42 protein-coding genes and 1 pseudogene are annotated in these 57,671 nt (G+C 73.2%); 25 read left to right on the top strand and 18 right to left on the bottom strand.

Annotation, left to right across the window (positions count from 1 at the left end):
* The first annotated feature begins 39 nt into the window (after positions 1–39).
* The 3 genes and pseudogenes from lepB to BM385_RS27515 form a co-directional block, all read left to right on the top strand.
* Positions 40–780: a signal peptidase I gene (gene lepB, locus BM385_RS22985; protein WP_026047739.1), complete on the top strand. Its 741-nt coding sequence runs from the start codon at positions 40–42 to the stop codon at positions 778–780.
* A 28-nt stretch (positions 781–808) separates the two neighbouring features.
* On the top strand, positions 809–1,144 hold the full coding sequence (locus tag BM385_RS22990) for a DUF2469 domain-containing protein (protein WP_019435530.1): 336 nt from the start codon (positions 809–811) through the stop codon (positions 1,142–1,144).
* A gap of 112 nt (positions 1,145–1,256) precedes the next feature.
* Positions 1,257–1,673: pseudogene (locus tag BM385_RS27515) on the top strand (murein hydrolase activator EnvC family protein); the annotation flags it as partial.
* A 57-nt stretch (positions 1,674–1,730) separates the two neighbouring features.
* Here BM385_RS27515 and BM385_RS27520 read toward each other — a convergent pair.
* The 5 genes from BM385_RS27520 to BM385_RS23020 all read right to left on the bottom strand — a co-directional run bounded on the left by BM385_RS27520 (position 1,731) and on the right by BM385_RS23020 (position 6,614).
* Entirely contained in the window at positions 1,731–2,378 is a 648-nt protein-coding gene (locus tag BM385_RS27520) for a TetR/AcrR family transcriptional regulator (protein ID WP_078576365.1), read from the bottom strand.
* Between the two features lie 55 nt (positions 2,379–2,433).
* A complete protein-coding gene (gene whiG, locus BM385_RS23005) occupies positions 2,434–3,276 on the bottom strand; it encodes an RNA polymerase sigma factor WhiG (RefSeq protein ID WP_019435532.1) in 843 nt (280 codons plus the stop codon).
* 154 nt (positions 3,277–3,430) lie between these two features.
* Complete coding sequence (dprA, locus tag BM385_RS23010; RefSeq protein WP_254791711.1) at positions 3,431–4,597, bottom strand: DNA-processing protein DprA; 1,167 nt, start codon at positions 4,595–4,597, stop codon at positions 3,431–3,433.
* Positions 4,594–6,207 carry a YifB family Mg chelatase-like AAA ATPase gene (locus BM385_RS23015; protein ID WP_093844243.1) on the bottom strand — a complete coding sequence of 538 codons (1,614 nt, stop codon included), beginning with the start codon at positions 6,205–6,207 and terminating at the stop codon, positions 4,594–4,596. Before BM385_RS23015 ends, dprA begins: the two co-directional genes overlap by 4 nt.
* Positions 6,207–6,614, bottom strand: coding sequence for a YraN family protein (locus tag BM385_RS23020; protein WP_093844244.1), 408 nt, complete (start codon positions 6,612–6,614; stop codon positions 6,207–6,209). The genes BM385_RS23015 and BM385_RS23020 overlap by 1 nt, the downstream gene beginning before the upstream one ends.
* Positions 6,615–6,992: 378 nt before the next feature.
* Here BM385_RS23020 and rpsB point away from each other — a divergent pair, with 378 nt between their 5' ends.
* The 10 genes from rpsB (at position 6,993) to BM385_RS23070 (ending at position 18,444) form a co-directional block, all read left to right on the top strand.
* Positions 6,993–7,868: a 30S ribosomal protein S2 gene (gene rpsB / locus BM385_RS23025; RefSeq protein ID WP_019435536.1), complete on the top strand. Its 876-nt coding sequence runs from the start codon at positions 6,993–6,995 to the stop codon at positions 7,866–7,868.
* A 49-nt stretch (positions 7,869–7,917) separates the two neighbouring features.
* Entirely contained in the window at positions 7,918–8,763 is an 846-nt protein-coding gene (gene tsf, locus BM385_RS23030) for a translation elongation factor Ts (RefSeq protein WP_019435537.1), read from the top strand.
* Positions 8,764–8,955: 192 nt separating this feature from the next.
* Positions 8,956–9,726, top strand: a complete 771-nt coding sequence (gene pyrH, locus BM385_RS23035; protein ID WP_019435538.1) for a UMP kinase — start codon at positions 8,956–8,958, stop codon at positions 9,724–9,726.
* Positions 9,727–9,771: 45 nt separating this feature from the next.
* The gene (frr, locus tag BM385_RS23040; protein WP_026047740.1) at positions 9,772–10,329 is read left to right on the top strand and encodes a ribosome recycling factor; all 558 of its coding nucleotides are present in this window, start codon (positions 9,772–9,774) and stop codon (positions 10,327–10,329) included.
* 87 nt (positions 10,330–10,416) lie between these two features.
* Positions 10,417–11,442, top strand: a complete 1,026-nt coding sequence (locus BM385_RS23045) for a phosphatidate cytidylyltransferase (RefSeq protein WP_093844245.1) — start codon at positions 10,417–10,419, stop codon at positions 11,440–11,442.
* A gap of 35 nt (positions 11,443–11,477) precedes the next feature.
* Positions 11,478–12,584, top strand: a complete 1,107-nt coding sequence (gene rlmN / locus BM385_RS23050; RefSeq protein WP_026047741.1) for a dual-specificity RNA methyltransferase RlmN — start codon at positions 11,478–11,480, stop codon at positions 12,582–12,584.
* A gap of 297 nt (positions 12,585–12,881) precedes the next feature.
* Positions 12,882–13,970, top strand: coding sequence for a thiamine ABC transporter substrate-binding protein (locus tag BM385_RS23055; RefSeq protein ID WP_019435542.1), 1,089 nt, complete (start codon positions 12,882–12,884; stop codon positions 13,968–13,970).
* A gap of 128 nt (positions 13,971–14,098) precedes the next feature.
* Positions 14,099–15,706 carry an ABC transporter permease gene (locus tag BM385_RS23060; protein WP_026047742.1) on the top strand — a complete coding sequence of 536 codons (1,608 nt, stop codon included), beginning with the start codon at positions 14,099–14,101 and terminating at the stop codon, positions 15,704–15,706.
* A 14-nt stretch (positions 15,707–15,720) separates the two neighbouring features.
* Positions 15,721–16,794 (top strand): ABC transporter ATP-binding protein, encoded by a 1,074-nt coding sequence (locus BM385_RS23065; protein ID WP_026047743.1) that lies wholly within the window; start codon positions 15,721–15,723, stop codon positions 16,792–16,794.
* Positions 16,795–16,881: 87 nt separating this feature from the next.
* Positions 16,882–18,444, top strand: coding sequence for a family 10 glycosylhydrolase (locus BM385_RS23070; protein WP_254791712.1), 1,563 nt, complete (start codon positions 16,882–16,884; stop codon positions 18,442–18,444).
* A 270-nt stretch (positions 18,445–18,714) separates the two neighbouring features.
* On the opposite strand, the gene BM385_RS23075 is transcribed toward BM385_RS23070, so the two are convergent.
* Positions 18,715–19,953, bottom strand: a complete 1,239-nt coding sequence (locus tag BM385_RS23075) for a hypothetical protein (protein ID WP_093844247.1) — start codon at positions 19,951–19,953, stop codon at positions 18,715–18,717.
* Positions 19,935–20,642 carry an ABC transporter ATP-binding protein gene (locus BM385_RS23080; RefSeq protein ID WP_093844248.1) on the bottom strand — a complete coding sequence of 236 codons (708 nt, stop codon included), beginning with the start codon at positions 20,640–20,642 and terminating at the stop codon, positions 19,935–19,937. The genes BM385_RS23075 and BM385_RS23080 overlap by 19 nt, the downstream gene beginning before the upstream one ends.
* Positions 20,643–21,030: 388 nt before the next feature.
* On the opposite strand from BM385_RS23080, the gene BM385_RS23085 reads away from it, so the two are divergent.
* Positions 21,031–22,464 (top strand): gamma-aminobutyraldehyde dehydrogenase, encoded by a 1,434-nt coding sequence (locus BM385_RS23085; protein ID WP_093844249.1) that lies wholly within the window; start codon positions 21,031–21,033, stop codon positions 22,462–22,464.
* A gap of 67 nt (positions 22,465–22,531) precedes the next feature.
* Here the strand turns inward: BM385_RS23085 and BM385_RS23090 are convergent, their stop codons facing one another.
* From BM385_RS23090 to BM385_RS23105, 4 genes are read right to left on the bottom strand one after another with little or no spacing between them, the layout of a single operon-like run.
* Positions 22,532–25,264, bottom strand: coding sequence for a DUF6493 family protein (locus tag BM385_RS23090; RefSeq protein ID WP_093844250.1), 2,733 nt, complete (start codon positions 25,262–25,264; stop codon positions 22,532–22,534).
* A gap of 23 nt (positions 25,265–25,287) precedes the next feature.
* Complete coding sequence (locus BM385_RS23095) at positions 25,288–26,691, bottom strand: SWIM zinc finger family protein (RefSeq protein ID WP_019435550.1); 1,404 nt, start codon at positions 26,689–26,691, stop codon at positions 25,288–25,290.
* 57 nt (positions 26,692–26,748) lie between these two features.
* Positions 26,749–27,441 carry a glycerophosphodiester phosphodiesterase gene (locus tag BM385_RS23100; RefSeq protein ID WP_093844280.1) on the bottom strand — a complete coding sequence of 231 codons (693 nt, stop codon included), beginning with the start codon at positions 27,439–27,441 and terminating at the stop codon, positions 26,749–26,751.
* A complete protein-coding gene (locus BM385_RS23105; RefSeq protein ID WP_175543087.1) occupies positions 27,438–28,496 on the bottom strand; it encodes an adenosine deaminase in 1,059 nt (352 codons plus the stop codon). Before BM385_RS23105 ends, BM385_RS23100 begins: the two co-directional genes overlap by 4 nt.
* Positions 28,497–28,603: 107 nt before the next feature.
* Here BM385_RS23105 and BM385_RS23110 point away from each other — a divergent pair, with 107 nt between their 5' ends.
* Together BM385_RS23110 and BM385_RS23115 are read left to right on the top strand one after the other, a co-directional pair.
* Positions 28,604–29,599 (top strand): hypothetical protein, encoded by a 996-nt coding sequence (locus tag BM385_RS23110; protein ID WP_093844252.1) that lies wholly within the window; start codon positions 28,604–28,606, stop codon positions 29,597–29,599.
* Positions 29,600–29,796: 197 nt separating this feature from the next.
* Entirely contained in the window at positions 29,797–30,231 is a 435-nt protein-coding gene (locus BM385_RS23115) for a bifunctional DNA primase/polymerase (protein WP_051131206.1), read from the top strand.
* 282 nt (positions 30,232–30,513) lie between these two features.
* Here the strand turns inward: BM385_RS23115 and BM385_RS23120 are convergent, their stop codons facing one another.
* The 3 genes from BM385_RS23120 to gabT form a co-directional block, all read right to left on the bottom strand.
* Positions 30,514–32,079, bottom strand: coding sequence for a VWA domain-containing protein (locus BM385_RS23120; protein ID WP_093844281.1), 1,566 nt, complete (start codon positions 32,077–32,079; stop codon positions 30,514–30,516).
* Positions 32,080–32,216: 137 nt separating this feature from the next.
* A complete protein-coding gene (locus BM385_RS23125; RefSeq protein ID WP_019436402.1) occupies positions 32,217–33,407 on the bottom strand; it encodes an AAA family ATPase in 1,191 nt (396 codons plus the stop codon).
* A 251-nt stretch (positions 33,408–33,658) separates the two neighbouring features.
* Positions 33,659–35,017, bottom strand: a complete 1,359-nt coding sequence (gabT, locus tag BM385_RS23130) for a 4-aminobutyrate--2-oxoglutarate transaminase (RefSeq protein ID WP_093844253.1) — start codon at positions 35,015–35,017, stop codon at positions 33,659–33,661.
* 288 nt (positions 35,018–35,305) lie between these two features.
* Here gabT and BM385_RS23135 point away from each other — a divergent pair, with 288 nt between their 5' ends.
* Together BM385_RS23135 and BM385_RS23140 are read left to right on the top strand one after the other, a co-directional pair.
* Positions 35,306–37,657 (top strand): type IV secretory system conjugative DNA transfer family protein, encoded by a 2,352-nt coding sequence (locus BM385_RS23135; RefSeq protein WP_254791713.1) that lies wholly within the window; start codon positions 35,306–35,308, stop codon positions 37,655–37,657.
* Between the two features lie 590 nt (positions 37,658–38,247).
* Positions 38,248–39,831 carry a PucR family transcriptional regulator gene (locus BM385_RS23140; RefSeq protein WP_019436405.1) on the top strand — a complete coding sequence of 528 codons (1,584 nt, stop codon included), beginning with the start codon at positions 38,248–38,250 and terminating at the stop codon, positions 39,829–39,831.
* Positions 39,832–39,958: 127 nt separating this feature from the next.
* Here BM385_RS23140 and BM385_RS23145 read toward each other — a convergent pair whose 3' ends face one another.
* The gene (locus tag BM385_RS23145; protein ID WP_093844254.1) at positions 39,959–41,335 is read right to left on the bottom strand and encodes a M14 family metallopeptidase; all 1,377 of its coding nucleotides are present in this window, start codon (positions 41,333–41,335) and stop codon (positions 39,959–39,961) included.
* A 217-nt stretch (positions 41,336–41,552) separates the two neighbouring features.
* Between BM385_RS23145 and BM385_RS23150 the strand changes: the two genes are divergently transcribed.
* Positions 41,553–43,007 carry an aldehyde dehydrogenase family protein gene (locus BM385_RS23150; protein WP_019436407.1) on the top strand — a complete coding sequence of 485 codons (1,455 nt, stop codon included), beginning with the start codon at positions 41,553–41,555 and terminating at the stop codon, positions 43,005–43,007.
* A gap of 33 nt (positions 43,008–43,040) precedes the next feature.
* Here BM385_RS23150 and BM385_RS23155 read toward each other — a convergent pair whose 3' ends face one another.
* The gene (locus BM385_RS23155; RefSeq protein ID WP_093844255.1) at positions 43,041–44,096 is read right to left on the bottom strand and encodes a TRM11 family SAM-dependent methyltransferase; all 1,056 of its coding nucleotides are present in this window, start codon (positions 44,094–44,096) and stop codon (positions 43,041–43,043) included.
* 26 nt (positions 44,097–44,122) lie between these two features.
* Complete coding sequence (locus BM385_RS23160; protein ID WP_093844256.1) at positions 44,123–47,047, bottom strand: glycoside hydrolase family 3 C-terminal domain-containing protein; 2,925 nt, start codon at positions 47,045–47,047, stop codon at positions 44,123–44,125.
* A 633-nt stretch (positions 47,048–47,680) separates the two neighbouring features.
* On the opposite strand from BM385_RS23160, the gene BM385_RS23165 reads away from it, so the two are divergent.
* From BM385_RS23165 to BM385_RS23185, 5 genes are all read left to right on the top strand, one after another.
* Positions 47,681–49,033 (top strand): extracellular solute-binding protein, encoded by a 1,353-nt coding sequence (locus tag BM385_RS23165; RefSeq protein WP_308277309.1) that lies wholly within the window; start codon positions 47,681–47,683, stop codon positions 49,031–49,033.
* A gap of 155 nt (positions 49,034–49,188) precedes the next feature.
* Positions 49,189–50,262, top strand: a complete 1,074-nt coding sequence (locus BM385_RS23170) for an ABC transporter permease (RefSeq protein ID WP_019436411.1) — start codon at positions 49,189–49,191, stop codon at positions 50,260–50,262.
* Positions 50,259–51,197, top strand: coding sequence for a carbohydrate ABC transporter permease (locus BM385_RS23175; RefSeq protein ID WP_019436412.1), 939 nt, complete (start codon positions 50,259–50,261; stop codon positions 51,195–51,197). The genes BM385_RS23170 and BM385_RS23175 overlap by 4 nt, the downstream gene beginning before the upstream one ends.
* A 56-nt stretch (positions 51,198–51,253) precedes the next feature.
* Positions 51,254–53,257: a beta-galactosidase gene (locus BM385_RS23180; protein WP_093844257.1), complete on the top strand. Its 2,004-nt coding sequence runs from the start codon at positions 51,254–51,256 to the stop codon at positions 53,255–53,257.
* A gap of 13 nt (positions 53,258–53,270) precedes the next feature.
* Entirely contained in the window at positions 53,271–53,987 is a 717-nt protein-coding gene (locus BM385_RS23185; protein ID WP_019436414.1) for a GH12 family glycosyl hydrolase domain-containing protein, read from the top strand.
* Positions 53,988–54,083: 96 nt separating this feature from the next.
* Here the strand turns inward: BM385_RS23185 and BM385_RS23190 are convergent, their stop codons facing one another.
* A complete protein-coding gene (locus BM385_RS23190; RefSeq protein WP_093844258.1) occupies positions 54,084–55,181 on the bottom strand; it encodes a LacI family DNA-binding transcriptional regulator in 1,098 nt (365 codons plus the stop codon).
* A gap of 244 nt (positions 55,182–55,425) precedes the next feature.
* On the opposite strand from BM385_RS23190, the gene BM385_RS23195 reads away from it, so the two are divergent.
* Entirely contained in the window at positions 55,426–57,366 is a 1,941-nt protein-coding gene (locus tag BM385_RS23195; protein ID WP_093844259.1) for an acyl-CoA dehydrogenase family protein, read from the top strand.
* Positions 57,367–57,671: the final 305 nt, after the last annotated feature.

Raw genomic sequence — 57,671 nt, forward strand, 5'->3', positions numbered from 1 at the left:
TGGGTAGAGTCACCCCGGACCAGAAATCTGGAGGGTGTGATGAGCGGAGCGCCGCGCGGGGGTGTGGGACGGCGGTTGTCCCAGCTCGCCGTGGCCTTGGGCTGTGTGCTGTTCGTGGGCGGTTTCGCCCTCGGCGCCCTCCTCTACCAGCCCTATGCCGTGCCGACCGACTCCATGCACCCCGTGGTCGCGGCGGGGGACCGGGTGCTCGCCCAGCGCATCGAGGGCCGGCAGGTGCGGCGCGGGGACGTCGTGGTCTTCCGGGAGGCGGCGTGGGGGGACGCCCCGATGATCAAGCGTGTGGTGGGCGTCGGCGGGGACACCGTGGCCTGCTGCGACCCGGACGGGCTGCTCCTGGTGAACGGCGAGCCCGTGGTGGAGCCGTATCTCGATCCCCGGTGGAGCGACTCCCCGACGTCCTACGAGGTCCGCATTCCTGAGGGTGAGCTGTTTCTGCTGGGCGACCAGCGGCTTGCCTCCGTCGACTCACGCGATCAGATCACCGACGTCCAGGCGGGCAGCGTCCCCGCAGAGGCGGTCACGGCCCGCGTGGAGGCCACGTTGTGGCCGCTGGGCTCCGTGGGGCTGCTGCCCCGTCCCACCGGGTTCGCCGGCCTGCCCGGCGGCATATCGGGCTCCGGGCCCCTGGTGCCGCTGTGCTGGGCGATCGGGGCCGGGCTTGTGCTGATCCTCGCGGGCGGGCTGTACGGTCCCCTGGTGCGTCGCTCGTCCCGTTCGGGCCACCGCCGGGTGCCGAAGCGGGCCGGTGAAGCACAATGAGGGAAGCACGGCTGAAGGGGATCACACCATGAGCGCCGAGGACCTCGAAAAGTACGAGACCGAGATGGAGCTGAAGCTCTACCGGGAGTACCGTGACGTCGTCGGTCTGTTCACATATGTGATCGAGACCGAGCGCCGTTTCTACCTCACCAACGACTACGAAATGCAGGTCCACTCGGTTCACGGCGAGGTGTTCTTCGAGGTGTCCATGGCGGATGCCTGGGTCTGGGACATGTACCGGCCGGCGCGGTTCGTCAAGCAGGTGCGCGTCCTCACCTTCAAGGACGTCAATATCGAAGAGCTCAACAAGAGCGAGCTGGATCTCCCGGAGGACTCCGGCTTCGGCGGGTCGCGCGGGCAGTGAACGTGCCGCAGTCTCACTCGGACGAGTGACCGAGTTATCCACAGCGGCCCGGTTGTCCACAGATTCCGGCCGCCCTTCACCACGACCGGCCTCCCTCGGGCAGGGTGCCGGTATGGCTCCCCTCACTCTCTGTTGTCTTCTGCTCGCGCTCGCCGGTGGCAGCTCGCCACCCGAACGCGCCTGGCCCGTGTCCGGCCCCCAGGGTGCGTCGCGACCGCTGATCCTCCGGCTCTTCGAACCACCGGCGACCCCCTGGGGGCCCGGTCACCGAGGAGTGGACCTGGCAGCCGAGCCGGGTGACCCGGTGGTGGCGTCCGCGCCCGGCACGGTCGTGTTCGCCGGCAAGGTCGCCGGCCGCGGTGTCATCAGCATCGAACTCTCCGGATCCGACGGACCGCCGGTCCGCACCACCTACGAGCCGGTGCGCGCCACGGTGGCCGTGGGCGAGACCGTCACGGCGGGTCAGCAAGTGGGTGTCCTGGAGGACGGCCCGTTCCACTGCGACCGGCCCTGCCTGCACTGGGGTCTCAAGGAGAGCGGCGCCCGCCGGTACCAGGACCCGCTGAGCCTGCTGCCCGCCGAGCTGCTACGCCCCGGCCCCTCCCGGCTCCTGCCCGTCGACGGCGTGCCGCTCCCCGGGGACGGGCCCGGGCACGGCCCCGGCGACCCCGTCGAGGGCGATCCGCACGGCCGTCGCGGCGATCTCGGCGGGGTCGGCGAAGCCGGCCAGCGCGCGGCGCACCGCCGCGTCCACCACGCCCTGCAACAGCGCCGCCGCCGATCGCGGATCCGTATGCCCCAGGCCGCGAAGCGCTTCGGCGATCAGCTCAAACAGTCCACCGTGCGCCGCCTTGATCTTCTCCCGGGCCGCCGTGTCCAGCTCCATGGCCGAGATCGCCACCACCGCCCGGTGCCGGGCGTCGCAGGCGAGCGCGAGTTGCGCACGCACATAGGCCGCCACCTGTTCCCGCGGTGAGTCGGCCGCGGCCACCGCGGCCTCGACCTCGGCAGCCCACAGCGGGAAGTCGACCGCGCACAGCGCTTCGACGACCGCGCCCCGGGAGCGGAAGTATTCGTAGACGGACGAGCGGGCAAGACCGGTGCGCGCGGCGAGCGCCGGGAAGGTCAGTGCCGACGCCCCGCCCTCGGACAGCAGTGAACGGGCGGCGTCCAGCAGGGCGCCGCGCTGCAGCGAGCGGTGCTCGGCCACGGAGGCCGCTTGGATCCTGGGCACCAGACCACTGTAGAGCGTGCGGCGGACGAGGTTGAGCCCGAGCGCGGGAGCGGTTTCAACCGCTCACATCGGCGAGCTTGGCCCGCAGCTGAAGCACCGACTTGGTGTGGATCTGACTGACCCTGCTCTCGGTCACCCCCAGGACCTGGCCGATCTCCGCGAGCGTCAGCCCTTCGTAGTAGTAGAGCGTCACCACCGTCTTCTCCCGCTCCGGCAGGGTGTTGACGGCCCGGGCCAGCAGCCGGCGCAGCTCCCGGTCCTCCGCCACCTCCACGGGGTCGTCGGCGGCGGTGTCCTCCAGCGTGTCCATCAGGCTCAGCCGGTCGCCGCTCTCCCCGCCCACATGCAGCAGCTCTTCCAGCGCGACCACGTTGGCCAGCGACAACTGGCTGAATACCGCGTGCAGTTCCTCCAGCGTGATGTCCATCTCGCGGGCCACCTCGGACTCCGAGGGGGTCCGGCGCAGCGACGCCTCCAGGGTGGCGTAGGCGCGTTCGATGGCGCGGGCCTTCTGCCGGACCGAGCGCGGGATCCAGTCCAGTGCGCGTAGCTCGTCGATCATCGCGCCACGGATCCGGGTGATGGCGTACGTCTCGAACTTGATGGAGCGCTCGGGATCGAACTTCTCGATCGCGTCGATCAGGCCGAACACCCCGGAGGAGACGAAGTCCGCCTGTTCCACGTTGGGCGGCAGCCCCACGCTCACCCGGCCCGCCACGTACTTCACCAACGGGGAGTAGTGCAGGATCAGCTGCTCCCGCAACCGCTCGTCACCGGTGGCCTTGTAGGTGCGCCACAGCTCGTCGAGCGACGTGGGCGCGGCGGAGAGCGTCGCGCCCTCCGCCGCGGCCGGAGCGGCCGGCGCCTGGTGCGCGGGCCCGGGGGAGTGCTGGGGCATGCGTTGTCTTGAGCCGTTCTGCAGGGGTCTGAGCGAGTGGTGCGGAGTTCCGGGATGGCGAACTCTGTGAGCGTAGCGTGACTGGTGGGTCGCTTTGCGCAGGTGGCCGAAGTTGGCCGATGCGCAGATACGTTCCGCTGGGTGCACCGTCGTGTTACGCACCCGCTTCGGGGCGTGGCGCGGCCGGGAGGGCGTGTCGGACGGCGGGCCGTCGCAACTGCCAGCGATCGCCCACGTGTTCGACGAAGCCCAGTGAGCCGAGTTCGAGCAGCCGGGCCAGCGCCGCCTCGCTCGACATGCAGGCGCCGCGGGCGATCTCCGGCACCGTGACCGCCCGTGCCACCGGCAAGGCGTCCAGGACCTGACCCGCCGCCTCGCCCAGCAGATCCCTGGGAACGGCGGGGCCCCTCTCCCCGTCCGCCACCTCACCCATCGCCCCCACGAGTTCGATGACCTCGCCCGCGCTGCCCACCAGCGTGGCCTCCTGACGGATCAGCCGGTGCGTACCCGCCGAGAGCCCCGAGGTCACCGGGCCGGGCACCGCCATCAGATGCCGGCCCAGCCGCGCCGCCCGCCGGGCGGTGATGAGCGAACCGCTGCGCAGCGCCGCCTCGACGACCACCGTGCCGCGGCTCAGGGCCGCGATCACCCGGTTGCGCTGCACGAACCGGCCCCGCGTCGGTCGTTCCCCCGGCGGCAGTTCGCTCACCAGCAGCCCGCCCTCCGCGACCCGCTCCAGCAGTTGCCGGTGCCCGGCCGGATAGGCCACGTCGAGACCACAGGCCAGCACGGCCACCGTCGGACCGCCCACCGCCAGGGCGCCCCGGTGTGCCGCGCCGTCCACGCCGTACGCGCCGCCGGAGACCACCGTCCAGCCGCGCTCCGCGAGCGTCGCGGCCAGCTCTCCCGCCATGTGCGTGCCGTAGTCGGTGCAGGCCCGGGCCCCCACCAGCGAAACCGAACGCAGCGCCACGAACCGCAGCGAGCAGGCACCGCGCACCCACAGCCCGACCGGACGGGCCGCACCGAGATCGTCCAGCTGCCCCGGCCACTCGTGGTCGCCGGGGCACACCAGCCGGCCGCCGCACCCGGCGCTCTCCTCCAGATCGCGCCCCGGCACGACCCGCTCGGCCCGCAGCCGCAGCCCCGCCCAGCGGGGCGGCGGTACCTCCGGCAGCCGCTCGTCCCGCTCCAGTGCCCGCCACACCTCCGCCGCGCCGAGCCGCGCCAGCTGCTCGCCCAGGAGCTGGTCCCCGGGCTCGATCACCCGGGTCAGCGCCGACCGCGCCAGCCGCTCCCCGTCCGTCACCGTCCCGCTCACGGCAGGCTGCCCGCCACTCCGGCACCCCGCCGTACCCCGGTACGGAACTCCAGCGCGGCGTCCACATCGTCCGCCGTGGGACGGTCGTGCCCGGCCAGGTCCGCCACCGTCCAGGCCACCCGCAGCACCCGGTCGAGGCCACGGGCGGTGAGCGTGCCGCGATCCATGTCGGTCTCGGCCCGGGCCAGCGCGCCCGGCGCAGGCGCCCAGCGGGTCCGCAGCTCGTGGCCAGGGGCCTCGCCGTTGGTGCTCCAGCCCATACCGGCGTAACGCGCCGCCGCCCGTTCCCTGGCCGCCAGCACCCGCTCGGCCACGGCGGCCGTGGATTCCCCGCTGCTCGCCGACGTCAGCTCCGCGCGGCCGACCGGCTCGACCGGCACCCGCAGATCGATCCGGTCCAGCAGTGGCCCGGACAGCCGGGCCCGGTACCGCCGTACCGTGCCGGGCAGACACTCGCACTCCCCGCCCGGTGAGCCGTGCCGCCCGCACGGACACGGATTGGCCGCCAGGACCAGCAACACCCGGGCGGGCATCCGCAGTACCCCGGCCGATCGCGCCACCACCACCTGCCCCGACTCCAGCGGCTGCCGCAGCGCGTCCAGCACCTGGCTGCTCATCTCGGCGGCCTCGTCCAGGAACAGCACTCCGTGGTGTGCCAGCGACGCCGCTCCCGGCCGCGGCAGCCCGCTGCCACCGCCCACCAGAGCGGGCAGCGAGGCCGAGTGGTGCGGGGCGCAGTACGGCGGCCGGTCCACCAGCGGGCGCCCCGGCGGCAGCGAACCGCTCACCGAATGCACCGCGGTGACCTCAAGAGCCTCCTGCCGGGTCAACGGGGGCAGCAGCCCCGGCAGCCGCTCGGCCAGCATGGTCTTGCCCGCCCCGGGCGAGCCCTGGAGGAACAGATGGTGGCGTCCGGCCGCCGCCACCTCCAGCGCCCGGCGGGCCAGCCGCTGCCCCGCCACCTCGGCGAGATCCGGCGGCTGCTCCGTACCGTCGAAGGTGCGATACAGACCGGCGGGCCGTGGGTAGCCCCAGCCCGCGCCGCGCGGCCCGGGGCCGCCGCCCTCCGGCCGCGGCGGGGGTTCATCCGGCACCGGTTCGCCGGCGAGTACGGCGATGAGCTGGCGCAGGCTGCGCACGCCCAGTACGGCCACATCGGGCACCAGGGCCGCCTCCGCGGCGTTCTGTTCGGCGACCACCACCTGCCGGTAGCCGGCGTCCGCCGCGGTGAGCACGGCGGGGAGCACGCCGCGTACCGGCCGGACCCCGCCGTCCAGCCCCAGCTCGCCGATCAGCAGCAGGTCGGCGATGGCCTTGGGGTCGACGCGTTCGGCCGCGGCCAGTACGGCGGCAGCCACCGCCAGATCGAATCCGCTGCCGCATTTGGGCACCGCCGCCGGGCTCAGCCCCACGGTGAGCTTCTTCTGCGGCCACTCGGCACCCGAGTTGAGTACCGCGGCCCGGACCCGGTCCCGGCTCTCGTTCAGCGACTTGTCGGCCAGCCCCACCAGGGTGAACGCCGCCACCCCCGGCTCCAGGTCCGCCTGCACCTCCACCACCACGCCCTCGACCCCGACCAGGGCCACGGCGCAGGTCCGCGCGAAGGCCATCACGCCACCCCCCTGGCGTGCTCGACCACCGGCGCTCCCCGGCGCGGCACCAGGACGCCGACCAGATCGATCCGCAGCCCGCCGGAGGGCGGTGCCCCGTAGCGGGGCAGCCAGCGTTCGCTGAGCCACCACTCGGCGAGCCGCCGCAGCCGCTCCGCCTTGCTCGCGCCGACCGCCGCCATCGGGTGCTGGAACCCCGCACCCCGGCGGGTCTTCACCTCGCACACCACCAGGACCTCCTGCGGACCGGGCTCCCGGGCCACGATGTCGATCTCTCCGGCCCGGCAGCGCCAGTTGCGCTCCAGCACCGCCATTCCGGCGGCCGTCAGCCGCCGTACCGCCAGGTCCTCACCGAACCGGCCCAGAGCTCCCCGCTGGTTGCCGGTACGTCCCGTCGCACGCGTCATCGCGCATCACCTCCGCCCCGGACGCTGCCCCAGTCGCGGTGATCCCGCCGGGGCCTGTGGACAACCACCGGGGTGTGGACAACCCGTTCACTCGTGTGGGGGACGGTCCGTGTGGCGGGGGAGCGCGGCGGGGCCCCGATGGCCTGTCGCCCCGCGTGCCCGGGGTCCCGTACACTTCTGGTGGCGATCCGGGTCCCCGGATCGACCTCGCATGCCCCGCCACCACCGCGTCCGGCCTCGCAGCCGAAGCGCTGAGGTGGCCGCGACTCTCGGTCCCGGGACGGCCCCGCAGGCAGTCCCCGGCACAGCGCGCAGGGGCATCAGGAGCGCCGGCCGCCCGGTCGGCGCTGACAACCGAGCACCACGAGGAGAACGGCCATGGCCGTCGTCACGATGCGGGAGCTGCTGGAGAGCGGCGTCCACTTCGGGCACCAGACCCGCCGCTGGAACCCGAAGATGAAGCGCTTCATCTTCACCGAGCGCAACGGCATCTACATCATCGACCTGCTCCAGTCGCTGTCGTACATCGACCGCGCCTACGAGTTCGTCAAGGAGACCGTCGCCCACGGCGGCACGGTCATGTTCGTCGGCACCAAGAAGCAGGCCCAGCAGGCCATCGCGGAGCAGGCGACCCGGGTCGGCATGCCCTACGTCAACCAGCGCTGGCTGGGCGGCATGCTCACCAACTTCTCCACCGTGCACAAGCGGCTGCAGCGCCTCAAGGAGCTGGAGCAGATCGACTTCGAGGACGTGGCCGCCTCCGGCCTGACCAAGAAGGAACTGCTCGTCCTCTCCCGCGAGAAGGCCAAGCTGGAGAAGACCCTGGGCGGTATCCGCGACATGCAGAAGGTGCCCAGCGCCGTCTGGATCGTGGACACCAAGAAGGAGCACATCGCCGTCGGCGAGGCCCGCAAGCTCAACATCCCGGTGGTCGCGATCCTCGACACCAACTGCGACCCCGACGAGGTCGACTACAAGATCCCCGGCAACGACGACGCGATCCGCTCCGTCACGCTGCTCACCCGGGTCATCGCCGACGCCGTCGCCGAGGGCCTGATCTCCCGCTCCGGTGTCGCCGAGGCGGCCAAGGGTGGCGAGAAGGCGGCCGGCGAGCCGCTGCCCGAGTGGGAGCGCGAGCTGCTGGAGCGCGGTGAGTCCGCCGAGGCCAAGGCCGAGGACAAGCCCGCCGAGCAGGCGCCCGCCGAGGCCGCCCCCGAGGCCCCCGCCGCGGAGACCCCCGCCGAGCAGGGCTGACGCGAGCCACAGCGATTCATCGACATTCCGGGAAGAGAATCAGACAACCATGGCGAACTACACCGCCGCCGACGTCAAGAAGCTCCGTGAGCTGACCGGCGCCGGCATGATGGACTGCAAGAAGGCGCTCGACGAGGCCGAGGGCAACGTCGACAAGGCCGTGGAGATCCTCCGCGTCAAGGGCCAGAAGGGTGTGGCCAAGCGTGAGGGCCGCACCGCCGAGAACGGCGCCGTCACCTCGCTGATCTCCGACGACTCCGCCACCGGCGTGCTCGTCGAGCTGAAGTGCGAGACGGACTTCGTCGCCAAGGGCGACAAGTTCCAGGTCGCCGTCGCCGCCATCGCCCAGCACGTCGCCGACACCGCTCCGGCGGACCTGGAGACGCTGCTCGCCTCGGAGATCGAGCCCGGCAAGTCCGTGCAGGCGTACGTCGACGAGGCCAACGCGACCCTGGGCGAGAAGATCGTTCTCGACCGCTTCGCCCGCTTCACCGGCGGCTACGTCGGCTCGTACCTGCACCGCACCAACCCCGACCTGCCCCCGCAGGTGGGTGTCCTGGTGCAGCTGGCCGAGGGCGGGGACAAGGCCGCCGAGGTCGTCAAGGACGTCGCGCAGCACATCGCCGCGTTCGGCCCGCGCTTCCTCTCCCGCGAGGACGTGCCGGCCGAGCTGGTCGAGTCCGAGCGCCGGGTCGCCGAGGCGACCGCCCGCGAGGAGGGCAAGCCGGAGGCCGCCCTGGCGCGCATCGTCGAGGGCCGGGTGAACGGCTTCTACAAGGAGAACGTCCTCCTTGACCAGCCCTTCGCCAAGGACAACAAGAAGACGGTGCAGAAGGTCCTGGCCGAGGCGGGCGCCACGGTCAAGAACTTCGCCCGCTTCCGCGTCGGCGCCTGATCACGGAATCCGTCCCGCGCCGTCGGCGCGGGACGGGACCGCACCCGGCTATTGTCGGGGGCGGCAGGCCGTACGGCTGCGCCGGGTTCGGACCCGGACGGCCGCAGTTGTGACGAGGAGGCCATTGCCGAACAGGGGTCGTCAGGGATCCACGGGCAATGGCCTCCTCAGCATGCGCACGAGGAGATTTCCATGAACCAGGGCGCCGCCTCCGCCGAGAGGACGGACGGCAAGGACGTCACACCTCCCCGCTTTCTCCTGAAGCTGTCGGGAGAGGCCTTCGCGGGCGACGGAGGGCTCGGCGTCGACCCCGACATCGTTCACAAGATGGCGCGGGAGATCGCCGCCGTCGTCCGGGACGGTGCCCAGATCGCCGTGGTCATCGGCGGCGGCAACTTCTTCCGCGGGGCCGAGCTCCAGCAGCGCGGCATGGACCGGGCCAGGTCCGACTACATGGGCATGCTGGGCACCGTCATGAACTGCCTCGCCCTCCAGGACTTCCTGGAGAAGGAGGGCATCGACTCGCGGGTGCAGACGGCGATCACCATGGGCCAGGTCGCCGAGCCGTACATTCCGCTGCGCGCGGTGCGGCACCTGGAGAAGGGCCGCGTCGTCATTTTCGGCGCCGGTATGGGGATGCCGTACTTCTCCACCGACACCACGGCCGCCCAGCGCGCGCTGGAGATCAACGCCGAGGCGCTGCTGATGGGCAAGAACGGCGTGGACGGCGTGTACGACGCCGACCCCGCGAAGTACCCGGACGCGGTGAAGTACGACGCCCTCGACTACGGCGAGGTCATCACCCGCGATCTGCGGGTCGCCGATTCCACGGCGATCACCCTGTGCCGGGACAATTCGCTCCCCATTCTGGTCTTCGAACTGCTGGCCGAAGGCAATATCGCCCGCGCCGTAAAGGGTGAGAAGATCGGCACGCTCGTGAACAGCCAGGGCCGACGGGCCTGACGGCCTGTCATGTCACGTCATACATATTCGAACCAGGAGCACGTGGTGATCGAAGAAGCCCTCCTCGAGGCTGAGGAGAAGATGGAGAAGGCGGTCGTCGTCGCCAAGGAGGATCTGGCAGCGATCCGCACCGGCCGTGCCCACCCGGCGATGTTCAGCAAGCTCGTGGCCGAGTACTACGGCACGCCGACCCCGATCAACCAGCTGGCCTCGTTCTCGGTGCCGGAGGCGCGGATGGCGGTGGTGACCCCGTTCGACAAGAGCGCGCTGCGCAACATCGAGCAGGCGATCCGCGACTCCGACCTCGGCGTCAACCCCACCAACGACGGTCACATCATCCGGGTGGTCTTCCCCGAGCTGACGGAGGAGCGCCGCCGGGAGTACATCAAGGTCGCCAAGGCCAAGGGCGAGGACGCCAAGATCTCGATCCGCGGCGTACGCCGCAAGGCCAAGGAGTCCATCGACAAGTCCGTCAAGGACGGCGAGGTCGGCGAGGACGAGGGGCGGCGCGCGGAGAAGGAACTGGACGACACCACGAGCAAGTACGTCGCCCAGGTCGATGAGCTGCTGAAGCACAAGGAAGCCGAGCTGCTCGAGGTCTGAGCGGAACGCGGGCGGGCTCCCACGCCCCGCCGCGCCCGTACGCCCTACCGCCGCCACGCCATCGAAGGACGAAGGACACCGCCACCCGTGAACGAACCATCCTGGCGCCCGCCCCAGCCCGCGGCCGGGTACGGGGAACCGCCCGCGTACGCACGTCAGCACGCGGCGGGACACACGGGTGACGGTACCGGCCACGGGAAGGACTTCGGTGCGGGCAGCGGCCCCGCCGCCGCACAGGCGCCGGCGGCGTCCGCGCCGGGCGGCGGCCGGCAGGGCGGGGACGGCACGGGCGGCGGCAAGCGGGCGGGCCGCGACCTGCGGGCCGCCGTCGGCGTGGGGCTGGCCCTGGGCGCGGTGATCATCGCCGCGCTGTTCGTGTACAAGCCGGTTTTCCTCGGCGTGATAGCGGTCGCCGTCATGGTCGGCGTCTGGGAGCTGTCGTCCCGGCTCGCCGAGCAGAAGCAGATCCGGGTGCCGGTCGTGCCGCTGGCGATCGGCGGCGCCGCGATGGTGGTGGCCGGATATCTGCGCGGTGCGGCGGGGTCCTGGGTCGCGCTGGGGCTCACGGTGCTCGTGGTGCTGCTGTGGCGGATGGCGTACGCCCCCGAGACATATCTGCGGGATGCCACGGCGGCGGTCTTCGCCGCGTTCTACGTGCCCTTCCTTGCCACCTTCGTCGCGCTGATGCTCGCGGCGGACGACGGACCGTGGCGGGTGCTCGTCTTCCTGGTGCTGGTGGTCGTCAGCGACACCGGCGCGTACGCGGTGGGCTGGCGGCTGGGCCGCCGCAAGCTCGCCCCGCGGATCAGCCCCGGCAAGACCCTGGAGGGGCTGGCGGGGGCGATCTCGTTCGCGATGGTGGCCGGCGCCCTGTGCTTCGGCTTCCTCATCGAGGACGCCCTGTGGTGGCAGGGCCTGCTGATGGGCCTCGCGGTCGCGATCTGCGCCACCCTCGGGGACCTGGGCGAGTCCATGATCAAGCGCGACCTGGGCATCAAGGACATGGGCACCCTGCTGCCCGGCCACGGCGGCATCATGGACCGGCTCGACTCGCTGCTGCCCACCGCGCCGGTGGCCTGGCTGCTCTATCTGGCCTTCACCGGCGCCGGATGAACCCGCGCGGGTGAATCTGCGACACTGGCATAACCATGCCTAAGCCCGGAGAACTCACTTTTGTCGCGCCCCGCGGAGCCAAGAAGCCGCCGCGCCACCTGGCCGATCTGACCCCTGCGCAGCGCCGTGAGGCGGTGTCCGCCCTCGGGGAGAAGCCGTTCCGCGCCCAGCAACTGTCGCGGCACTACTTCGCGCGACTGACCGACGACCCGGCGGCCTGGACGGACATCCCCGCCGCCGCCCGGGAGCGGCTGGCCGGCGGGCTGCTGCCGCAGCTGATGTCGGTGGTGAGGCACATCAGCTGCGACGACGGCGCCACCCGCAAGACCCTGTGGCGGCTGCACGACGGGACGCTCGTGGAGTCCGTGCTCATGCGGTACCCGGACCGGGTCACCATGTGCATCTCCTCCCAGGCCGGCTGCGGCATGAACTGCCCGTTCTGCGCCACCGGCCAGGCCGGGCTCGACCGCAATCTGTCCACTGCGGAGATCGTCCACCAGATCGTGGACGGGATGCGGGCCCTGCGCGACGGGGAGGTGCCCGGCGGCCCCGCGCGGCTGTCGAACATCGTGTTCATGGGCATGGGCGAGCCCCTGGCCAACTACAACCGGGTCGTCGGCGCGATCCGGCGGCTGACCGACCCGGAGCCGGACGGGATCGGGCTGTCCCAGCGCGGCATCACCGTCTCCACGGTCGGGCTGGTGCCGGCGATGCTGCGGTTCGCCGACGAGGGGCTGAGCTGCCGGCTCGCGGTGTCACTGCACGCGCCCGACGACGAGCTGCGCGACACGCTGGTGCCGGTGAACACCCGGTGGAAGGTGCGCGAGGTGCTGGACGCGGCGTGGGAGTACGCCGAGCGCTCCGGCCGGCGGATCTCCATCGAGTACGCGCTGATCAGGGACATCAACGACCAGGCGTGGCGGGCGGACCTGCTCGGCAAGCTGCTGCGGGGTCACCGTGCCCACGTCAACCTCATTCCGCTGAACCCGACGCCTGGCTCCAAGTGGACGGCCTCCCGGCCGGAGGACGAGGCGGCGTTCGTCGCGGCGCTGGAGGCCCAGGGCGTGCCGGTGACCGTCCGGGACACCCGGGGCCAGGAGATCGAGGGCGCGTGCGGTCAGCTGGCGGCGGCCGAGCGGTAACGGCTCTGCCGGGCGGTCGGTTCCCGGGCCGGCGGCCGGCGGCCGGGGGCGGGAGCGGTGCGCGGGGGTCCGTGGCGACCGGGGCCCTCGGGCCGTTCTCCGGCGGTCCGGGTGGTTCTGTCCGGACCTGCTGCTATCGTGACGTCGAACAAACGCATTACTCCGACAGGGGAGCGCTCGCAGCGCTGAGAGTGCGGCAGCAGGCCGCAGACCCTCGAACCTCGCCCAGGTCATGCTGGGTAGGAAGTCGACGACTCTCGTGCTGCCCGCGTGTGCCCTCCTTGAGAAAGCAGCACGATGACGCGCAGCAGCACCCGCCGGCTCGCGGCGGCCCTCGCCCTCACCGTGGCCTCGGTCACCCTGACCGCCTGCGGCGGCGGAGGCGACTCCGACGGCGCCGGGAACCCGGGCGGCGAGCAGGTCACGCTCGTCACCCACGACTCGTTCAACGTCTCGCCCGAGGTGCTGGAGCGCTTCACCGAGGAGACCGGCTACCGCGTCCAGATCCTGCGCGCGGGCGACGCCGGGGTGATGGTCAACCAGGCGGTGCTGTCCAAGAACAACCCGCAGGGCGACGTGCTCTTCGGCATCGACAACACCCTGCTCTCCCGCGCCCTGGACGAGGGGGTGTTCGCGCCGTACGAAGCGGCCGGCCTGGAGGCGATTCCCGAGACGTACCAGCTCGATGCCGGCGAGCGCCGGGTGACGCCGGTCGACACCGGCGACATCTGCGTCAACTACGACCGCGCGTACTTCGCCGAGCACGACCTCGCCCCGCCGCAGACGCTGGACGACCTCATCGACCCGGCCTACCGCGATCTGCTGGTCGTGCAGAACGCCGCCACCTCCTCGCCCGGCCTCGGCTTCCTGCTGGGCACCGTCGCCGCCTACGGCGACGACGGCTGGCAGGAGTACTGGCAGGCGCTGCGCGACAACGGCGTCGAAGTGGTCGACGGCTGGGAGCAGGCGTACAACGAACGCTTCTCCGGCGCCGCCGGGGGCGCGGGCGACCGGCCGCTGGTGGTCTCCTACGCGTCCAGCCCGCCGGTCGAGGTGATCTACGGGGAGGGTGAACTGCCCGAGGAGGGCCCGACCGGGGTGTCCACCGGTACCTGCTTCCGGCAGATCGAGTTCGCCGGCCTGCTCTCCGGCGCCGGCAACCCCGAGGGCGGACAGGCACTGCTGGACTTCCTCATCGGCCAGGACTTCCAGGAGGACCTGCCGCTGCAGATGTTCGTCAATCCGGTGCACCCCGACGCCGAACTGCCCGAGGAGTTCGTCACCTACGGCGAGACGATCGAGGAGCCGCTGACGATGGAGCCGCAGCGGATCGCGGAGCACCGGGAGAGCTGGGTCGCGGCGTGGACCTCACTGGTCATCAGGTAGGCGGGGAGGGCCGGGCGGCGGTCCTCGCCGAGCCGCCGCCGCCCGGCGCCCCGGCCCCGTCACCGCCGCCGCCGTCCGCCGAAACGGTACGGGCCCGCCGCCGCGCCACCGCCGTACGGCTGGCCCTGCTGGCGGTGCCGCTGGTCTTCTTCGCACTGTTCTTCGCCTACCCGGTCGCCGCCATCGTCGGCCGCGGACTGCGCGATGGCGGCAGCTGGCAGTTCGGCCCCGCCGCCGACGTGCTCACCGACCCCGGTATCCGCAAGGTGCTGTGGTTCACGCTGTGGCAGGCCGCCGCCTCTACCGCGCTCACCCTCGCCCTCGCCCTGCCCGGCGCCTACGTTTTCGCCCGGCTCGACTTCCCCGGCAAGCGGCTGCTGCACGCCGCCGTCACGGTGCCGTTCGTCCTGCCCACCGTCGTGGCCGGCGCCGCGTTCCTCGCCCTGCTGGGCAGGGGCGGCGTCCTGGACGAGCTGTGGGGCGTACGGCTGGACACCACGGTGTGGGCCATCCTGCTGGCCCATGTCTTCTTCAACTACGCGGTGGTCGTGCGCACCGTCGGCGGCCTGTGGTCGCAGCTCGATCCCCGCCAGGAGGAAGCGGCACGGGTCCTGGGCGCGAGCCCGGCGGCGGCCTGGCGGCGCGTGACGCTGCCCGCGCTGGCCCCCTCGGTGGCCTCCGCCGCGCTGATGGTCTTCCTGTTCACCTTCACCTCCTTCGGGGTGGTGCAGATCCTCGGCGGTCCCCGCTACGCCACGCTGGAAGTGGAGATCTACCGGCAGACCGCGCAACTGCTCGATCTGCCGACCGCCGCCGTCCTCACGCTCCTCCAGTTCGCGGCGGTCGCCGCATTGCTGCTGCTCCACGCGCGCACCGTGCGCCGCGCCGAGTCCGCACTGCGGCTGGTGGACGCGGGCTCGGCGGCGCACCGTCCGCGCGGCGCCGCGCAGTGGTCGCTGCTGGCGGGCGTCCTGATCACCATCGCGCTGCTGCTCCTGCTGCCGCTCGCCGTCCTGGTCGAACGTTCCCTGGCCGGCCCCGACGGCTACGGCCTCACCTACTACCGGGCGCTGACCAGTACCGACAGCGGCACCTTCGTGGTGGCGCCCTGGGAGGCGATCGGGCACTCGCTGGCGTACGGGGCGGTGGCCACCGTCATCGCGCTGACCGTGGGAGGGCTGGCCGCCGCCGCCCTCACCCGGCGGGCCGGCCGCTTCACCCGCGGCTTCGACGCGCTGCTGATGCTGCCGCTGGGCACCTCCGCCGTCACCGTCGGCTTCGGTTTCCTCATCGCGCTGGACGAGCCACCGCTGGACCTGCGCTCGTCCTGGATCCTGGTGCCGCTGGCCCAGGCGCTGGTCGGCGTCCCGTTCGTGGTCCGCGTGCTGCTCCCGGTACTGCGGGCCGTCGACGACCGGCTGCGGCAGGCGGCTGCCGTGCTGGGCGCTTCCCCGCTGCGGGTGTGGCGTGAGGTCGATCTGCCGCTGGTGCGGCGGGCGGTGCTGGTCGCGGCGGGATTCGCGTTCGCCGTGTCGCTGGGGGAGTTCGGTGCCACCGTCTTCATCGCCCGCGCCGACACCCCCACGCTGCCCGTCGCGGTGGCCCGGCTGCTGGGGCGGGCCGGGCAGCTCAACTACGGACAGGCGATGGCCCTGTCCACCATCCTCATGCTGGTGTGCGCCGCCACGCTGCTGATCCTGGAGCGGCTGCGCCCCGGCCGCACCGGAGAGCTGTGAAGGGAAGTACCCCGATGCCTTTGCTGCGCCTGGACGGGCTGACCGTGCGCTTCGGCGCGCACACCGCGCTGGACGGTGTGGATCTCGACGTCGCCGAACGGGAGATCGTGAGCGTGCTGGGCCCCAGCGGCAGCGGCAAGTCCACGCTGCTGCGCGCCGTCGCCGGGCTGCGTCCCGCCGACGCCGGTACGGTCCTGCTCGGTGGTGAGGACCAGTCCGCAGTGCCCACCCACCGGCGCGGCCTGGGCCTGATGTTCCAGGACCATCAGCTGTTTCCGCAGCGTGATGTCGGCGGCAACATCGCCTTCGGGCTGCGGATGCGCGGCGTGCCCCGGCGCGCGGCGCAGGAGCGGGTGGCCGAACTGCTCGACCTCGTGGGCCTCCCCGGCGCGGCCGGCCGCTCGGTGGGCTCGCTGTCGGGCGGCGAGCAGCAGCGGGTCGCGCTCGCCCGCGCGCTGGCGCCCCGCCCGCGGCTGCTGATGCTGGACGAGCCGCTGGGCCAGCTGGACCGCGGGCTGCGGGAGCGGCTGGTGGTGGAGCTGCGGCAGTTGTTCCGTGGACTGGGCACCACGGTCCTGGCCGTCACCCACGATCAGGGCGAGGCGTTCGCGCTGGCGGACCGGGTGGTGGTGATGCGGGCGGGCCGGATCGCGCAGAGCGGTAGCCCGGCGGAGGTGTGGCAGCGCCCGGCGTCCGAATTCGTGGCGCGGTTCCTCGGCTTCCGCAATGTGACGGGGGCGACGGTGCGCGGCGGCGTGGCACAGACGCCGTGGGGGGCGGTGCCGGTACCGGAGGGCACCCCCGACGGCGTCGGGCGGCTGTTGATCCGGCCGGCCGGAGTGAGCTTCACGGGCGACGGCGGTGACGGCGGTGCCGACGCCGCCGCGCAGGCTGGTCCGCGCTGCACGGTGACGGCGCGTACCTTCCGGGGTGAGCGGGTGGTGGTTCTGCTCGACCCCGAGCGCGGTCCGCAGCTGGAGGCGTCCGTACCGCTGCGGCACGCCCCTGCGGAGGGGGAACGGGTGCGGGTGGTCTTCGATCCGCGTGAGGTGGTACCGCTCGCGGGAGGCGAACCGGCCGACGGGTGAAAGTTTCTGTCTGTACGTCCGCCGGGTGGCGAAGTAAATTGTCGGCGTCCCGTCAACCACCCCGGGAAGGGCCGTATGAGACGGATCGTGGCCACTTTGCTCACCGCGCTGAGCCTGCTGCTCGGCAGCGTCGTCCTGGCGGGCCCGGCCCGCGCCGAGCCGCCGGCGTCGCCGCCCGAGCAGTGGCGCAGCTACTGGGTCGATGCCTTCAACGACGGCATCTACACGCCGGAACAGGTCAGCACGCTGATCGACGACGCCCTCGCCATCAACGCCAACGTGCTCGTCGTGCAGACCGCCCGCCGCTACGACTGCTTCTGCAACCGGGCGCTCTACCCGCGCACCGACGCCGCGATCGCCCCCGCACCGTACGACCCGCTGGACGAGGTCATCGCGCAGGCCCGCGCCGCGGGACTCCAGGTCCACGCCTGGGTGAACGTCAACACGCTGTGGAACAGCACCACCCCGCCGCGCTCCGCCGACCACGTCTTCAACCGGCACGGGCCCGCCGCCGAGGGCCGCGACCGCTGGCTGAACAGGAAGGCCGACGGCACCGAACTCCAGGGCGCCAACTCCTACATCGACCCCGGACACCCGGACGCCGCCGCGTACATCGTCGAAGCCATCCGTTCGCTCGTACGCGAGTACGACGTGGACGGCATCAACCTCGACTACATCCGCTACCCCGACGGCAGCTCCACCACCACACACAGCGACTGGGGCTACAACGAAGTCGCACTGGAACGCTTCCGTCGGGTCAGCGGCCGCACTGACATCCCCGCTCCCGACGACGCCGCATGGAGCCAGTGGCGGCGCGACCAGGTGACCTCCCTCGTCCGCCGCATCTATTTCGGTATGTGGGAGGAGAATCCGAGCGCACGTCTGTCGGTCAACGCCATCACCTACGGCTTCGGCCCCCAGTCGGTGGGTGGCTGGCAGGCGACCCGCACCTACGCCGAGGTCCTTCAGGACTGGGCCGGCTGGCTGGCCGAGGGCATCACCGACACGGTGGTCACCATGAACTACAAGCGGGACTGGAACCCCGACCAGGCGCAGATGTACAGCGAGTGGACGCGGTTCCTCGCCGACGCCCAGGCCGGACGGCACGGCGTCACCGGTCCCGCGCTCTACCTCAACCCGGTGGGGGGCAGCCTCGCCCAGCTGCGGGAGGCCCTTGCCCCGACGCCCGCCGGGAACACGGCGGTGGGCTGGAGCGGCTACTCCTACGCGAACCCCAGCATGGACGTGGCGGAGAACGGGCTCGCGGCGGAGCGTGAACGGCTGACCGCCGCGCTCACCACGGGCCCCGACGCACCGTTCGCCGAGCCCGCCGCCGTGCCCGGGATGGCGTGGAAGTCGGCGCCCCGCGACGGGCATGTGACGGGTGAACTGACGCTGCGCGACGGTACGCCGCTGGATCAGACCCGGGTCACGCTGCGGCCCCTCGGCCTGGGCGGCGGCGCGCCGCAGCCGGTGCGGACGGTGACGGACGGCACCGGCTGGTTCGGGTTCGCCCACGCCGCCCCGGGGCGGTATCTGCTGACCGTGGATCTCCCCTCGGGCGTGGTGGGTGTTCCCGTGAGCACAGTCGTGGTGCGCGAGGGCCGGATCGCCGAGGCCCCCTTCGCGCCCTTCCGGCCGGTGCGCTGACCGCCGCGCCGCGCGCTGCACTCCGCAGGCCGGCCGCGGCGCCCCGTCGCGGCCGGGGCCGGGGGGCACGTCCCGGGGTGCGTGCCGGCCGGCACGTGCCGTTGCGGAGACCGGGCGGCGTCGTTGGCGCGCGGCGTACCGGTCGATGGACCGGATGGCTGCCGTACGGAGCCCTTCCCGGCACGGCGCCCGCTGGCGCGCCGGCCGCCACCGGGCGCCGGCCGCCGAGGGGGCCGGCCGCTGGGGACGACGGGCGGGCACCGGCCGGTGCTATGCGCGGATCGGCAGAACCAACGTCTGGAACACCAGCCAGGTCAGCGGGGCGAAGAGCACCAGCAGTGCCGCGATCCGCAGCAGCGCCGCGCGGCGGATCAGCGCGCGCGGCGCTCCCACCCGCAGCAGCGAGCCGGTGGCCGCCGCCCGCGCCGCGCGGGACTCGTGGACGGTCGCCGCGATCGTCCCCAGGACACAGATCAGCACGATGCCGGTGCCGAGAGCACTGAGCGGCCCGAACAGCCGCGGTCCGTCCAGATCGAGTGCCGCCAGCGCCGCCGCGACGGCCACGCACAGCGCGCCGACCGCGTGCCCCAGCCGCTCCGCCTCGCTCTGCAGCACCCGACCCGCCAGCAGCCGCAGCGCACCGGGCCGTCCGAAGGCCAGCGCCCGGCCGCACAGATGGGTGAGTGAGGGCGCCGCCACGATGACGCCGGTGGCGATCAGCAGCCAGCCCGCGACCACGCCCGGCGTGAGCCCGCTGAGCGCGCCCGGCAGGGTCAGCGCTCCGTCCGCGTCGCTGGGCGGGCGTTCGGTGAATCCCGCGTACCCGCTGAACGCGATCCCCGCGCCGGTCAGCGCCGCGCCCCACGGGAGCCCGGTGGGCACCTGCACCGGCGGCTCGCCCGGCGCGGAGTCCGCCGCGGTGGCCCCCGCCATACCGGGCGGCGCCGGTGGCGTCGGGGGCATCGGGGGCGGCAGCGGCGAGGACCGCCGCGCCGGCGTCGCCCGCCCGCGCAGCGCGAGCGCCGCCGCGACGGCCGCCGCCGCTGGGACGATCGTCAGCAGGGTGAGTGCGGCGGCCAGCGGCAGTGGCCGGTCGGCCGCCAGCAGTCCCGACGCCGCGCCGTCGAACGGCAGCCCCGAGATGTCGCCGCGCAGATGCAGGAACACCAGCAGCGCCAGGGCGCTGCCCAGCAGTGCGGCGATCGCTGTGGACACCGCCGCCAGCACCGGCAGCCGGGCCGGGCCGAGACCCGCCGTGTCCAGCCCCGAGCGCGGTCGCCCCGCCGGGTCGGCCCGCGCCACCGCCACCGCCAGCTGGACCGTCGCGGCGATCGGCACCAGGCACCAGGCCAGCCGCAGCGCCGCCTGGTCGCCGTCGCCCGGGTGGGCGCTGGCCCAGCCCAGACCGCTCAGCAGCAGGAACCCCACGCCGCCCGCCGCGACGGCCACCAGCAGCCGACGGGCCAGTGCCAGCGGCCGGGAGCCGCGGGCTAGGCGGAGAGCGAGCATGCCGGCTCGGCCGTCGAGTCGGCCTGGCGGCCGTCCAGCAGGGTGAGGGTGCGGTCGGCGAGCGTAGCGACCTCCGGGTCGTGGGTGGCGAGCACCACCGTGATCCCGTGGGAGCGCCCCGCGCTGGTGAGTGTCCGCAGGGCCTGGGCCCGGTCGGCCCGGTGCAGCGGCGCGGTCGGCTCGTCCGCGAAGACCACGGCCGGCTTGTGCACCAGGGCCCGGGCGATCGCGATGCGCTGACGCTGCGCCTGGAGCAGCGCGGCGGGCCGCTTGCGCGCGCAGTCGCGTACGTCCAGCCGCTCCAGCCAGTCGAGCGCGGCGCGCTTGGCGGCGCGGTGGCCGGTGCCGGTGAGCAGCAGCGGCAGCGCGGCGTTCTCCCAGGCGGTCAGCTCGGGCACCAGGTGCGGCCGGTCGCCCACCCAGCCGAACTTGTCGCGGCGCAACCGCTCGCGCGAGGTGGCGGTCAGGGTGTGCACGGGCATCCCGCTGAACCAGACCTCGCCCCCGCCGGGCACCAGCAGCCCGGACAGACATCCCAGGAGTGTGGTCTTGCCGCAGCCCCGGGGGCCGGTGACCGCCACGATCTCGCTCTCCTGGATGCCCAGGGAGACCCCGAGCAGTGCGGGGGAGCCGCCGTGGGAGTAGTGCACGTCGCGCGCCCACAGCACGTCGTCGTCAGGTGGAGCCATCCTTGCCGGGACCTCCGCTCATGGGGGCTGGGGCCGCCCGGCCGGGTGAATCGACCGGCGGGGCGACGGTCACAGGCGCTGCTGCCGCCCGGGCGGCGATGCTAGCAACGGGAAGCCGCGAATCAGGACATAGCGGAGCGGGTCGGCGAGGCGCGCGACCGGGTGTACGCGCCGGGCGGTCCCGGCGGCCCGGCGGCGCCCGGACGGGCGAAGAGCGTCCCGAGCGGCCGGAAGATCTCCGGTCATCTCCGGGTCCGGTTCGTCGTTTTTCCTGGCATGCAGCCATCAGAGGTGGGGATTTCTCGACGGCGGCGGTGTTGCCACAGGGGCGTGCGGGCATAGGGTGAGGTGTCCCACCCTCCCCAGAACCAGCGAGCAGGAGGCTGTTGTGACCACCGAACCGCGCCGGCTGCGCAACTACATCGGCGGTACGTTCCGCGACGCCTACGACGGACGCACCACCGAGGTGATCGATCCCGTGACGGGTGAGGCGTACGCCCTGGCCCCGCTCTCCGGGGCCGCCGACGTGGACGCCGCCATGGCCGCCGCCGCCGAGGCGTTCCCCGCCTGGCGGGACGCCACCCCCGCCACCCGCCAGCTGGCCCTGCTGAAGGCCGCCGACGCCTTCGAACGGCACGCCGACGAACTACTGGCCATCGAGTGCGAGAACACCGGCAAACCGCTGGAGCTGACCCGGCAGGAAGAACTGCCGATGATGCTCGAACAAATCCGCTTTTTCGCGGGCGCCGCGCGCATGCTGGAGGGCAAGTCCGCCGGCGAGTACATGACCGGCATGACCTCCTTCGTCCGCCGCGAACCGGTCGGCGTCTGCGCCCAGGTGGCGCCGTGGAACTACCCGATCATGATGGCGGTGTGGAAGTTCGCCCCCGCGCTCGCGGCCGGCAACACCGTGGTGCTCAAGCCGTCCGACACCACCCCCGCCTCCACCGTGTACGCCGCCGGGCTGCTCGGCGAGATCCTGCCGCCCGGCGTGTTCAACGTCGTCTGCGGCGACCGCGACACCGGCCGGCTGATGGTGGACCACCCCACCCCCGCCATGGTGTCGATCACCGGTTCGGTCCGCGCGGGGGGCGAAGTGGCGGCGGGCGCCGCGGCGGGCCTCAAGCGCGTCCACCTGGAGCTGGGCGGCAAGGCACCCTGTCTGGTCTTCGAGGACGCCGACCTGCAGGCGGCCGTCGAGGGCATCCGCGACGCCGGCTTCTTCAACGCCGGGCAGGACTGCACGGCGGCCACCCGGGTTCTGGTGCACGAGTCCCTGCACGACGACTTCGTCGCGGCCCTCACCAAGGCGGCGCAGGAGGTCAAGACCGGCGACGTGACCGACCCCGACTGCACCTACGGCCCGCTCAACAGCGCCGCCCATCTGGAGAAGGTGGCCGGCTACATCGACCGGCTGCCGGCCCACGCGAAGATCGAGACCGGCGGCAAGCGGGTCGGCGAACGCGGCTACTTCTACGCCCCCACCGTGGTCAGCGGACTGCGCCAGGACGACGAGATCATCCAGCAGGAGGTCTTCGGCCCGGTCATCACCGTGCAGAAGTTCACCGACGAGGCCGAGGGCGTGCGCTGGGCCAACGACGTGGAGTACGGTCTCGCCTCCTCGGTGTGGACCCGCGACCACGCCCGGGCGATGCGGCTGTCCAAGGCGCTGGAGTTCGGCTGCGTGTGGATCAACACCCACATCCCGCTGGTGGGCGAGATGCCGCACGGCGGCTTCAAGAAGTCGGGGTACGGCAAGGACCTCTCCGCCTACGGCATGGAGGACTACACCCGGGTCAAGCATGTGATGACGGCGCTGTGACCCCACGGCTTCCCGGCGGCGGCTCGTACGGAGCGCCGCCGCCGGGAGGCCACCGGCCGCGTGGCGGTCAGGACTCGGCGGCCAGGACGTCGCGCAGCCGGCGCGCCTCCGTCAGCAGCCGGGTGGAGCCCCGCCGGGCGGCGTACTCCTCCAGACCTGGCACCGGCCCGCGGGCACCGGCCCACACCGCACACTCGGCGCCCAGCGCCACCAGGTCCGCCAGCCGGTGCGGCGGCTCGGCGAGCAGCACCGGCAGCGCCGCCGCCACCGCCTCCCACACCGCGCGGTACGCCCCCGACCCGGCGGCCTCCCGCAGCGCGGGCACCACCCGGCTGAGCTTGATCTCCCCCCGCGCGGCGCGCGCCGCGAGTTCCGCGCCCAGCTCCGCCCCGCCCAGCCGGCCGCCCGCCGCCAGCGCGAGCAGCGCGTCCACCGCCACCGCCCGGTCCTCCGCGCCCCGCGCGCTCAGCGTGAGGGTGACCGCCAGCAGCAGCACCGGCCCGCCCGCCCGGGGCGACTCCGCCAGCTGGGCGATCATGCCCGAACCGTCGTTCGTCCCGTGCTCCACCAGGCCCGGCAGGGCCGGCAGCACGAACGCCGCCATCACCTCCGGGCGGGAGGGCCACAGCGTGGGCCACAACGCCGCCAGCTGCGCCCGCGGATACAGATACCGGCGGGCGTCGGGCGATCCGGTGAGCAGCGTCAGCAGCGTGTCCTCACCCGCCGCCGGAACGCCGGGGCGGGCCGGCTCCGCCGCCAGGCGCAGCCGGATCGCGTGGCGGCCCCCGGGCCGGGTCACCGTGGCCCCCGCCGCCCCGAAACTCAGCCACTCCGCCAGCCGGTCCCCGGCCGCGCTGCCGATCCGGGTGGCCCGCTCGGCCAGCTGCGGCTCCGGCTCCGGGGGCAGCCGCAGCAGCGCCAGCTGCAGGTCGTACTCCCACGGGACCCACCCCTCCCGCGCCGCCCGCTCCAGACGCCCCGTCAGCACGGCGGCCTCCAGCGACCCGTCCGGCGCGGTGGGCGTCGCCACCAGCATCGGTACCGGGGCGTGCGCCAGACCGAAGGTGATCTCCCGCAGCCGGTGGAGCAGCACCTGCACCGGACCGGGCGAGTGGCCCACGGTGTTCCGCCACTGGCCGAGCCGGGTGCCGAAGTAGTGGTCCTTGCCCGCGCTCGCCCGCTCCGGAGGAGCCGGCAGATAGAACAGCCGGCGCCTGGTGTCCACCGGACGGACGGGCCCGGTGGCCGCGCCGAGCAGATCGTGCAGCTCTCCGAGCGGATCCCCGCTCGCCCGCAGCCGCGCATCGCTCTCACCGGGGACGATGCCGTACCGGTCCAGCACCGGCGCCAGAGCGGCGAGCAACTCCGGACGATCCCGGTGCGCGGCGGCCACCACGGCCTCCAGGACACGTTCGAGAGCCGGCGGGTCGATCTCGGAGCCCCGCGAGAACCGGACGCTGTCGCCCACCGCCGTCAGCAACTGCGCCACCTCCTCCGCCAGCTCGGCGAGCGAGCCGATCGGCGGCGGCATGGTCCGGACGGGCAGCGTGGGCAGGGCCGGCGGCGCGACGGCGTCCGGGGCGCTGACCTCGATACCGAGCGCCGGGCCCAGCTCGGCGCGCAGATCGGCCGGCAGGCCCTCCGCCCGTACCGACAACTCCTCGGCGGCGGCGGGGCCGAGCGCCGCCGCGTGCCGCAGCACCAGCCGGGTGGCCCGGCGCGCCACGTCGGGCGAGGCGTGGACGAACGCCGCGCCCGCCGCCGTCAGCAGCGCCGCCGCCCGGTCCGAGTGCCGCGGAACGGCCTTCGCCAGCCACGACAGCTGAGCCGCCGCCAGCTTCCGCTCCGGCCGGAACAGCACCACCTCCGTGGCCCCGCACACCGCCTCCGCCGTCAGCCGGCCCGCCTCGTCCAGCCGGCGCAGCTCCGCCTGCGCCACGGCGGCCACCGGGGACGGCGCGTCGGGCAGCAGCAGGGACAGCTCCCGTATCCGCTCCGCCGCCTCCTCGACCGTCACGTCGAGCAGGGCGTACAGCCGCAGATAGCCGCGCAGATCGGACGGCCGTCCGCCGCGCAGCAGCCGGCGCAGCGTGCCGTCCAGCAGAGCCGACCGCCGCGGCCTGCCGTCCGCGGCGGCGGCCACCAGCCGCTGCGCGAACGGCCCGTTCTCCAGCAGCTCGCCCAGCTCGTCCACCGAGAACAGCAGCGGCACCATCGTGTCGAGCAGCGGATCCGCCCCGAGACCGGCGGCGGCGAACCGCCGGTCGTAGCCGCGGTGCACCCACATGCGCACCACCTCGGCGCGCGGCGGCGGCGTCACGCCGGTCTCGGCCAGCAGATCGAGCATCGCCAGCCGGCAGTCCGGGCGGGCGTTGTCGTCGATGCGCAGCGCGAGCCGTTCGGCCAGCTCCCGCCGCCAGCCGGCGTCCCGCTCCCGCAGCAGCGCGAACTCCGCGTCGAACCCCTCCCGGTAGTTCCCCTGGAAGAACCGCCAGTCGGTGAGCCAGCGCGCCAGCTCGTCGGGGCCGCGCAGCACCCCCGCGCCGGCCAGCCGCAGCGCGGGCCCGCGTTCGTACACCCGCTGACGTTCCTGGGCGGCGCGCCGCTGCCGGGCGCCGCGGTTCCACAGCCACTGGTCCGCCTCGTCGCGCTCCTGCTGCCACCGCCTGCGGTAGGCCCGCAGCGGCTTGGCCAGGGCCCGCCGGTCCCGGTCGGTCAGGCCCGTGAGCGCCGCCAGCACCGCCGCGTGGTCGGCGGCCTCCAGGGCCTTCTCCAGCGGACCGAACGCACCGTCCGTCATCTTCCGTCCTCCGTTGTCCGTGCTCAGTCGTTCGGGCCGGGCCGCGCGGGTGCCCCGGGCCGGGCGGCCAGCTCCGCCGCCAGCGCGTGCTTGCACTTGCCACGCGTCCCGCGGTAGCGCGACCACCAGGGGCAGGTGCAGCCCAGCGCCGTACCGTCGGCGGTCAGCCGCACCCGGTGCGCACGGTCCGGCATCGCCACGGTCGCGGTGCGGGCGGCGTCGTCCCCCGCGGCGGCGTCCGGCGCTTCCGCGAGCCGCACCACCCCCTCCGCGAGCAGGGACCGGGCGCCGCGCAGCCGGGGGTTCAGCCGCTCCGCGCCCGCCGCGTCGTACGGCAGCTCGCGGTGGAAGTACGCCGCCTCCGCCACGTCGTAACCCACCCGCCCCGCCGTCCCCAGCTGACCGAGTGCCGCCTTGACCCGGGGCAGCGGAAGCCCGGAGAGCCGGGCCAGCTCACCGGTCTCCACGGCCGGTTCGAAGTCCATCAGCGCCCCGACGAGCTCCGCGTCCGCCTCCACCTGATCGGCCACCAGGGCGTCCAGCACCGCGCCCTCACCCGAGAACCCGCGCGTCACCTCCGGGGACAGCGTCAGCACCAGCCGCATCCCGGGCAGTTCCAGCTCCCAGGCCGAGGCCACCGGGAGCGAGGCGGCCGACACCGGCGGGCCGTACACCCGCAGCGCCCGGGCGAAACGCAGCAGCGGCGTCAGCACCTCAAGCCGCCGCGCCCCGGCCAGGGCCACGGCGCCGGGCGCGGGGCGCGCCGAGCGGCGCAGCGTCCGTCCGGCGGGCACCATCCACAGCACCCCCGACCCCGCGGGCAGCGACCGCAGCAGCCGTACCGCCTCCGCCGCCGGCAGCTCGGCGCGCAGATCGAACGGTACGGAGATCACCTGCAGCTCGGCGAACCCCCGCAGCCAGCGCTCGGGCAGCGGCACCTTCTTCTCCAGCACCGCGCCGTCCGTCGTGGTGACCGTCAGTTCGTCGGCGCCGACCGACAGATGGAGCGGGTCGCCGCCGCGGACCCGGGCCAGCGCCTCGCGCAGCGGATCGTTCACATCGACGTTGGTGGTGCCCCGGTCGAAGACCTCGCCGTCCAGCGCGCCGGGCAGCACGTCCAGCCGCGCGTGCACCCCGCCGCAGGCCGAGAAGGACTCGAACCGCAGCCGCTGACCGTCACAGGTCACCACCGGGTCGCGCAGCGCCGCCAGCTGTGGCCGGAAATAGCGGGTACGCGCCACCGCCGCGACCGCCAGCAGGCCGCGCGCCGCTGCCTCCGGGCGGGTCAGTACGCCGCTGAAGAACCGCGGATGGGGCAGCGGCCCGCGTGACGTCGTACCGCCGGAGGTCGCCAGGCCCACCGCGCCGCCGGACGCGTCGGCCGCCGAGGGCCGCAGATACCGATAAGAATGCGTCATCGCCACCATGCACCGAACCGTAGAGCTCGGCACTGACAATCCGGCCCGGTGCGGCGGCGGTTGGCGTCAGGGTGCGGAGAAGGACCCGATGACGCGGCGCAGTTCGGAGACGCGGTTGCTGGTGATGGCGTCCACCCCCATCGCCAGCAGGCGGCGCATGGCGCGCGGGGAGTCCACCGTCCAGGCCATCACCCGCAGCCCCCGGTCGTGGGCGCGGGCCACCAGGGCGCGGTCCAGCAGACCGAAACGGTACGTCAGCCAGGCCGGGCGCAGTCCGTCCAGCAGGGCGGCGCGCGGCGGACCGGTGCGCTTCCAGGTCAGGCCGATCTCCGCCGCCGCGTCCGCCGCCCGTACCGCCTTGAGCGCCGCCGGATCGCCGCAGTAACTCACCCGGTCCGCCGCGCCGGCCTCCCGTACCGCCGCCACCGCCGCGCGGGCCGGCTCCGCCGCACGCATCGGCAGATCGATCAGGGTGCGCACCGGCGCCGTGACGGCGAGCACCTCGGACAGGGTCGGTACGCCGCCGGCGGTGCGGGCGCGCACCTCGTCCGCTGTCAGCTCGGCCACCGGACGATCGTGCCCCCACAGCCGCTCCAGGGTGGCGTCGTGCAGCACGACCGGTACGCCGTCCCGGGTCAGCCGGACATCCAGCTCCACCATGTCCGCGCCGGTCGCGACGGCGGAGAGGAAGGAAGCGACGGTGTTCTCCCGGGCGCGGTACGGGTCGCCCCGGTGGGCCACCGCGAGGACGCCCCTCATGCGGCCCCGGCCCCGGTCCCGGCGCCGGCCCCCGCTTCGGTCCACGCCGCCAGGTGCGCGTCGATCTCCGCCGTCAGCGCCGTCTTGCCGGCCGGGTCGAGGAAGGAGGCGGTCACCGCGTTCTTCGCCAGCGCCGCGACGCCCGCCGCGTCCAGGCCGAGCAGCCGGGCGGCGATGGCGTACTCCGTGCTCAGGTCGGTCCCGAACATCGGCGGGTCGTCCGAGTTGATGGTGACCGTCACCCCGGCGTCGATCAGCTGCGGGAGCGGGTGTTCGTCCAGGGAGGACACGGACCGGGTGGCGACCTCGGAGGTCGGGCAGATCTCCAGCGGGACGCCGCGCTCGGCCAGATGGGCCAGGAGCGCGGGGTCGTGGACGGCGTTGTTCCCGTGCCCGATGCGCTCGGCGCGCAGTTCGGTCAGGGCGTCCCAGACGGTCTGCGGCCCGGTGCTCTCCCCGGCGTGCGGGACGCTGTGCAGCCCGGCGGCGATGGCGCGGTCGAAGGCCGGCTTGAAGAGCCCGCGCGGCCAGCCCTTTTCCGGACCGCCGAGGCCGAAGGAGACCAGGCCGTCCGGCGGCAGCTCGGTCGCCAGCCGGGCGGTCTCCTCGGCGGCGGGCAGTCCCAGTTCGCCGGGGATGTCGAAGCACCAGCGCAGCACGACGCCCAGGTCGCGCTCCGCGGCGATCCTGGCGTCCTCGATGGCCTCCATGTACGCCGGCGCCGGGATGTCGCGGATGACGGACGAGTACGGGGTGAGGGTCAGCTCGGCGTAGCGGATGTGCTGGGCGGCCATGTCCCGGGCGACCTCGTACGTCAGCAGCCGGATGTCCTCCGCGTCGCGGATCAGGTCGACGACCGAGATGTAGACCTCCACGAAGTGTGCGAAGTCCCGGAAGGTGAAGTACCGCGCCAGTTCCTCGGGATCCTTGGGCACCGGGGAGTCGGGGTGGCGTGCCGCCAGTTCGGCGACGATGCGCGGCGAGGCCGAGCCGACATGGTGAACATGCAGCTCAGCCTTGGGAAGCCGGGCGATGAAAGCGGTCAGGTCGGACAAGCTGGCCTCCGTGACGGGCGGGTGGGGCCCGTTCATGGTAGGCAGGGGCGGCGCAGGCCGCGGGGGCCCGTAGGGTATGGGGATTCAGGGGAGGAAGTGTGACGTCGATGGACGAGCCCGATCCGTTCCGGGCACCGGAGGAGAACGGGGCGCCGGGGCGGGGAACGGGCTGGGAACCGCCGGGCGGCACGGGCGCGGTTCCGCCACCGCAGGGCCCGCCCGCGCCGCAGCCGCAGGGGATCGCGGCGCCCGCCGCCGTACCGGGGCCGGACGCGCCGGGCGCGGGATACGCGCCGCTGGCGCAGCAGCAGCCGTACGGTCCGCCGCCGCCTCCTGTCATGAACTTGCCGTACGCGGCTCCGTTCCCGGTCCGGCCGCCCGGACCGCCGCGCAACGGGCTCGGGACCGCGTCGCTGGTGCTCGGCGTGCTCGCCGCCGCCCTGTGCTGGACGTTCTATCTGAGCCCGGTCGCCGTGGTCCTGGGCGTCCCGGCGCTGATCCTGGGTGCGGCGGGAGCCGCCCGCGCGCGGCGCGGCGAGGCCACCAACCGGCTGCCGGCGCTGGGCGGGCTGTGGACGGGCGCGGGCGCGACGGCGATCGGTGCCGTGCTCTCGGTGCTGCTGATGGGCACACTGCTGAAGGTGGTCGAGGTGACCTCGGAGGCCGGCTCGGAACTGCTGGCCGGCGCGGAGGTGACGGTGCGGTACGAGGACGGGCTGACCGTCACCATGCCCGAACCGGAGCTCTCCACCAGCGGCGCCGTCGCCACCGTGGAGATACGGCTGCGCAACGAGGGCGGCGACGCGGCCCACCTCGGCGGCGCGGAACTGTACGTCCTGGTCGGCGAGCGCGAACTGCCGGGCCGCGACGTCCGGCTGGAGACGCCGCTGCCCGGCAGCCTGGAGCCGGGCCAGAACTGGACGGCCCGCTACACCGTCACCGTGCCCGCCGGCGCGCACGAGTTCGGTCTGGACTTCGCCCCGGGCCGGGACTACGCCTTCGGTTACTGGCAGCTGCCGCTCCCCGGCGCCGCCGGCTCCGGGGAGGACGGCGACGCCGGCGCCGACCGGGGCGGGGACGACGGAGACACCGCCGACGTCTGATCAGCTGCGACCGTCAACCCGTGCCGTAACGAACACATTCGGGCGATGTGACGCACACCACGGGAAAACCCGGCGAAACGGAGTAAGGATCCGGTCGCCCACCGCTCTCACCGAGTGATCCGCACGGCCCCCGCCGGGGGCCCCGGAGTATCAGGAAGGAGAGCACGGTGAGTGGCACAGGCGGGGTGAGGTCCGCGATGCGATGGCTGGCCTCGGCAGCACCCGAACCGGATACCTGCCGATGGGAGTGGGAACGCCATCCGCTGGGGGTGGCGCTGTTACCGGCCGGCCGGATGTGGGACGTACTGATCCTGGACGGCACGCTGGGCCATCCCACGCTCCAGGTGCTCACCCGGCTGCTGGAGCGGCCGGGGCCGGTCCTGGCGGACCACGGCGACGCCAGGATCGGATTCTTCGTGCCGCCGGGCACCACGGGGCGCTGGATCGGTACCGGAGTACGCGGCGCCGGGTCCGGCAGCTGGGTCGCCGTCCCGCACCCGGGCCGTACCGGCCACGGCGTGCGCTGGCTGGTGCCGCCGGACGGCTCCGGCGCGCTGACCGACCCCGGGCTGCTGGAACTGGCGATGCACGAAGCGGCGGCCGGCGCGGCGCGGCGCCCGGCGCGGGAATGATCGACCGGCCGCACGCCCCGGGGGGTGTGGGGCGGGCGGAACCGGTCCCGAGAAGGCGGGAGTCGATGGCTCGCCACCGCTGTGAACGGTACGGCAGCGGGAGCGGCCCGACGCCGCGCGCCGCCGGATCCGCATCACATCCCCCCAGCTTCTCCATTACGCGCAGCCGGACCGCACACGCCGCCTGTGTGCCTGCCGTTCCCGCGCTCGTGGCCCGCAGCGCGGGGACGGCCCGGGGGAGAACGCCGGCCGGCGAGCGCGCGGTGTCCCCGCGTGGAGGGGTTAGATCACCCGGAAGAGATCGGCGGCGGCGTGCACATCCGTGAAGTCCTCGACGGAGCGCAGGTTGTCGCACAGAGCCTCCAGGACGGAGCCGGCCGCGGCGGCGCGCGGGGCGCCGACGGCCACGCCGAAAACCCGGAAGCCCAGGCGGCGCTTGGCATCGTTCCAGTCCCGCGTCCACCGCTCGGTGACGCCGCACTCGTCGTCGGTGATCATGACGATGTCGCCGCGCATCCGGGAGGCGTCGTCGTACTCGGCCGCCAGCAGATCGGCGGCCACCGTCAGCGGCGCCTGGTAGCTGGTGCCGCCGCCCAGGAAGCTCTCCGCGAAGTCGAGGGTCCGCGCGATGCCGGCGGGTTCGGCGGCGGGGAAGCGGAAGACCTGGATCCGGTCGGCTGCGGAGAACAGGATGCCGACGAAGTCGCGCCCGGCGGCGCGGGCCTGGTCCAGCAGCGCCAGGGCGCACGCCTTGGCCCACGCCTCGCGCGTCACGCCGCCGGGGCCCGCCGCGTACATGGAGTGCGAGGTGTCCACGCAGGCGACGACGGCGCCGCGGCCGGTGTTCTGCTCACCCTGGCTGTCGAAGAGCATCAGTTCCCCGGCGGCGTAGCGGGCGGCGAACACCGCGCGCAGCTCCGGGAGGCCCAGGGAAGCCAGCTCCGAGGGGACGATGCGGGAGAGGTCGTCGCCGAGGGTGACACCGACGAGCTCCCCGGTGGTGTTCTCCACCTTGCGGGCGCGCTCGGCGGCGGCCATCTGCCGGAAGCGGCCGATCAGCTCGGACCACTGCGCCAGCCGTCCGGTGCGCAGCCGCTCCGCCAGCCGGGCCCGCCCGTCGAACGGCATGCGTTCCAGCTCGCCGCCGCTCACGCCCCAGGACCGCATCAGGGCGGCCTCCTCGCGCGCCGCCCGGGCGGCTTTCGCCGCGGCGTTGCCGGCCTCTCCGCGGATCCCCGGGACCGCCGCCGCGAGGGCGCGGGCGGCGGCGTCCGCGGCCTCGGCGGCCCGCTGGGCGGCATCCGCCGCGGCCGGGTCGGGCGCGGCGTCCTCGCCTGCCGCGTCGTCCGGGTCCGGTTCGTCCCCGGGGCTCTCGTGCCTGTCGCCGTCGCCGTCGCCGTCGTCGTCCCGGTCGTGGTCAGCGGCGCCGGGGTCGCCGGCCGTTCCGGCCGCCGCGCGCTCGGCCAGGTCCTGGGCCTCCCGGCCCCGCTCCAGCATCCGGCGCAGCGCGCCGGCCAGGGCGAGGACGGCCATGGCGGCGGCGTACGGATCCCCCACCGTCTCCCGGCGCAGCTCGGTGAACTCCGCCGACTCCACCAGCTCCGTGACGATCCGGTGGTTGACCAGCCGCGTGGCGTCCATCTCGGCAGCCTCCCGCACCCGGGGGCCAGCCTTGTAGGCCGCCAGGAACACATCGGTCAGGAGATCGCCCGCTCCCGCGTGGCGCCCGGTCAGCTCCGCCGCCAGCTCGCGCAATCCCGCCGACTGCGCCCGGGTGTCGCTCCACGTGAAGCGGTCGAACCGGTCCGCCGCCACGGCCGCCGCGGCGCCCCCCGCCCCGGCCGCCACGGCCGCCGCGGCGCCCCCCGCCCCGGCCGCCGCGGCCGCCGCGGTGCCCCCTGTCCCAGTCCCGGCCGTCCCCGCCGCCGCGGTCACCGTGGCGCCCGGCGCCGCCGTGGCCGCGGCGGCGGCCCGCGCCGCGCCGTTCACGGCTGCACCTGCACCGTGCCCGCGTCCACACCGAGCGCCTCGGTCAGCACCCGGGCCCGCACCGCCCGCTGACGTCCGGTGACCCGGTCGATCGTGGCGGTGGAGCGCCCCGCGCTCAGCGCCTCGGCACGAAGCTTCTCCAGCCGCTGCCCGGCCGTGGCCAGCGGTCCGTGCGCCTTCTTGATGACCCATTCGCTCAGCGCCTCGCGGGACTGCCCGGCCATCGCGTCCAGCTGGGCCTCCAACTCCTCGATGGTGTCCGCCAGATCCAGCGCCTCCCGGGCGTCCGGGTTGACCAGATGCAGCACCTCGCGCTCGACGGTGGGGCGTTCGGCGGGGGAGTCCCACAGGACGTGGGTGAGCACCGACAGATCGCTCTCGCCGACCGCCGGCCGGCCGTCCAGGAAGGCGGACGCCTGGAGCAGGCCCACCGCCTGCCGCCAGCGCCGGTCGGAGGCGACGAGCTCCTTGCGGCGCAGCGCCGCCCGCAGCGTGCACACCGCGTCGACGATGGCGTCGGGGAGCGCCACGGCGGGCACGGCCTCGGTCACGGCGTGCTGCAGCGCGCCGAGGGCGACGGTGGTCCTGGCCGCCGGAGCCTGGCGGCCGACGGCGGAGCGGACGAGCGCGGCGAAGTTCGAGGGGTCCGCCAGGTACCCGACCTCGATCCGTACCAGCAGCCGGTCGTAGATCGCCGCCGCGTCCTCGCCGCCGGGCAGTTCGTTGCTCGCCGTGATGGCGCCGATGAGCGGGCAGCGGATCGGGGCGCCGCCGCTCTCCGGGTGGTAGATGCGCTCGTTGAGAAAGCCGAGGGTCTCGTTCAGCGCCGCCGTGGAACATTTGAAGATCTCGTCGATGAACGCGATGTGCGCGGTCGTCGCCCGGCCCTCGTACACCTGGCGGTACTCGCCCCGCGCCAGCGCCGCCACATCGACGGGGCCGAACATCCGGGTCGGTGCGGTGAACTTCGACAGCAGGATCTCCCAGTACGCCGCCCCGTCGATCCGTCCGGTGAGTTCGCGGGCCAGCTCGGACTTGGCCGTTCCCGGCGGGCCCAGCACCAGCGAATGCTGCCCGGCCAGCAGCGTCACCATCAGGGTGCGGATCACATCGGCCCGCTCGTAGAAGCGGTCCGACAGTTCCTCGCCGATCGCCCGCAGCCGGGCGGCCGTGTCCTGCGCGTCCATGTGCGACTCCTTGCCCGCGACACCGTATGGGCTGCCGGGACGGCCTTCCTCCGCCCCCACCCCGCCCCTGCGTCCCCCGTCCCGCGCCGGCCGCGGCCGGCGGCGGTCACGCCGGGCCGCACGTGTTGCCGGCCCGCCGCCCGAGCAAGATAACGCGGCGGCCGGGAGCCCTTCCCAGGCCCCCGGCCGCCGGCCGCCGTTTCCCGCGGCGCGGACGGTCCGTCACCGTCCGCCGCGCACGGCCGGCCGTCTCACGCCTCCGACAGAGCGCCCTCCAGGATGTCCAGACCCTCCGTCAGCAGGTCCTCACCGATCACCAGCGGCGGCAGGAAGCGCAGCACATTGCCGTACGTGCCGGCGGTGAGTACCAGCAGCCCGGCCCGGTGGCAGGCCACCGCCACGGCGGCCGTGGCCTCGGGCGCCGGCTCCTTGGTGCCCGGGTGCACCAGCTCGATCGCCAGCATCGCCCCCCGCCCCCGCACCTCCCCGATCAGCGGGAACCGGTCGGCCAGCGCCCGCAGCCGGGGCTTCATGACCTCCTCGATGCGCCGCGCCCTGGCCGGCAGGTCCAGCTCCCGCATGGTCTCGATCGCGCCGAGCGCCGCCGCGCAGGCGACCGGGTTGCCGCCGTACGTACCGCCGAGGCCGCCGGTGTGCGCGGCGTCCATCAGTTCGGCCCGGCCGGTGACCGCCGCCAGCGGCAGCCCGCCGGCGATGCCCTTGGCGGTGGTGATGAGATCGGGCACCAGGCCCTCGTCCTCGCTGGCGAACCACTGCCCGGTGCGGCAGAACCCGGACTGGATCTCGTCCGCGACGAACACGATGCCGTGCTCCTTGGCGAACTCCGCCATGCGCGGCAGGAAGCCCTTCGCCGGCTCGATGAAGCCGCCCTCGCCCTGGAGCGGTTCGATGAGCATCGCCGCGACGTTCTCCGCGCCGATGTCCTTGGTGATCAGGTCGATGGCCTGCGCGGCGGCCTCCTGCGCGCAGTTCTCGGGGCCGGTCAGCCAGCGGTACGGGTACGCCACCGGCACCCGGTAGATCTCCGGGGCGAACGGCCCGAAGCCGTGCTTGTACGGCATGTTCTTCGCGGTCAGCGCCATGGTGAGATTGGTGCGGCCGTGGTAGCCGTGCTCGAAGACCACGACCGCCTGCCGCCCGGTGGCGTAGCGGGCGATCTTGACCGCGTTCTCCACCGCCTCCGCGCCGGAGTTGAACAGCGCCGACTTCTTCGGGTGGTCGCCCGGGGTGAGCCGCGCCAGTTCCTCGCACACCTCTACGTATCCCTCGTACGGAGTGACCATGGCGCAGGTGTGCGTGAACCTGGTCAGCTGTTCGGTGGTCCGGCGCACCACCGCCTCCGCGCTGTTGCCCACCGAGGTGACCGCGATACCGGAGCCGAAATCGATCAGGGCGTTCCCGTCGACGTCCTCGACGATGCCGCCGCCGGCCCGCTGGACGAACACCGGGAGTACGGTGCCCACGCCGTTGGCCACCGCCGCCTGCTTGCGGGCCAGCAGCTCCCGTGATTTCGGCCCGGGGATCTCGGTGACGACGCGGCGCTCCTGGCGCAGTGCGGGGCCACCGGACAGTTCGGTCAAGCTGCTCATGTGCGCACTCCTCGGTACGAAGGGCTGCTTTCTCGCTCTGCTTGGCAGGCTAGGGCCAGCCGCCGGGCCCGGGCATGCACCGCCACGGAGCAGTTGTGCCCGTCACTTGGCCGCGGTGGACATCGACCTGCCGCAGGGGACAGTACGGGCACGACGCCGCACCGGCCCGGCGCCGGACGGCCGGGCCGGGATCCGTGGTGCGAACGCCGTTCCCGCCGTTCAGCGTGCTCGATTAGATTGATGACGACGCACAGTCAGCCATCGTGCCGGTCAGGGGGCTTGGGAACAATGACGACGGACGGCGAGGTACGGCGCACCCCCGTGGTGCCGCCGCAGCACACCGCCCCGCCGCTGCCCCGGCAGGAGCCCGCCGAACCGCCCGCCCCGCCACTGGTGCGCTGGGCGCGCACCCCGCGGCCCGCTGCGGGCGCGGGGATCTGGCGGCTGGGCCACGTGCCCAAGCCGCCGCAGGACCCCCACCGGCTCGGCGACCGCGAACTCCACGGCACCGCCCTGCTGGCCCTGCTGGCCGGCTGGCTGGTGTGGTCGCTGTACGACAACCGCTATCTGCGGGCCGTCGACTGGCCGCTGGACTGGGCCGGGGCGAGGTCCTGGGGCCCGACCACCGCCGGGATCAGCGTGCTCCACACCTACCAGGTGCTCTTCATCTGCCTGCTGGCGTACGTGTTCGGCCGGCTCGGCCACGCCCCCGAACTGTGGCGGCGGCACCGCCCCACCGCGCTGCGCCTGCTGGGCCTGCCGCCCGGCACCGAGCCGCTGGAGCGGGCCGTGGTACTGCGCGCGACCGCCGCGGCGGTCGCCGGGTACGTGGTGTGGACGCTCAGCTTCCGCGGCGTGTGGACGTTCTGGCTGGAACCGCTGTACGCGCTGGTGCCCGACGCCTGGTGGGAGAACGGCGACACCACGGCGTACACCGTCGCCTACAACGTGCACTACGTGCTGTACGCGCTGCTCCTGGCACTCGCCCTCGGCCTGGCCGGCGGCTGGGGCACGGTCTGGCGCCGCTACCGCCCGGCCTGGCTGGGCGGGCACGGCGCCGGTACGCCGCGCGACCGGGAGCGCGAGCGGCAGGCGGAGTGGAGCGAACTGCGCGAGGCCGGAGCGGCCGGCGCCGCCGACCATCTCGCCGGCGAGATGCGCACCGGCGCCATGAGCGACCTGGACTACGCGCGCATCGAGCACGCCTGGCGCGCGGTACGTGCCCGGCCCACCGCCCTGGAGCAGTTCGAGGCCGCCGTGCTCGGCGACGGCGCCGGGGCGTTCGTCCATCCCTCCGGCCGCCGCGACCTGACGGTGCGCACCGCGCGCCACGACCTGCTCACCCGGCAGGTGTGCATCGGCCGCGCGGTGGACGAGGAACGCAACCCGTACGAGCACCGGGGCGAGGAGATCGCCCTCGACCCCACCGTCCTGGGCACCTCGCTGCTGGCCGTCGGACCGCCGGGCTCGGGGAAGACGGGGCGGGTGATCCGGCCGGTCACCGAGGCGCTGTGCCTGCACGCGCTGACCGGACAGGCCGCCGTCGTCGCGGTCGGCACGGCGCGCAGCGCGCTCGGACCCGACGACGCGTTCGACATCATCGTGCGGATCGGCGACGAGCGGTCCACCCATGTACTGGACCCGTACGGCGGCGCGGCCGACACCGACGAGGCGGCGGCGCTGCTGGCCGAGGCACTGGTCGGCGACACCGAAACCGACCTGCGGACGGCCGCGGCGGTACTGGCCCAGCTCATCGGGCCGTTCCAGGCCGCCTACGGGCACTTCCCCGGCATACCGGAGCTGCGCGCCATGCTGGACGGCGCCCCGGCGCTGCTGGCCACACTGCGCGAGGACCTGGGCCACGCCGGGGCGTGGAGCCAGCAACGGGAACTGGACGCCCGCGCCCGCCAGGCCCAGCGCCCCGACGACCTCGGGCCGCGGCTGGCCGACCAACTGGCGCTGCTGGACCGGGCCGGCTTCTCCCACGGCGAGGCGGCGCGCCGTACCCGGCCGTTCTCGCTCAGCTCGCTGGAACATCCGCTGCGGGTACGTGTCGACCTGCCCGCCACCGGGCACGCGGAGGCCCGCCGGGTGATCACCCGGATGCTGCTGGCCCAGTTCACGGCGGCGGTCGCCGCGCGGCCGGACCGTACGCTGTTCGCCGCCCTGGTGCTGGACGACGCGACCTCGGCCATCACACCCGGCACCGTGCGCGGCCTCACCCAGCTGCGCCCGGCGAACGCGGGCGCCGTGCTCTCGCTGCGGACCCTGGACGACGTGCCCGCCGCGCTGCGCAGCGGACTGCTGGGCGCGGTGGGCTGCCGGATGGCGTTCTCCGGCATCACCACCTGGGACGCCGAGCACTTCGCACGGGCGTGGGGCACGGCCTGGACGGAGGACCGGGACGTCACCAGCACACCCGACCGCAGCGGCGGCGTCGTGCGGCGCTTCACCCGGGGCGTGCGCAAGCTGTTCACGGGGCGGGAGGCGACCACGGAGTCCGTGACCGTGCGCCGGGTGGAGCGGGAGCGCTGGTCGGCGTCGGAGCTGGCGCACCGGGTACCGCCGCGGCACGCGGTGCTGTCGCTGACGACGGTGGCCGGAGAGGCGGGCCCGCCGGTCCTGGTGCGGCTCGGCTGAGCGTCGCCGCCGGGCGGCGGGGCGAGCGAGGAGCCGGCGCGGTGCCGCGGCGGGTGCCTCGCCGCCGCGCGGCGGGAGGTCGGTACGGGCAGCGGCGCGGCGGGGCGCGGGTGCGCGGGGGAGCGCGGCGGGCGTTCGGCGCGTGCGACGTCGGGTGCGTCCGGCGGTGCTCCGGCCCGGTCGCGACACCGTGCCTTCCCACGCGTGGCCCCGGCGGCGCGGCCCTGCCCCGGGTGCGCCACACCGGCGGACGGCCCGGGCGCCGTTGCCGCGGCTCAGGACGTTGCGGCGGCCCCGAAGCGCTGCCGCGGCCCCAGGCAGCGGCGTGGCCCCGAGAACGTACCGGCACCGGGCGGCGCCGCCGTCACCCCGGGCCCCTGCCACCGGCGCCGCCGGGCGGGCGCGGTTCCGTCCCGCGCACCGGGTCACCCGCGCCGGGTCGCGTGGGGGGGCGGCGGGCGCCGCGGTGGTGCGGCGGAGAGCGGTCGGGGATGGCCGAAGGTATCCCCGGCGCATATGACACGCGCTGTACCGTGAAGAACGGCGCGTGACATTCCCCCGGTCATCCAGATGGTCTCCCAAGGTGGTCCATGTACCCGACGCTTTCCTCACTCGTTCAGCACACGGCGCTCAAACTGGGCGTGCTCACGGGGGAGGACCGGCTGGATGTCCCGGTCCGCTGGGCACACGCGAGCGAGCTGGCCGATCCGGTGCCGTACCTCGACGGCGGCGAACTGCTGCTGACCACCGGCCTGAAACTGGACGTCGACGACGCGGCGGCCATGACCGCGTACGTCCGCCGGCTGAGCGCCGCCGGTGTGGTGGGGCTGGGTTTCGGGGTCGGCGTGCATCACCCGGCGGTCACCCCGCAGTTGCTGGCCGCCGTGCGGGAGGCGCGGATGCCGCTGCTCGAGGTACCGCGGCGCACCCCGTTCATCGCGATCGGGAAGTTCGTCTCCGCCGCCATCGCCGCCGAGCAGTACCGCGCGGTGAGCGCCGGGTTCGCGGCGCAGCGGGAGCTGACGCGCGCCGCGCTGGCGCCCGGCGGGCGGCAGGCGCTGCTGGACAAGCTCGCCGCGCAGCTGGACGGCTGGGCGGCGCTGTACGACATGGCGGGCACCGTCACGGCGGTGGCCCCGGCGTGGGCGGCCCGGCGCGCGGCGAGGCTGACGCCGGAGGTGGTCCGGCTGCGCGACCGTCCGGCGCCGGCCAGCGCGGTGTGCCCCTCCGCGCCCGACCCCGCCGCGGACGCCGCGGGCGGCGGTGGGGCGGGGGAGGACCGGGTGGAGTTGCAGTCGGTGGGGTCCGGCCGCCTGCCCCGGGCGGTGCTGGCGGTCGGTACCGCTGCCCCGCCGGGGACCGCCGAGCGCTACGCGGTGCAGTCGGCGGTCGCGGTGCTGACCCTGCTCACCGAGCGGTCCCAGGCGTACCAGGCCGCCGAGACGCGGCTGGGCGGCGCGGTGCTGCGGATGCTGCTCAGCGGCGAGCCCGACCACGCCCGCGCGGTGGCCGGTGATCTGTACGGCGGACTGCTGGACGCGCCGCTGCGGCTGCTGGCCGCCGAGGCGGGCGGGGAGCCGGAGGCGCTGACCGAGCTGGGCGCGGCCGTCGAGGCCGCGGCGGCCCGCGCCGGGGAGGCGGTGCTGGCGCTGGCCGACGGGCAGCAACTGGTCGTGCTGGCGGCGGACGGGGGCGCTGCGGTCGCGGCGGGGGCGGCGTTCGCGCGGGCCGAGCAGGAGGCGGGTACCGGGCCCGCGGTGATCCTCGGGCTGTCGGCGCCCACCGGCCCGGCCACCGTGGACACCGCCTACCAGCAGGCGAGGGCCGCGCTGGTGGTGGCCAGACGGCGCGGCCGGCCGCTGGTGGAGCACGACGACGTGGCGGCCGGTTCCGTGCTGCCGCTGCTGGCGGACGACGCGGTGCGGGCGTTCGCCGAGGGGCGGCTGCGGGCGCTGCGGGCGCACGACGCGCAGGGCCGCGGCGATCTGGTCGCCTCGCTCAAGGCGTGGCTGTCCCGGCACGGTCAGTGGGACGCGGCGGCCGGTGATCTGGGGGTGCACCGGCACACGCTGCGTTACCGGATGCGGCGGGTGGAGGAGATCCTGGACCGCTCGCTGGACGATCCCGATGTCCGGATGGAGCTGTGGCTGGCCCTGAAGGCCACCGGCGCCTGAGCGCCGGGCGGGCGTGGGTCCCGGCCGGTCCCGGCCGCCGCGTCGACGGCCGGGACCCATCAGATCCGGTCAGAAATTGGCGAGTGGATGATCTCTGACAGATCGGTTCTGATCAGTTGATGTTTGTTCAGGAGCAGTACTGGGCTTCCTTGCCGATCGAGCGGTACATGCAGTCGGCGTTCTCCAGCAGGATCAGCACCGCCTCCCGGTTCCGGGCGGTCTCCCGGTCGATCACGCTGCCCGGCGGGTAGAAGCCGCCGCCGCTCGCACTGCGCGGGTACATCTCGAAGGTGTAGGAGAAGATCCCTTCCTCCGCCCACATCCAGTCGCCGATGGAGCCGTCGGTGATGTACAGATCGCTGGACTGCTGCGGCGTGTACCCGTTGCTCGCCGCCATCGCGCGGCCCACCGCCGCGAACGCGTCCCGGTCGTCCGCCGTCAGCCCCGGCGCGGTGTCGGCGTACGTGTAGCCGTACGGCCACAGGATCAGCTCGCCGTACGTGTGGAAGTCGATGTGCGCGGTGATCTGCTGCTCGCCGCCGACCACCCGGCTGCGGACGAAGTCGGCGACCACCCTGGTCTCCGGCCCGGACTCGGGCGCCGCGCCCCGGTACGTCGCGCTGCTCGCGCTGCCCGAGGAGCCACCGCAGCAGCCCCACATGTAGTCCCAGTTGCGGTTCAGGTCGGTGCCGATCGCGCTGGAGCCGGCGTTGGGCTGGCGGTTCTTGCGCCAGGAGCGGAACGCGCCGGACTCGGTGTCGTAGGTCTTGCCGTCCGGGTTGACCGAGGGGATCAGCCAGATCTCCCGGGTGTCCAGCAGCCGGGTGATCCGCGCGTCACTGCCGTACCCGGAGGTCAGCTCCTCCAGGGTGTAGAGGGCCATCTCCACGGTGAGGTGTTCGCGGGCGTGCTGGTTGTGCGTGAACAGGATCTCGGGCTCGTCCTCGTCGACGGCGACATCGGCGCTCACCTTGACGGCGATGATGTCCCGCCCCTCGTGGCTGCGGCCGATGACCTGGCTGCTCACCAGATCGGGGTGCCGGGCGACGGCGGCGTCGACCACCGCCCGCATCGATTCGTAGGTGTGATAGTCGGACGGTGCGGCGGCCTGGACATCGCCGCTGCCGGCCGCGGCGGCCGGCAGCGGGGCCAGTTCGTAGCCGAGCGCGCGCAGCCGCTCCGCCTCGGCGGCGTCGGCGCTGATCAGCACCGAACCGTGCAGCACTTCGTCGATGGCGGTGCCGGTGGCGGCCAGCGCGCTGCGCTCCGGTGCGCCGCGCACCCCGGTCACCTCGTACTGCCGGATGCCGGTGTCGGGGGCGGCGGACGCCGGGCCGCCCGCCGCGTCCGGCGGGCCGGGCACGGCGGTCGCCTGGGTGCCGAGGGTGAGGGCCAGGGCCAGGGACAGTACGGCGGCGCCGGCGGCGCCGTACCTGCGGGTCCGCCGGGTACGGCGGGCGGTGCGTGATGCCGGTGATGCCTGTGGTGCACGCGATGTGCGCATCGCAGCTCCTGGGTTCTCCAGTGCGACGGGTGGGGGCGGCGCCATGCTCGCGAACCTGGCATGCTCCGGTCAATGGCGCCTCTCGGATCCCACCCTTCCGGCGCGTAAGAATGGAAACGGCCACCGCTACGCGCCGTACAAGTAAGCAGGCGTGTCCGACCCCCTACCGTGGGCCCGGACACACCATTCCACCCCTTTCGGAAGGGCGGGACCCGCGATGACGACAGCGACTGCCACCCAGGCGTTCTGGCTGGCCGGGAAGCAGGCGACCGGCTCGGACACCCTGGACGTCACCTCCCCCTGGGACGGCCGGCACCTGGCGACGGTGAGCGTGCCCACGCACGAACAGACCCAGGCCGCCGTGGCCGCCGCCGCGGCGGCGGCCAAACCGTTCGCCGCCACCCCCGCGCACGTACGCGCCGCCGCCCTCGACCACGTCGGCGCCCGCCTCGCCGAGCGCGCCGAGGAGATCGCCCGCCTCATCAGCGCCGAGAACGGCAAGCCCATCAAGTGGGCCAGGACCGAAGTCGCCCGCTGCCGCTCCGTCTTCCGCTGGGCCGCCGACGAAGCCCGCCGCTTCAACGGCGGCACCGCCCAGCGCCTGGACGCCGACGCCGGCGGCGAGGGCCGGCTCGCGCTCACCCGCCGCATCCCCTACGGCCCGGTGCTCGGCATCGCGCCCTTCAACTTCCCGCTCAACCTCTGCGCCCACAAGGTCGCCCCCGCCATCGCCGCCGGCGCCCCGATCATCCTCAAGCCGGCCCCCGCCACCCCGCTCTCCGCCCTGCTGCTCGGCGAACTGCTGGCCGAGACCGAACTGCCCACCGGCTCCTGGAGCGTCCTGCCGGTGCCCAACGACGCCATGCCCGACCTGGTGCGCGACGAGCGGCTGCCGATCATCTCCTTCACCGGCTCCGCACCGGTGGGCTGGTCCATCCGCGACTCCGTGCCCCGCAAGCGCGTCACCCTCGAACTCGGCGGCAACGGCGCCGCCATCGTGCTCGGCGACTACTCCACCGACGCCGACCTCGACTGGGCCGCCCAGCGCATCGCCACCTTCTCCAACTACCAGGGCGGCCAGTCCTGCATCTCCGTGCAGCGCGTCATCGTCGACGCCGCGCTCCACGACCGGCTGCTCCCCAGGCTGATCGCCGCCGTGGAGAACCTGGTCACCGGCGACCCCGCCGACGACGCCACCGACGTCGGTCCCCTGGTCAGCGAGGACGCCGCCCGCCGCGTGGAGACCTGGGTGAACGAGGCGCGCGACGCCGGCGCCACCGTCCTCACCGGCGGCACCCGCGACGGCGCCGCCTACGCCCCCACCGTCCTCGCCGACGTTCCCACCGACGCCCTCGTCAGCCACGAGGAGATCTTCGGCCCCGTCATGACCATCACCACCGTCGACGGCGAGGACGCCGCCTACGCCGCCGCCAACGACTCCCGCTACGGGCTCCAGGCCGGTCTGTTCACCCACGACCTGCAGGCCGCCTTCCGCGCCCACCGCGCGCTGGAGGTCGGCGGCGTGATCGTCGGCGACGTCCCCTCCTACCGCGCCGACCAGATGCCCTACGGCGGCGTCAAGGACTCCGGCGTCGGCCGCGAGGGCGTGCGGTACGCCATGGAGGACTACACCTACGAGCGGGTCATGGTCCTCACCGGCCTCGACCTGTAGGGCATCGGCCGCAGGGATCCCGGCGCAGGGTGCTCAGGCCGTCTTCCGGGCCACGATCAGATCCCGGACGATGGCCTGATCCACCCGGTGCCCGAAGCCCAGATAGGGCTCCTCCTCCCGCACCTCGAACCCCGCCCCCGCCAGTACGCCGGCCAGCTCCGCGCGGGAGGCGCCGTAGGTGTTCCACGAGATGCCGATGGCGCCGCCCGTGCGCAGCAGCCGCGCCCACACCGGCACCGCCTCGGTCAGCAGCGGCAGCGGCGAGCGGGTCAGCCCGCCGCCCTCGCCACGGGTGCGGCTGCCGTACCGCACCCCGTACGGCGCGTCCGTCACGATCAGATCGAACGAACCCGGCTTGAAGAACTGATCGCTCGCCACCGTGTCCGCCTGCACCACGGTCAGCCCGATCGACTGCCCCTTCTTGTACAGCTCCTTGCTCTCGCCGACCTCCACGGTCAGCCGCCGCCCCAGCGTCCGCTTGTCGCGGCGCACCGGGCCGCTCTCCGCGCGGTGCTTGAGCCGGCCCGCCTTCAGCCAGTGCCGCAGGAAGTTCTCGTACGCCTCGACGCTGCGCGCGTCATGCTCCACGCCCGCGCAGTCGAGCCCGTACATCAGCGCCTGGTTGAGCGTCGTGCCGCGCCCGCACAGCGGGTCCAGCACCCGCAGCCCGCCGCTCAGCAGCCGCTGCGGGGCGTCGCAGGCCATCGCCGTGACATTCAGCAGCAGCTTGGTGAAGTCCTCGTTCGTCTTCCCCGGGTACTTCTGGATGGTGAGCAGGTCACTGGGGAACTTGTCCAGCCGCGCCACCGGCACCGGGCGCAGCGACGGCGCGCCCGGCTCGCCCTCGATCAGGAACAGCGCGTACAGCGAGGACAGGTTCGCCACCTGCCGCAGCTGCTCGCCGGTCAGCTCCGGCGCGCGGAACGTCACGTACGGCACGCCGCCCAGCTCCGCGGCGCCCACCTCCCGCACCGCGCCGCCGAGCACCGCCTCGCTGAGCACCAGCAGCTCCGCGCGGGCGAGCTCGGCGGCACCGGCCGCGTACAGACGGTTGTGGGAGGGCAGCAGAAGAAAGCCGTACGTGTTCATCGCGCCGGAGTCTAGCCGCCGCGGCGTCAGCCGAATTCCAGCCGGTCCACCCGCACTCCGCCGCCCACCGTCAGCTCCAGGTCGGCCACCCCGGTCAGCGGCTCCGGGAACGCGCCGCGCACCGTCGTGTACGCGTACCGGTCGCCCGTCGAGGGCACCGTCAGCGTCAGCGACGCCGCACCGCCGGCCCCGGGGACGCGCAGCGTCAGCGTGCCCTCGCCCGGCTCCTCGCGCGCCACCCGCACCGTCACGGCGGCGGTACCCGCGGCCGTACCGGCATCGGCGCCCGCGCCGTCAGCCGCGCCGGCGGCCCCGCCGAAGTCGCAGCGCCGGAACAGCAGCCGGCCCGCACCGTCCGGCGCGGCGGCCGTCACCACGTCCCCGGCCTCCCGGGACAGATCGGCCAGCGCCGCACCGGACGCCTCGTCGAAGCCCGCCGCCGCGAGCCCCGCCGTCCGCACCGGGCGCGGCGGCACCGGCTCGCCGTCCACCGTCAGATGGGTCCGCTCCCGGATGTCCCGGCTGGAGGCGCCGAAGTGCAGCTCGTAGCCGCCCGGCTCGACCGTCCACCGTTCGTGCGCCACGTCCCAGAAGCCCAGCGCCTCCGCCAGCGGCACCTCGAACGTCAGCCGCCGCGCCTCGCCCGGGGCCAGCGTGACCCGGCGGTGGGCGATCAGCGCCCGGTGCGGGCGCGGCACGCTCGGCGCGGTCGCCACCGCGTACAGCTGCACCACCTCGTCGCCGGGCACCGTGCCGAGATTGCGCACCGCGACCTCGGCGGTCAGGGTCACCCCGTCGTGCCGCACCGACGCCTCCGCGTATCCGAAGGAGGTGTACGACAGACCGTGGCCGAACGGGTAGAGCGGCGTGCCGTCGTAGTACAGATAGGTCGCGCGCGAACCGATCAGGTCGTAGTCCAGCAGGTCGGGCAGTTCGGCGTCGGCCGCGTACCACGTCTGCGGCAGCCGCCCGGCGGGGGACACCTCGCCCAGCAGCACCCGCGCCAGCGCGGTGCCCGCCGCCTGCCCGCCGTGCGCCGTCCACAGCAGCGCGGGGAGGGCGGCGTCCGCGGTGTCCACGGCGTACGGGTAGGACGAGGAGATCACCAGCACCGTGCGCTCGTTGGCGGCGTGCGCGGCGCGCCACAGCGCCTCCTGCTGCGGCGGCAGCTCCAGCGAGGGACGGTCCTCGGTCTCCCGGCCGTTCAGATGCGGGTCGTTGCCCGCCACCACGACCACCACGTCCGCGTCCGCCGCCGCCCGGGCCACCTCGTCCGTGCCCCGGCGCACCGTCTCCACCGTGAACACCGCGCCGTCACCGGCGTCCTCGGCCACGCTCAGCCCGGCCTCCGTCACCGCCACCAGCCGCCCGGTGCCCCGGTGCCGCAGTCCCTGACCGTCGCCGTGCGGCTCCAGCGTGAACGCCTCCTGGATCACCCAGCCACCGGGCTGCGCCGCGGAGGCCCGCAGCAGCCCGTCCTCGGCGACCGACACGTACAGGCCGTCCGGGGCGCGCAGCGTCAGCACGCCCTCGCCCCAGTCGATCAGATCCAGTACGGACGCCAGGTCCTGGTCCGCCGTCACCGTCAGCGGTGCCAGGTCGGTGCGCCCGGCGATCAGCGCCGGGTCCAGCGCCCCCGCCGCCGCGCGGTCCCCGACCTCCACCGCCGGGTCGGCGGCCGGCACCCGCACCCAGTCGCCGGCGGCCGTCCGCAGCCGGATGCCGTCGGTGCCCTCCGCGTAGGTCACCGAGCCCACGCCGGGGTGCTCCCGTAGCCCGGCCAGCGGGCTGACCGCGCGCAGCAGGCTGCCGCTGTACCAGTCGAGCTTGACCTCGTCCGCCAGGAGGCCGACCACCGCGACGCGCAGCCCGGGGGACAGCGGCAGCAGGCCGTCGTTCTTCAGCAGCACCACCGCCTGCTCGGCGGCCTCCTGCGCGAGGGCGCGGTGCTCGGGGGTGTCGAACGCGGCCTCCGCCGGGAACGGGTCGAGCTCCGGGTCGAAGTCCCCCAGCCGGAACCGCATGTCCAGCAGGTGGCCCACCGCGGCGTCCACGTCGTCCTGGGTGATCAGCCCGCGCTCCAGGGCGGCGGTCAGCCGGGCCACCGACGGCTCGGAGTCCTCGCCGTGGTCGGTGAAGCTGTCCACCCCGGCGCGCAGCGCGGCGGCCAGGCCCTCCTCGTGGCTGGGGTAGTACGCCTCGGAGCCGGCGATGTTGCTGGGCGCCCCGGCGTCCGAGCACACCACCAGCGGCTGCTCGCTCCAGGTGCGCAGGTGCTCGGCGAGCAGCGGCGAGAGGTGGTTGGGACGCCCGTTGACCAGGTTGTACGCGGGCATCACGCCGGCCACCGAGCCGGCCCGCACCGGGCCGCGGAAGGCGGGCAGTTCGTACTCGTGCAGCACCCGGGCGCGCAGCGAGGTGGACGCGGTGTCCCGGTCCCGCTCGTGGTTGTGCGCCAGCCAGTGCTTGAGCACCGGCGCGGTCCGCCAGTACACCGGGTGCTCGCCGCGCAGGCCCCGGGTGTACGCCACGGCGATCGCCGAGGTCAGCTGCGGGTCCTCCGCGTACCCCTCCTCGTTGCGGCCCCACAGCGGGTGGCGCAGCAGATTGACGGTGGGCGACCAGACGTTGAGACCGACCCTGGGGTCACCCGCGCGCATGGCGCGCACCTCGCGGCCCACCGCCTCACCGATCCGCCGCACCAGCTCCGGGTTCCACGTGGCACCGAGCCCGACCGCCTGCGGGAAGACCGTCGCCGGTCCCATCCAGGCGACGCCGTGCAGCGCCTCCTGGCCGGTGCGGAAGGCGGGGACGCCCAGCCGCTCGACGGCGGGGGCGTACTGATGGAGCATCGCGAGCCGCTCGGCCGGGGTCAGCCGGCCCAGCAGATCGGTGACCCGTTCGGCGACGCTCAGCTGCGGGTTGCGGAAAGCCGGCTGATGGGCAGTCACAGGAGATTCCCTCGGGGACGGCGGTTTCGGAGCGGCTCCGGGGCCGATACGGTATCGCCGTAACGGGCGGCTCGACCACGTTCGAAGCGCTTCGATGCTGTGTTTCCGACACGTCTCCTGTCAAGACACGGCTTGGCAACGGCTCGTGAACTCCAAGAAGATACCGGGTCCTCGGCCCGTCGAAATACCGTCGAACTTTCTGCGTACCGGGGCTTGTGCCTCCGCGCGGCGGGGTCTTAATGTCGGCGCCACATCGAAGCGCTTCGACCACCTCGCACAACGGTCGTGTGATGGCACAGAGCCACGAAGGGTTGACGAATGCCGAACTCAAGCTCCGCCCCGAGCCGGAGAAAGTTCCTCGCTTCCACGGCGGTAGCCGCGGCAGCGACGGTGGGAGGCGTGCCGCTGCTGGCGGCGTGCGGCTCCGGCGAAAGCGGCGGCGGAGGTGAGGGCAGGTCCACCGAGGAGGACCTGAAGAGCATACTTCCGACATATCGACAGTCGGACACGGCGATTGATCCGGACATCCCGAGCGAAAATGGCTCCAGCCCGGGATACACCACCTTTATCCCGACCGCCGAACTCGGAGTTTCCGTTCCCACTCCCAAGGGGAACGGCGGGACATTCACCGCCATGACCCCGCTGTGGGGCACTCCGCCCAGGGCGGGTAACGAGTACTGGACGGCGATGGACGAGGCCATCGGCGTCAAAATGAACTGGCAGACCCAGGACGGCAACACCTACGGGGAAAAGCTCGGCGCCGTGCTCGCCGGCAACGACATCCCCGACCTGGTGTGTGTTCCCAGCTGGGAACTGGGCGGCCAGATCCCGCAGGCCATCTCCAGCCGGTTCGCGGACCTGGGCGAATACCTCTCCGGGGACAAGGTCCTCGACTACCCCAACCTCGCCGCCATCCCGACCGCCGCCTGGCAGGCCTCGGTCTTCGGCGGCGCGCTGCGCGGACTGCCGATGCCGGGCGCGCCCATCGGCGGCGTGATCCCCTACTACCGGCAGGACGTCTTCGAGGAGAACGGCTGGTCCCCGCCGACCGACCCGCAGGAGTTCATCGACTTCGCCAAGGACGTCACCTCGGCAAAGAACCGGGTGTGGGCCTGCGAGGACATGAAGTGGTCCTCCTTCGTCATCCACGGGGTGCTGCCGGAGAAGCCCAACTACTTCGCCATGGTCGACGGCAAGCTCGTCAACCGCTACGAGACCGACGCCTTCCTCGAAGCCCTGGAGTGGACCCGCAAGCTGTACGACGCGGGCGTCGTCCACCCCGACGCCGTCGCCGTGCAGGGCGACAGCAAGAACCGCTTCACCGCCGGCGAGTCCCTGATGTTCAACGACGGTGACGGCACCTGGCACAACCTGGTCGCCGAGCAGCAGGCCGCCAACTCCGACTTCCGGATGAACGCCTTCGACTTCTTCGGTGCCGACGGCGACCCGGTGCTGTGGCGGGCCAACGGCGCCAACATCTGGACGTTCGTCAACAAGACACTGAGCCCGGACCGCATCCGCGAGGCCCTGGAGATCGCCAACTTCTGCGCCGCGCCGTACGGCACCATCGAGCAGCGCATGCGCGGCTACGGCGTCGAGGACGTGCACTACACCATCGAGAACGGTGTGCAGGTGCGCACCCCGCTGGGCGAGGAGCAGGTCGCGCCCGAGACCTACGTCTTCATCTGCTCCCCGGGGTCGTTCGTCGCCTACCCCGACACCCCCCAGATGGTGGAGGACCTGACCAACTGGCAGAAGCGGATGCTGCCCTTCGCCCAGGAGCCGCTGTTCTTCGGCCGCCAGGTGCAGGAGCCGGATCGTTTCGCCAACCTGGCCGACCGTTTCGAGGCCCTGGAGGACGACGTTGTCCGAGGCAACCAGTCCATCAGCGACATGCAGGACGCCGTCGCCGAGTGGCGGCGCAACGGCGGCGACCAGCTCCGCGACTGGTACCAGGAACTGCTGGACAGCGAGGCGTCGGCCTGAGCCGGCGGACCTGCCCCTCGCCACCCCGGAACCACCTTCCGCACCACCTTCACAGTCCCTGACCCGACGACCACTCCCAACCACATAAGCAGGCGGCCACCCGGCCGGGCGCGTCATGCCCGGCCGGGCCGGTCGCGTGAAACAAGGAGAATGCCGTGTCACAGAGCACGGTCCCGCGATCCCCCAAGCGGGAGGGCGGCGGCGGACCAGCGTCCCCGCCTCCGAAGCACCGAAAGCCCGGCGCCCTGCGCGCCGGCGGTCCCCGCCGCGACGGACCGCCGCGGGCCCGCGGCGGCACCGAGGCATGGCGGCACCGGCTGCGCCGCGACTATCCGCTGATCCTGATGACGCTGCCGGTCATCGGCCTGCTGGTGGTCTTCGCGTACATCCCCATCGCCGGCAACGTGATCGCCTTCCAGTTCTTCAGCCCGTACGCCGGCGACGGCTTCTTCCAGTCCATGGCGAACAGCGCCTGGGTCGGCTTCGAGCACTTCCAGACGATGGTGAATGACCGCTACTTCTGGGACGCGGTCGAGAACACCCTCGTCTTCTCCATGCTCCAGCTGCTGTTCTACTTCCCGGTCCCCATCGCGCTGGCGCTCCTGATCAACAGCATCCTGCACAACAAGGTGCGGGCCTGGGCCCAGGCGGTGCTGTACCTGCCGCACTTCTTCTCCTGGGTGCTGGTGATCACCGTCTTCCAGCAGATCTTCGGCGGCGCCGGACTGATCGCCCAGGTCATGCGGGACAACGGCTGGGGCGACGGCTTCGACCTGATGACCGACCCGGGCTTCTTCAAGTGGCTGATCACCTTCCAGGTGATCTGGAAGGACGCCGGCTGGGGCATCATCGTCTTCCTGGCGGCGCTGTCCATGGTCAACCAGGAGCTGTACGAGTCCGCCGCCGTCGACGGCGCGAACCGCTGGCGCCGCATCTGGCACATCACCCTCCCCGCGCTGCGGCCGGTGATCGCGCTGCTGCTGGTCCTCCAGGTCGGCAACATGCTCACGGTGGGGATGGAACAGTTCCTCATCCAGCGCACGGCGGTCGGCGTCGGTGCCTCCGAAGTCCTCGACACCTATGTGTGGGACCGGGGCATCGCCAACCATCAGTTCAGCTACGCGGCGGCCGTCGGCATCGTCAAGGGGATCTTCTCCCTGGTGCTGGTCCTGGCAGCCAACCGGGTCGCCCACGCGATGGGCGAGCAGGGGGTGTACAAGAAGCAATGAGTGACGCCAGTGTTCTCGTCGACGACGACGAAGAGACCAAGGGGAAGCGCACCAGGCCGTCATGGGAGGAGCCGCCGACTCAGATCGGCCTGGCGGCCAAGGGCGTCATCCTCGCCATCGCCCTGCTCGCCATCCTGTTCCCCCTGTGGATCGTGGTCGCCACCAGCCTGTCCGATGCAGAAACGATTTCCCGCACCGGTGGTCTGGTAATCATCCCGGACGGCATCAGCCTGGACGCGTACCGTGAACTGCTCAGCGGCGGCCAGGTGGCCAACGCCATGTGGATCTCGGTGTGCATCACGGTCATCGGCACGCTGTTCTCCATGACCACCTCGGTGCTCGCGGCGTACGGCCTCTCCCGGATGAACTCGCTGTGGCACCGGCCGCTGCTGATGACCCTGCTGCTGACGATGTTCTTCGGCGGCGCCGGGCTCATCCCCTCGTACCTGCTCATCCAGACCCTGGGCCTGATGAACAGCTACGCGGCGATCATCCTGCCGATGGCGGTCAACGTCTTCAACATCCTGGTGCTGCGCGCGTTCTTCATGAACATCGGCACCGAACTGATCGACAGCGCCCGCATCGACGGGGCCGGCGAGTTCCGCATCCTGTGGCAGATCGTGCTGCCGCTGTCGCGCGCCGTCCTGGCCGTGATCGCGCTGTTCTACGCGGTCGGGTACTGGGGCAACTACTTCGCCGCGTTCATCTACATCACCGAGCAGGACAAGCTGCCGCTGCAGAATGTCCTCCAGCAGATCGTGGTCCGCGGGGAGCGTCCCATGGGCATGTCGGCGGCCATCGGCACCGGCCAGATCCCGAGCATCGCGGTGCAGACCGCCGTCATGGTGCTGGCGCTGATCCCGGTCGCGGTGCTGTCCCCGTTCGTTCAGAAGCACTTCAAGAAGGGCATGCTCATCGGCGCCGTCAAGGGCTGAGCCCGAGGCACGGCGAAGACCGGGCATTTTTTTGTGTCGTGAGGAGAATCGATTCGATGGCAGGGCTGAACGACGCCACCCGCGGCCGGCTGCTGTTCGGGGGCGACTACAACCCCGAGCAGTGGACGCCCGAAACCTGGCGTGAGGACATCCGGTTGATGAAGGAGGCCGGTGTCAACCTCGCCACCGTCGGCGTCTTCTCCTGGGCGACACTGGAGCCCCGCCCGGGGGCGCGGAACTACGGATGGCTGGACGAGGTCCTCGACCTCCTCCACGACGCCCGCATCGGCGTCGCACTGGCCACACCCACCGCGTCCCCGCCCCCGTGGCTGGGCGCCCGGCACCCCGAGACACTGCCGCGCGACGAGACGGGCGCCACCGTCTGGTACGGCTCGCGCAACCAGTTCTGCGCCTCCTCGCCCATCTACCGCGAGTACGCGCAGCGCATCACCACCGACCTCGCCCGCCGCTACGGCCACCACCCGGCGCTGCGCGTGTGGCACATCAACAACGAGTACTGCACCTCCTGCTGGTGCGACGAGAGCGCCCGGCACTTCCGCCGCTGGCTGCGCGAGCGCTACGGCACCCTGGACGCGCTCAACGACGCCTGGGGCACCGCCTTCTGGAGCCAGCGCTACGACTCCTGGGAAGAGCTGATCCCGCCGCGCCGCGCCCAGTACCTCATCAACCCCGCCCAGCGGCTGGACTTCCACCGCTTCACCAGCGACGCGCTGCTGGAGTGCTTCACCGCCGAACGCGACATCGTCGCCGCCCACAGCCCGCCCGGCGTGCCGGTGACCACCAACTTCATGCCGCTGTTCGGCGGCCTCGACGGCTGGCGCTGGGCCGAGGAGGAGGACGTCGTCTCGGTCGACATCTACCCCGACCCCGCCGCCGACCGCGCCGACCCGGCCGGGCCCGCGCAGGGCGCCCTGGTCGCCGACCTCACCCGCTCCCAGGCCCGCGGCCCGTGGATGCTGATGGAGCAGGCCGCCTCCGCCGTCAACTTCCGCCCCGTCAACAAGCCCAAGGGCGAGGGGCTGATGCGGCTGTGGTCGCTCCAGTCGGTGGCGCGCGGCGCCGACGCCCTGTGCTTCTTCCAGTGGCGGGCCTCCCGGCAGGGCAGCGAGAAGTTCCACTCCGCGATGCTGCCGCACGCCGGCGAGACCTCCCGCGCCTTCCGCCGCATCCGCAACCTGGGCGCCGAACTCGACCTGCTCTCCGGCGTCACCGGCACCACCGTCCCCGCCGAGATCGCCATCCTGCACGACTGGTCCGCCTGGTGGGCCTCCGGCCAGCCCGGCCGCCCGTCCGCCGCGGTGGAGTACCCGGCGCTCCTCGCCACCTGGCACCACGCCCTGTGGGCGCAGAACCTCACCGCCGACCTCGCCCACCCGGAGGCCGACCTCAGCCGCTACCGACTGGTCGTCATCCCCCAGCTCTACCTGCTCTCGGACGCCGCGCTGGACCGGCTGGCGGCGTACGTACGCGGCGGCGGGCACCTGGTGTGCGGTTTCTTCACCGGCGTCGCCGACCCCGACGACCGCGTCCGGGAGGGCGGCACCGACGCCCGGCTGCGGGAGATCCTCGGCCTGGCCGCCGTCGAGGAGTGGTGGCCGCTGGCGGCGGGGGAGACCGTCGCGCTGGATGACGGCAGCACCGGCAGCCTGTGGAGCGAGGACCTCACCGTCGCGGACGCCACCGTGACGGCCTCCTACGCCGCGGGCGAGCTGGCCGGCCGCCCCGCGCTCACCCGCCACAGCTACGGCGCCGGCACCGCCCGTTACGTCTCCACGCTGCCCGAACCGGCCGCGCTGCGCGCGCTGCTCGCCGAGGCCGCCGCCGCGGCCGGCGCCGAGCCCGCGCTGCGCGGCGCCCCGGAGGGGGTGGAGGCCGTCCGCCGCGGCGGCTGGCTCTTCCTCCTCAACCACACACGTGAGCAGATCACCGTGCCCTTGGACGAACCGCACACCGATCTGCTCACCGGCCACACCCACCCGGCCGAGGTCCGGCTGGAGCGGTACGGGGTGGCCGTACTGTCCGCATCCCCCACCTCCTGACAAGGAGCCGCACATGCACCGCACCGCAAGGAGAGCACGTACGTCAGTCCTGGTACCGCTGGTCGCGTTTCTGACCTTCTTCGGCTACGGCGCCTCCACGGCGCAGGCCGCCGCCGTCTGGGAGTCCTGCGACCAGTGGGGCAACTGGACGGCGCCGGACGGCTACATCGTCTACAACAACATCTGGGGCTCGGGAGCCGGCAGCCAGTGCATCGCCGCCGACTCCTCCGCCAGCTGGACCGTGACCGCCAACCACCCCAACACCGGCGGCATCAAGTCCTACCCGAACGCCAAGCGCATCGTGAACCGCCCGCTCGACCAGATCGGCTCGCTCAGCAGCACCTTCAACGTGACGGTCCCGCAGGCGGGCGCGTACAACACCGCCTACGACATCTGGGACCGGGACTACAACCACGAGATCATGCTGTGGACCAACTGGTACGGCCCCGTCGGTCCGCTGGGCAGCCACCAGGCGCGGGTCAGCCTGGGCGGCCACACCTGGGACGTCTACCGGGGCAGCAACGGGCACAACAACGTGTACTCGTTCCTGCGCACCGGCAACATCACCTCGGGAACGGTGGACATCCTGCCGATCCTGCGCTGGATCGCGAACCAGGGCTGGATCAGCCAGAACGAGATCATCGGTGACGTGCAGTTCGGCTACGAGATCACCTCGTCGTCGGGCGGCCTGACCTTCCGCACCAACCAGTTCGCCGTCAGCCACAGCTGACGCCGGGCGGACCGCGGCCGGGCGGCGGGGGAGGGGTGGACGACACCCGCTCCGCCGCCGTCCGGCCGGCGCGGCTGCCGCTGTTCCGTGCGCCGGTCAGGGCACCAGGCGGGGCGCCTGCCCGGTGCTCGCCCGCGTGGTGAGGCGGGGCGCGAGCAGCCGTACGACGGTCTCCCGCGGCGGGGCAGCGACCCGGCCGCCCGCACCCGTACCCGTACCGGCACCCGTACCCGTACCGGCACCCGTACCCGTACCGGCACTCGCGCCGAGCTTGGCCATCACCAGCTCCACCGCCCGCCGGCCCATCTCATGGGCGGGGATCGCCACCGAGGTCAGCGCGACCGACGTCTGGGTGGCGACCTGGTCGGGGCAGATCGCGACCACCGAGATGTCCTCGGGCACCGCCTTGCCCTGCTGCCGCAGCAGGGAGAGCAGCGGCCCGACCGCGCTCTCGTTCTGCACCACGATCCCGGTGGTCGCCGGCCGCTCGTCGAAGATCCGGGCCAGCGCGCCGGCCACCGACTCGAAGCTGCCCTCGCACGGCCGGTGCAGCACCCGCAGCCCCAGCTCGGCGGCCCGCTCGCGCACCCCGGTGATGGTGCGCTCGGCGAAGCCGGTGTGCCGCTCGTACACCGCCGGCGCCTCCCCGATCACCGCCAGCTCCCGGTGGCCGAGCGCCGCCAGATGGTCCACGCACAGCCGCCCGGTCGCCGCGAAGTCCAGATCGACGCAGGTCAGACCCTCGGTATCGGCGGGCAGCCCGATCAGGACGGCGGGCCGGGGCGCCTCGTGCACCAGCGGCAGCCGCTCGTCCTCCAGCTCCACGTCCATCAGGATCATGGCGTCGGCCAGCCCGCTGCCGATCACCCGCCGTACCGCCTCGGGCCCCTCCTGGTCGGTCAGCAGCAGAACGTCCCGCCCATGCGCGCGCGCCGTCGTCGCCACCGCCATGGCGATCTCCATCATCACCGGCACGTACATGTCGGTGCGCAGCGGCATCATCAGCGCGATGATGTCCGAACGGCTGCTCGCCAGCGCCCGGGCCCCGGCGTTGGGGTGGTAGCCCAGCTCCCGGATGCTGCGTTCCACCCGCTCCCTGGTGGGGGCCGAGATGGTCCGCTTGCCGCTGAGGACGTAGCTCACGGTGCTGGCAGAGACGCCGGCGTGGCGGGCGACCTCGGCGAGAGTGACCATAGACGGGCCTCCGGGAAAGCCGGGTGAAGCGCTTCGATCGCCCGTTCGCCGTGGGGATTCGAACGCTCCAAACGATGGAACCGCGTTGACCTTAGACCGGGCAATGGTTTGTGTCCATAGATGTATCGAAGCGCTTCGATGGAGCTTTCGTGATCACTGCCCGGGTGGTACGCGGCGCCGGAATCGGGTACGTACGTAACAGCAGGTCCCGATCCCTCATGTCCCGACGGCGAGGTGAGCGGAGATGACCGCGACAAGCGACCCCACGGACGCGGAGCGGGAGGCCAGACGCCTGGCCGAGGCCGCCCGCGGCGCCGCGTCCCGCACCCCCGGCTTCGCCGGCGAGCTCTTCCTCGGCCGCTTCCGGCTCGACCTCATCCACCCCCGCCCGGACCCCGACCCGGAGGCGGTACGCACCGGGGAACGCTATCTGACCGCCCTGCGGGAGTTCTGCGCCGAGCACATCGACGCCCCGCTCATCGAACGCGAGGCCCGCATCCCCGACGAGGTGGTGCGCGGACTGCGCGAACTCGGCGCGTTCGGCATGAACATCTCCCCCCGGTACGGCGGTCTCGGTCTCAACCACGTCTACTACAACCGTGCCCTCGCCGTCCTGACCTCCGCCAGCCCGGCGGTCGGCGCGCTGCTCTCCGCGCATCAGTCGATCGGCGTACCGCAGCCGGTCGCGCTCTTCGGCACCGAGGAGCAGAAGAGCGCCTACCTGCCGCGCTGCGCGCGCGGCGCCATCTCCGCCTTCCTGCTCACCGAGCCCGACGTCGGCTCCGACCCGGCCCGGCTGGGCGCCACCGCCGAACCGGACGGCGACGACTACCTGCTCGACGGCGTCAAGCTGTGGACCACCAACGGGGTGATCGCCGAACTCCTGGTGGTGATGGCCGACGTACCCGGCAGCGGCGACCACCCCGGCGGCATCACCGCGTTCGTCGTCGAGGCGGACTCACCGGGCATCACCGTCGAGCACCGCAACACCTTCATGGGGCTGCGCGGCATCGAGAACGGCGTCACCCGCTTCCACCGGGTCCGGGTCCCCGGCGGCCAGCGGATCGGCGCCGAGGGCGCCGGCCTCAAGATCGCCCTGACCACCCTCAACACCGGCAGGCTCGCCGTCCCGGCGGTCGCGGTCGGCGCCGGCAAGTGGTGCCTGCGGATCGCCCGCCAGTGGTCGGCGGAGCGGGTCCAGTGGGGCAAGCCGATCGGCGAGCACGAGGCGATCGGCGCCAAGCTCTCCTACATCGCGGCCACCACCTTCGCCATGGAGGCGCTGCTGGAGCTCTTCGGCGAGATGGCCGACGAGGAACGCGGCGACATCCGGCTGGAGGCGGCGGTGGCCAAACTGCTGGGCAGCGAGTTCGCCGGCCGGATGGCGGACGAACTGGTGCAGCTGCGCGGCGGACGCGGCTACGAGACCGCCGCGTCGCTGGCGGCGCGCGGCGAACGCGGCGTCCCGGCGGAGCAACTCCTGCGCGACATGCGCATCAACCGCATCTTCGAGGGCTCCTCCGAGATCATGCGGCTGATGATCGCCCGGGAGGCGGTGGACCCGCACCTCAAGGTGGCGGGCGCGCTGATCGACCCGGAGCAGAACTTCACCGCCAAACGGAAGGCGGCCCTCGCGGCGACCGGCTTCTACGCCCGCTGGCTGCCGTCCCTGACCGCCGGCCGCGGCCAGCTGCCGCTGGCCTACGGCGACTTCCGGGTGCCGGGCCACCCCGACCTCTCCGCGGAACTGCGCTACGTCGAACGCACCGCACGCCGCCTCGCCCGCGCCACCTTCTCCGGCATGGCGCGCTGGCAGGGCGCCCTGGAAACCCGGCAGCGCTACCTGGGTCGGCTGGTGGACATCGGCGCCGAACTCTGCGCGATGAGCGCCGCCTGCGTCCACGCCGAACGCCTGCGCACCCGGGGCCACCGGGACAACGGCAAGCAGGCGTACGAACTGGCCCACGCCTTCTGCCGCCAGGCCCGCCCCCGGATCGAAGACCTCTTCGCGCAACTGCACCACAGCTCCGACGCCGCCGACCGCACCCTGGCCCGCGGCATCCTGGACGGCGCGTACACCTGGCTGGAGGAGGGCGTCCTGGACACCTCGACCGAAGGCCCCTGGATCGCCGACACCCCTTCGGGCCCCTCACCCCAGCCCAACCTCCACCGCCCGATCCCCTGACCGCGGCACTGACCGCCCCTGGCCTGGTCCCCGTTCCGCTCCGACGCGATCATGGTTGTCGGCGCGGGTACTGTGGTTAATGTTCCTGGCAGTACTGAGTCCGGAAATTCTGCATGTAATTGAGAGAAAATTCTTCAATGTCAGACATGCGTGGATCTTTGATATCGTCAACCTGCCCGAAGACGTTGATCTCCAGCAGCACGTGGGACCCCAGATCTTGTTGTTGGCACTCGAATGAGGTGGTGGTTCCAGCTGATTCCTTTCCTCGCCACAGGATCATACCTGCCTCTGAACTTGAAGTTGTC

This window comes from Streptomyces harbinensis (assembly GCF_900116145.1).
In the GTDB taxonomy this organism is placed as follows: Bacteria; Actinomycetota; Actinomycetes; order Streptomycetales; family Streptomycetaceae; genus Streptomyces; species Streptomyces carpaticus.

Coding starts and splice junctions, on each gene's coding strand:
- lepB (WP_026047739.1), top strand. CDS start 40: ATGAGCGGAGCGCCGCGCGGGGGTGTGGGACGGCGGTTGTCCCAGCTC.
- BM385_RS22990 (WP_019435530.1), top strand. CDS start 809: ATGAGCGCCGAGGACCTCGAAAAGTACGAGACCGAGATGGAGCTGAAG.
- whiG (WP_019435532.1), bottom strand. CDS start 3,276: ATGCCCCAGCACTCCCCCGGGCCCGCGCACCAGGCGCCGGCCGCTCCG.
- BM385_RS23015 (WP_093844243.1), bottom strand. CDS start 6,207: ATGGCCTTCGCGCGGACCTGCGCCGTGGCCCTGGTCGGGGTCGAGGGC.
- BM385_RS23020 (WP_093844244.1), bottom strand. CDS start 6,614: ATGACGCGTGCGACGGGACGTACCGGCAACCAGCGGGGAGCTCTGGGC.
- rpsB (WP_019435536.1), top strand. CDS start 6,993: ATGGCCGTCGTCACGATGCGGGAGCTGCTGGAGAGCGGCGTCCACTTC.
- tsf (WP_019435537.1), top strand. CDS start 7,918: ATGGCGAACTACACCGCCGCCGACGTCAAGAAGCTCCGTGAGCTGACC.
- pyrH (WP_019435538.1), top strand. CDS start 8,956: ATGAACCAGGGCGCCGCCTCCGCCGAGAGGACGGACGGCAAGGACGTC.
- rlmN (WP_026047741.1), top strand. CDS start 11,478: ATGCCTAAGCCCGGAGAACTCACTTTTGTCGCGCCCCGCGGAGCCAAG.
- BM385_RS23055 (WP_019435542.1), top strand. CDS start 12,882: ATGACGCGCAGCAGCACCCGCCGGCTCGCGGCGGCCCTCGCCCTCACC.
- BM385_RS23065 (WP_026047743.1), top strand. CDS start 15,721: ATGCCTTTGCTGCGCCTGGACGGGCTGACCGTGCGCTTCGGCGCGCAC.
- BM385_RS23075 (WP_093844247.1), bottom strand. CDS start 19,953: ATGCTCGCTCTCCGCCTAGCCCGCGGCTCCCGGCCGCTGGCACTGGCC.
- BM385_RS23080 (WP_093844248.1), bottom strand. CDS start 20,642: ATGGCTCCACCTGACGACGACGTGCTGTGGGCGCGCGACGTGCACTAC.
- BM385_RS23090 (WP_093844250.1), bottom strand. CDS start 25,264: ATGACGGACGGTGCGTTCGGTCCGCTGGAGAAGGCCCTGGAGGCCGCC.
- BM385_RS23095 (WP_019435550.1), bottom strand. CDS start 26,691: ATGGTGGCGATGACGCATTCTTATCGGTATCTGCGGCCCTCGGCGGCC.
- BM385_RS23100 (WP_093844280.1), bottom strand. CDS start 27,441: ATGAGGGGCGTCCTCGCGGTGGCCCACCGGGGCGACCCGTACCGCGCC.
- BM385_RS23110 (WP_093844252.1), top strand. CDS start 28,604: ATGGACGAGCCCGATCCGTTCCGGGCACCGGAGGAGAACGGGGCGCCG.
- BM385_RS23115 (WP_051131206.1), top strand. CDS start 29,797: ATGCGATGGCTGGCCTCGGCAGCACCCGAACCGGATACCTGCCGATGG.
- BM385_RS23125 (WP_019436402.1), bottom strand. CDS start 33,407: ATGGACGCGCAGGACACGGCCGCCCGGCTGCGGGCGATCGGCGAGGAA.
- gabT (WP_093844253.1), bottom strand. CDS start 35,017: ATGAGCAGCTTGACCGAACTGTCCGGTGGCCCCGCACTGCGCCAGGAG.
- BM385_RS23135 (WP_254791713.1), top strand. CDS start 35,306: ATGACGACGGACGGCGAGGTACGGCGCACCCCCGTGGTGCCGCCGCAG.
- BM385_RS23140 (WP_019436405.1), top strand. CDS start 38,248: ATGTACCCGACGCTTTCCTCACTCGTTCAGCACACGGCGCTCAAACTG.
- BM385_RS23145 (WP_093844254.1), bottom strand. CDS start 41,335: ATGCGCACATCGCGTGCACCACAGGCATCACCGGCATCACGCACCGCC.
- BM385_RS23150 (WP_019436407.1), top strand. CDS start 41,553: ATGACGACAGCGACTGCCACCCAGGCGTTCTGGCTGGCCGGGAAGCAG.
- BM385_RS23155 (WP_093844255.1), bottom strand. CDS start 44,096: ATGAACACGTACGGCTTTCTTCTGCTGCCCTCCCACAACCGTCTGTAC.
- BM385_RS23165 (WP_308277309.1), top strand. CDS start 47,681: ATGACCCCGCTGTGGGGCACTCCGCCCAGGGCGGGTAACGAGTACTGG.
- BM385_RS23175 (WP_019436412.1), top strand. CDS start 50,259: ATGAGTGACGCCAGTGTTCTCGTCGACGACGACGAAGAGACCAAGGGG.
- BM385_RS23180 (WP_093844257.1), top strand. CDS start 51,254: ATGGCAGGGCTGAACGACGCCACCCGCGGCCGGCTGCTGTTCGGGGGC.
- BM385_RS23185 (WP_019436414.1), top strand. CDS start 53,271: ATGCACCGCACCGCAAGGAGAGCACGTACGTCAGTCCTGGTACCGCTG.
- BM385_RS23190 (WP_093844258.1), bottom strand. CDS start 55,181: ATGGTCACTCTCGCCGAGGTCGCCCGCCACGCCGGCGTCTCTGCCAGC.
- BM385_RS23195 (WP_093844259.1), top strand. CDS start 55,426: ATGACCGCGACAAGCGACCCCACGGACGCGGAGCGGGAGGCCAGACGC.